Raw genomic sequence first — 56,440 nt, 5'->3', positions numbered from 1 at the left:
CGCTCGCGCGCGGTCATCGACCCGCGCGGCGTGCTGGCCGATTTCGGCATCACCCTGCCCGCGGCGACGCGTATCCGCGTGTGGGATTCGACGGCCGAGACGCGCTATCTCGTCATCCCCATGCGCCCGGCCGGCACCGAGGGCTGGGACGAGGAGGCGCTGGCGCGGCTCGTGACACGCGATTCGATGATCGGAACGGGCCTGGCCCGCACACCCGAAGAGGGGCGGGCATGAACGGCGCGCAGGACCTCGGCGGTATGATGGGCTTCGGCCCGGTGGAGCCGGAGCCGGAGGACGTGCGCTTCCACGCTCCCTGGGAGAAGCGGGCGCTCGCCGTCACCCTCGCCGCCGGCGCGATGGGCGAATGGAACATCGATGCGAGCCGCCATGCGCGCGAGACGCTCCCCCCGGCCGATTATCTGTCGTCGAGCTATTACGAGATCTGGATCAAGGGGCTGGAGAAGCTGCTGCTCGCCCGCGGGCTGGTGACGGCGGAAGAGCTGGCGGCCGGCCGGGCGCTGGCGCCGGGCGATCCCGGCCAGCGCGTGCTGAAGGCCGCGGACGTGCCCACCGTGCTCGCGCGGGGCACGCAGTACGACCGGCCGGCTGAGGCGCCCGCCCGCTTCGCGGTGGGCGAGCGGGTGCGCACGAAGGTGATGCACCCTACCGGCCACACGCGCCTGCCGCGCTATGCCCGCGGCAAGGTCGGAATCATCGCGCGCGTCAACGGCGTCTTCGTCTTTCCCGACACCCACGCGCACGGGAAGGGCGAGTGCCCGCAATGGCTCTACACCGTTGCCTTCTCGGGGGCCGAACTGTGGGGCGCGGACGGCGATGCGACGCTCACCGTCTCGATCGACGCCTGGGAGAGCTATCTCGAAGGAGCGGCGGCATGAGCGCGGCGGATACACTGCTCGATGCCGTCTGCAGCATCACGCCAGTGGCGCGGGACGCGGACGGGCCCGTATTCCGCGAGCCTTGGGAGGCTGAGGCCTTCGCCATCGCGGTGGCACTCAACGAGGCAGGGCTCTTCACCTGGCGCGAATGGGCCGAGGCGCTGTCGCGGGCGATCCGCCGCGCGCAGGCGGCGGGCGATCCCGACCTCGGCGACAGCTATTACCACCATTGGCTCGCGGCGCTGGAGAGGCTCGTCGCCGAGAAGGGCGTCGCCGCGCCCGAGGCGCTTGCCGAGCGCTGCGCCGCCTGGGACAGGGCCGCACGGGCGACGCCGCACGGACGGCCCATCCTGCTCGAAAACGATCCGCTGGCCCCGGCGTGAGGCCGTTCAGCTTGGCGCGGCGCCGGCCCACAGGCCTGCGAGGAGGGCAAGGCCGAGCACGAGGACGAAGGCTCCGGCAAGGACCTCGAGCCCCCCGACGATGCGCGCGCCCGTGAGGCCGCGCCCGCCTGCGAGCCGCAGCGCGAGTGCCTTGGCGAAGACGGCGAGGGCCGCGAGTGCCCCCGTCGTCAGGGCCGTGCCGAGCGCCATGGCGAGCGTCGCGGCGACGCCGGCGGCGAAGAGGCCTTGCGACAGGGCGAAGACGAGGACGATGAGCGCCCCCGAACAGGGGCGGATGCCGGCGGCGAGGGCGATGCCCGCCATCTCGCGCCAGTCGCGCATCCGGTCGAGCGCCTCCGGCGGGGGGATGTGCACGTGGCCGCAGTCGTCGTCGCAGGATGCGGCACCGGCCTGCGGCAGGCCGATGGCGACGAAGCGGCCCGCCTTGCGCCACAGCACGGCGGCTCCCATGAGGGCGACCGCGGCGAAGCTCGCGAGCTCCACGAGGCGCGCGGTTTCGTTGATGGAGCGCGCGGTGGCATTGAGCGCGAGGGCGAGCACGGCGATGAGGGCGATGGCGACCAGCGCCTGCACGAGAGCGGCGGCGAAGCTGAGGCCGACGCCCCGCTTCAGCGAGCGGCCGCTGGCGACGATATAGCCGGAGATGACGCCCTTACCGTGGCCCGGACCCGCGGCATGGAAGACGCCATAGGCGAAGCCGATGGCGACGAGGCTCCAGAAGGCGGCGCCATCCTGTTTCATCGCCTGAACGGCGGCGGTGAGCTGGCGGTAGTACTGGCTCTGGACGGCGAGGATAAAGGCGCCGAAACCCGTCGGCTCCGGCGCGGCCTCGCGCAGCCCGGTGCCGAAGGGGTTGCGCGCCGGCGGCGCCGGTGTCGCGCTCCCCTGCAGGAGGTGGGCGATGAGCGCGAGCACGCCGGTGACCACCGCCACTGCGATGATTGCAACGACGAGCCGGCGCGCCACGAGACGCGGCCCTGCCGTCGCTCCTGCCAGACCGACGCTCGTCACGGGCAGGCCACGAGCACGCGGTTGGCGAAATCGGCCCCGAAGGTCGAGTTCGCGCTGAGGTTCTCGAAGAAACTCTCCGACAATTCCTGCATCTTGGCGGGGTCAGGCGTCTTCGGGCGGGTGACATTGGTCTTGCAGCCGCTCGGGCCGTCGGCGAGCCGCACGGCGTCATCGCCCTCCGCCATGGCGAAGGAGACGAAATAGGTCGGGTCGTAGACTTCGAGCGACAGCAGCTTGTCCGCACGCGCGGGCTTCGCTGTGGGCAGCGTGAAGGTGAGCGTCAGGGCGCCGTTGTCATAGGTGAGACCGTAGTCCCTGGGGTCGGCGAAGGCGACCTTGGCGCCGTTCGCCTTGGCGACTGTGAAGTAGCCGTACTCATTGAGGGATTCGACATTGACCTGGGCGAGCTCCTTGAGCTCGTCGGGCGAAATCTTGCCGTCGCCGTCCTTGTCGAGGCCCTGCACGGCGAAGGCCGAATAGGCCGCGTCGAAGGTCCAGACGTGGCGCACGCCCATCATCTCCCCCTTGCCGTCGTAGAGCACCTCGCTGCGCGCCGTTACCCAGACATGCGGATGGGCGGCGGCGGGTGCGGCGGCGAGCGCCGTCATTAAGGCCGCTGTGATCGCGGCGGCAGGGCGTTTGATCATCGGGGTCATGTCGCCGTCATTTCATCCGAGCGAGCGCAACGCGTTCCGTCCAGCCTCGGCCGACAGGGTTAACCATTGCTTGCGATCTTGCACGCGGGTGCGGGAGCATCGCCTTCCGTTTCTAGCACATGTCGGTGCGAGTGGGGCGAAATGGAGGCGCCGGGGTCGGGAAGCACCTCCGCCTGGAACCATTCTCATCTCGTTGACGCAGATTCGAAATTATGTCAGCATTGCTGACATATCGAGATGGCAAGACCGGAAGCAATCCGGCGGCAAGCGCGTCCGAGAGGCGCCAGGAGGAGGATCGGCATGGGCCAGCCCGCCATTCCGCTTAGGGACGTGTCGCTCGACGACAAATACGACCTCACGAAGAGCAACGTCTTCATCACCGGCACGCAGGCGATCGTACGCCTCATGCTGATGCAGCGGGAGCGTGACCGGCGGATGGGCCTCCATACCGCCGGTTTTGTTTCCGGCTACCGTGGCTCGCCACTCGGTGGCCTCGACCAGCAGTTCGAGCGCGCCAAGCGCTATCTCGATCCGGCGGGAATCGTCTTCCAGCCCGGCCTCAACGAGGATCTCGCCGCGACCGCCGTCTGGGGCACGCAGCAGGCCGAGATGCGCGGCGAGGGCAAATACGACGGCGTCTTCTCGCTGTGGTACGGCAAGGGCCCGGGCGTCGACCGCTCGGGCGACGTCTTCCGCCATGCCAACATGGCCGGCACGTCGAAGCATGGCGGCGTCGTCGCCATCATGGGCGACGACCACACGGCCGAATCCTCTACCGTGGCGCACCAGACGGAGTTCAACTTCGTCGACATGATGGTGCCGATCCTCAACCCGGCCGGCGTGCAGGAACTGATCGACTACGGCCTTTACGGTTACGCGCTCAGCCGCTTCGCCGGCACCTGGGTGGCCCTCAAGGGCATGAAGGACACGGTGGAATCGACCGCCGTTGTCGACGGCTCGCTGGATCGCCTAGACATCGTGCTGCCGGAAGACTTCGTCATGCCGCCGGGCGGGCTCAACATCCGGCCGTTCGACAACATCCTCCAGCAGGAGGAGCGGCTGCACGAGTTCAAGCGTGAGGCCGTGCTCGCCTTCGTGCGCGCCAACAGGCTCAACCGCATCATCACCTCGGGCGGTCGCACCCCGAAGATCGGCATCGTCACGGTGGGGAAGAGCTATCTCGACGTGCGCCAGGCGCTCGAGGACCTCGGCATCGACGAGGTCCGCGCCAACGACCTCGGCATCCGTCTCTACAAGATCGCCTGCCCGTGGCCGCTCGGCCGCGCCGACCTCATGGACTTCGCTCGCGGCCTCGACATGGTGATCGTGGTCGAGGAGAAGCGCTCGCTCATCGAGGTGCAGCTGCGCGAGGAGCTCTACGGCACGGCCGACCAGCCGATCTGCGTCGGCAAGAAGGACGAGGAGGGCAACTGGCTCTTCCCGGTCAAGGGCGCGCTCGACCCCAACGACATCGCCATCGCGGTCGGGGAGCGCGTGCTGCGCTACTACCCGAGCGAGGAGCTTGCGGCGCGTGTCAACCGCATCAAGGCGTTCCAGCGCGCCCTCAAGGAGGCACCGGAAATCGCCAACCGCCTGCCGCACTATTGCTCCGGCTGCCCGCACAACAGCTCGACGGTGGTGCCGGAGGGCATGCGCGCCTATGCCGGCATCGGTTGTCACTACATGGTGCAATGGATGGACCGACGCACCGACGGCTTCACCCAGATGGGCGGCGAGGGCGCCAACTGGATAGGTGAGGCGCCCTTCTCCACGCGCGGCCACGTCTTCCAGAACCTCGGCGACGGCACCTACAACCACTCAGGCATCCTCGCCCTGCGCTGGGCCGTCGCGACGAAGACCAACATCACCTACAAGATCCTGTTCAACGACGCCGTCGCCATGACCGGCGGCCAGCACCACGAGGGCAGCCTCACGGTGGACATGATCGCCCGGCAGGTGCGCGCCGAAGGCGTCGAGCGCATCGCCCTCGTCTCGGACGAACCCCACAAATATCCGGCAACCATCGCGTGGCCGGCAGGCATCACCCTTCATCACCGCGACGACCTCGAGACGGTGCAGCGCGAGCTTGCCGCCATTCCCGGCGTCACGGTGCTGATCTACGACCAGACCTGCGCGGCCGAGAAGCGCCGTCGGCGCAAGAAGGGCGAGTTCCCGGATCCGGACAAGCGCGTCATCATCAACGAGCTCGTCTGCGAGGGCTGCGGCGACTGCGGGGTCAAGTCCAACTGCGTGTCCGTGCAGCCGCTGGAGACCGAGTTCGGCCGCAAGCGCCTCATCGATCAGTCGAACTGCAACAAGGACTTTTCCTGCGTCAACGGCTTCTGCCCCTCCTTCGTCACCGTGCATGGTGCGCAATTGAAGAAGCCGACACCGGCCAAGGTGAAGGAGAGCGCCGATGACTGGGGCATCCTGCCCGAGCCGGAGTTGCCGGGCTTCAACGGCCGGCCGTGGAACATCATCGTCACCGGCGTCGGTGGCACGGGCGTGGTCACGATCGGCGCCATCCTTGGCATGGCTGCGCATCTCGAAGGCAAGGCCTGCGGCATGATCGACATGGCGGGCCTTGCCCAGAAGGGCGGCGCCGTCTTCAGCCACGTCCGGCTGGCCGAGAAGCCCGAGGACATCCACGCCATCCGCGTATTCGCCGGCGAGGCGGACCTCATCCTCGGCTGCGACCTCGTCGTCACCGGTATGAAGAAGGTGCTCGCCGCCATCCGGCCCGACGGCACCTCCGTCGTTGTCAATACGGCCGAGGTGCATCCGGGCGAGTTCACGCGCAACGCCGATTACCGCCTGCCGAGCGAGCGCATCAAGCGGGCCATCGCGGCCGCTGCCGGAGAGGGCGTCGCCTTCGTCGACGCGACCGGCATCGCCAACGCCATCCTCGGCAATGCCATCGCCGCCAACATGTTCATGCTCGGCTTCGCCTACCAGCGTGGCAAGGTGCCAGTCTCGGCCGCGGCGCTGGAGAAGGCCATCGCGCTCAATGGCCAGGCGGTTGGACTCAACCAGGCGGCCTTCCTGTGGGGCCGGCGTGCGGCGCTGGAGCCGGCGCGCATCGAGCAACTCGTGGCGCCGACGCGCGAGGCGACGCCGGCCCGGCACATCTCGCAGACCCTCGACGAGATGGTGGAGCGGCGCGTCGACTTCCTCACCGCCTACCAGAACAGCGCCTATGCGGCGCGCTATGCGACGCTCGTCGAGCGCGTGCGTGAGCGCGAGGCGGCGGTGAAGCCCGGCGCGACGGCGCTGGCGACGGCGGTGGCGCGCTATCTCTTCAAGCTCATGGCCTACAAGGACGAGTACGAGGTGGCGCGGCTCTACACCGACGGCAGCTTCGAGAAGCAGGTAAGGGCGACTTTCTCGGGCGAGAACCTGCGCTACGAGTTCCACCTCGCGCCGCCGATCCTCGGCCGCAAGGATGCCAGCGGCAATCCGAAGAAGACGAGCTTCGGCCCGCGGATGCTGCCCGTCTTCCGGATGCTGGCGAAGCTCAAGGTGCTGCGCGGCACGCCGCTCGACATCTTCGGCTATACCGCCGAGCGGCGCATGGAGCGGCAGCTGATCGAGGACTACGAGACGCTCGTCGCGGAGCTCACGCAAGGTCTGACGCAGGACAACCATGCGCTCGCGGTCGCGCTCGCCTCGATCCCCGAGAAGATCCGGGGCTTCGGCCACGTCAAGCTGCGCCATCTGGAGGCAGCGAAGAAGGAGGAGGCGCAACTCCTGGAGCGCTGGCGCGCCGGCGAGCCGCCGCTCGCCATGGCGGCGGAATAGGCCGGGCTCAACGGTGCAGGCCGAGCCCCTTGAGGGCGCGGTCGACGTCGTTGCGTGGCCCGTGCACGGCAAAGCCCGCAAGATCGAGCTCCGGGCTCGGCACGGCGGCGACGGCGGCGCGGTTCGTCGCGTCGTGGCCGGTTGCGAACAGTTGCTCGGTGAAGACGGCGAGGCCGAGGCCGCGTGACCAGGCCCGCTCGTAGGCAGCCTTGAGTTCCGCGCCGTCCGCGGCCGTCAGCACGACCACGGGCTGGCCGAACATCGACCAGTACTGCCGGCCCGAGCCGTCGCGATAGGGCTCCCCGATGGTGCCGGGCCGGCCGGTGGCGACGCCGCTCGCGAGGAAGGCGACCATGTTGAGCTTCTGCCAGACGGCGAGATCCTCGCGCACGGCAATGGCGATCTTGGTGTCGAACTTCATCTGATCCGGGCTCTCCTGCCTCTTTATCGATATGTCGCGTCCAGGATCGTTTCCGGTCGCGCCCCGCGTCTTGTACGCTGGTGCGGCGAGGAGGGATGGTCTTGCAACAGGCAACTGCCGACGACTGGTTCCGGACACGGCGCGATGACACGCGCGGGGCCGAGGCGCTGCAGGCCGGCCTCAGCCGGCACGCCTATGGCCGGCACGCGCATGCGACCTATGCCGTCGGCTTCACGGAGCGGGGATCGCAGAGCTTCTGGTGCCGCGGCGCCCGGCACCGGACGCAGCCGGGCTCCGTCATCCTGTTCAGCCCCTTCGACCTGCATGACGGCCATGCGACAACCGACGCGGGCGTCGTCTACCGCATGCTCTATCTCGCGCCGGAGCAATTGTCGGCCGCGCTCGCCGAACTCGGCCCCCGGCACGAGATCGGCTTCCGGGATGTGGTGGCGGAGGATCCGCCGCTTGCCGCCGCGCTTTTCGCCTATGCGCGCGAGCTCGACGCCGGGGATGATCCCTTCGCGGCGGGGGAGCGCTACCTCGGGCTCGCCGCCGCGCTCATGCGGCACGCCGGGCGGCGCGGCCGCGCGGAGGATGCAGGCCATGGAGCCATCGCCCGGCTCGCCGCGCGCATGCGGGAAGAGATGGCGGAGCGGCTGACGATCGAGGCGCTGGCCGAGGGAGAAGGGCTCGGGCGCTTCCAGCTCATCCGCGCCTTCCGGCGCCGCTTCGGCCTGCCGCCGAGCGAATATCTGCGCGCCATCCGCCTGGAGGCGGCGAAGGGTGCGCTCGCCCGTGGCGTCCCGCCCGCCGAAGCGGCGGCTGGCGCCGGCTTCACCGACCAGGCGCATCTGACCCGACTGTTCAAACGCGCCTACGGGTTGACCCCGGCGGCCTATGCGCGGCAGGCGGGTGTGCCGCGCCCGCCACGACGCACCTGACCCTAAGTCACTTGATCAGGGCGAGCGCTTCCTTGAAGCGCGGGTGCTCGCAATCCTGCAGCCATTCGAAAACGACCATCTCGCTCGTGACGATCTCGACGCCATGGCGGGCGAGCCGGTCGAGCGCGGCCGCCTTGCTCGCCGGCTGGCGCGAGCCGATGGCGTCAGCCACGACGACGGGGGCGAAGCCGTTCATCTTGAGGCCGAAGGCCGTCTGCATGACGCAGACATGCGCCTCCCAGCCGGCGATGAGCACCGTGTCGCGATCCTCGTCGAGGGCATCCTGCAGTTCGCTCTGGCGCGAGGCGTCGAAGGCCGTCTTGGCGATGACGAGCTCCGGCAGGTCCCGCAGGGCCTCGATCGTCGGGCCGAGCCCCTGCGGGTTCTGCTCGCTGGCGATGACGGGCACGTCGAAGAGCCGAGCGGCGAGCGCGAGGCGTCGCGCGGCGGCAACCGTTTCCATGGCGCTTGAAATGGCGGGCGCGAGGCGGCCCTGAAAATCGACGAGAAGAAGGCAGGAGCGTTCGGCTTCAATGATCATCGCAGGATGGTTCCCCCAAGGTTCGCCCGGTTCCTGCCGCCAAGGTTCCATTCCGGACCAGACTGGACAAGAGGACGAAAGAAGGGCGACGAAAGGCCGAGGCCTGCGGCGGCGCGCAATGCTTCGCTCGGCCGGCAAGCCTCTCTATAGTGTGCCGGCGACGCGGCCACGGACAGTGTCTTGATCACGACCGAGTATCTTCTTTCCATTGCCCGCTGGGCGCACGATCTGGCACCCGCCGAGCGGGAGCGGGCGGCCAAGGGCATCGTCGAGCGCAGCTTCGGGCAGGGCGAGTACATCTGCCATCAGGGGGACCGCTTCGACAGCTGGTCCGGCGTCGTCAGCGGTCTCGTCAAGGTCAGCACCGTGTCCGATACAGGCAAGGCCGTGACCTTCACCGGCGTGCCCGCGGGCGGATGGTTCGGGGAGGGAACCCTGCTCAAGGACGAACAGCGCAAGTACGATCTCGTCGCCATCCGCGCGACCCGCCTTGCCCTGATGAACCGGGCGACCTTTCTCTGGCTCTTCGACAACAGCGTCGCCTTCAACCGTTTCCTCGTCCACCAACTCAACGAGCGGCTCGGCCAGTTCATCGCCGTACTCGGCTACGACCGCATGCTCGACGCGCAGGCGCGTCTCGCGCGCGGCCTTGCCTGGATGTTCAACCCGGTGCTCTATCCCAGTGTCGGCAGCTATCTCGACATCAGCCAGGAGGAACTCGGACTCCTCTCCGGCCTGTCGCGCCAGATGACCAACAAGTGCCTCAGGGCGCTCGAGGACGAAGGCCTCCTGAAGATCGAGCACAGCGGCGTGCGCATCATCGACCTGCGTCGGCTGGCCCGCTACGGCGAATGAGACCGGATGCGAATCGTTGCACAGTATGCGCGGATAAGGCCCAGACGATATTCGCTTTTTCGCACGATGCGCTGCGGCATGAACCGCGCCCCGCATGACGGCGGAATGGCGCAAAACGGGCGAAAAGAATAGGAAAGAGGCCGGGCACAAGCCGGCATCCCAGCCAACACGGGCCTGACTTGTCTGTCAAGCGGATGCTTGCGGAGACACGCCCCTCCGCGCACTATTCGAGCATCAACGAGAGCCGGCAAAATCCGGCCTGAAGGGAAACGCCATGGCCGATGCGGCCGAAGGGAGGAACGCGCCGTGACAGCGGTCGATTCCGTGCGGGCGGACACGTTCGCCAAGCTTCTGGCGCATAACGCGGCGGTGCGCGGCGACCGGCCAGCCTTCCGCCACAAGGACCTTGGCATCTGGCAAACGTGGACGTGGGCCGAGGTCTACGAGAACGTGCGCTGCCTCGCTGTGGGCCTCGAGAGGCTCGGCCTCAAGCACGGCGAGGCCATCGCCATCGTCGGCGCCAACCGGCCGAAGCTCTACTGGACCGTCATGGCGGCCCAGATGCTGGGCGCCGTGCCGGTGCCCGTCTATGCCGATGCTGTGGCGGACGAACTCGCCTATGTCCTCGCCCATGCCGAGGTGAAGTTCGCGGCGGTGCAGGACCAGGAGCAGGTCGACAAGATCCTCTCCGTCTCCGAGCGCCTGCCCCTGCTGCGGCACATGATCTACGACGAGCCGCGCGGCCTGCGCGACTACGACCACACGCGCCTCCACCCGATGGCTGAGGTCATCGCGGAGGGCGAGGAGGCGCTGAAGGATCCTGGCGTCGCGTCCTGGCTCGACGGTATCATGGCCGCCGGCAAGGGCTCGGACGTATCCATCATCCTGTACACCTCGGGCACGACCGGCCGTTCCAAGGGGGTGGTGCTGACGGCGGAGCGCTGCATCGCTGCGGCGCGCGACACGGTGACCTTCGACAAGCTGGACGAGAAGGACGAGGTGCTCGCCTACCTGCCGCTCGCCTGGGTCGGCGACCATTACCTCAACTATGCCCAGGGGCTCGTCGCCGGCTTCTGCATGGCCTGCCCGGAATCGGCCGAGACGGCGATGCAGGACCTCAAGGAGATCGGCCCGACCTTCTATTTCGCGCCGCCACGCGTCTTCGAGCAGATCCTGACGCGCGTCATGATCCGCATGGAGGACGCTGGCCGCCTGAAACGGCGCATGTTCCACTATTTCATCGGCGTCGCGAAGCGCTATGGCGAGAAGATCCTCAACGGCGAAAGGGTGCCGCTCGGCGGGCGGCTGCTCTACGGGCTCGGGCGGCTACTTGTCTACGAGCCGCTGAAGAATGTGCTCGGCTTCTCGCGCATCCGCGTCGCCTATACGGCAGGCGAGGCGATCGGGCCGGACCTCTTCTCCTTCTATCGCTCGCTCGGCCTCAACCTGAAGCAGCTCTACGGCCAGACGGAAGCCTTCCTCTACGTTACGGCCCAGCCCGATGGCGCCATCAAGCCGGACACGGTCGGTCCGCCGATGCCCAATGTCGAGATCCGTCTTTCCGAGAGCGGGGAGGTGCTGTTCCGCTCGCCGGGCATGTTCGTCGGCTATTTCAAGGATGACGAGAAGACCAAAGAGGTGCTGACCGAGGACGGCTTCATCAAGACGGGTGATGCCGGTTTCTTCGATCCTGCCGGCCATCTCAAGATCATCGACCGCGCCAAGGACGTCGGCAAGCTCAATGACGGCTCGCTTTTCCCTCCCAAATACATCGAGAACAAGCTGAAGTTCTTCCCCAACATCAAGGAGGCCGTCGCCTTCGGTCACGAGCGCGACTACGTTTCCTGCTTCATCAACATCGACCTTACCGCCGTCGGCAACTGGGCCGAGCGTAACAACGTGGTCTATGGCTCCTACCAGGAGCTCGCCGGTCATCCGCTCGTCTATGACATGATCGAAAAGAATGTCGACGAAGTGAATCGCTCCCTCGCCGCCGAGCCGATGATGGCGGGCGCGCAGATCCGCCGCTTCCTCATCCTGCACAAGGAGCTCGATGCGGACGATGGCGAGCTCACGCGCACCCAGAAGGTCAGGCGCGGCTTCATCGCCGAGCGCTATGCGCCGCTCATCACGGCGCTCTACGACGGCTCGCGGGAGGCTGACATCACGACCGAAGTGACCTTCGAGGACGGCCGCAAGGGCACCATCTCGGCGCGCGTCAAGATCCGCGACATGCGAATCTATCCCGCAGCGGTGAAGGAGAAGGCCGCATGAGGGCGCCTGACATGGATGCCGGTGTCGCGGCCGGCGACGTCCTGCTCGCCGTCGAGAACGTTTCCCTGCGCTTCGGCGGGGTCAAGGCCATCACGGATGTCTCCTTCGATATCCGCAAGGGTGAGATCCGCGCCATCATCGGGCCGAACGGTGCGGGCAAGACGTCGATGCTCAACGTCATCAACGGCTTCTATCACCCGCAGGACGGGCGCATCACCTTCAAGGGCAGGACGCGCTCGAAGATGCGCCCCTATGTCGCGGCAAGCCAGGGCATCGCGCGTACCTTCCAGAACGTCGCGCTGTTCAAGGGCATGACGACGCTCGACAACATCATGGCCGGGCGCACGTTGAAGATGAGGCGCGGCTTCTTCTGGCAGATGCTGCGGCATGGGCCGGCGATGGCCGAAGAGATCGAGCACCGCAAGGTGGTGGAGGAGATCATCGACTTCCTCGAGATCGAAGCCATCCGCAAGGTGCCGGTGGGGCGCCTGCCCTACGGCCTGCAGAAGCGTGTCGAGCTCGGCCGGGCGCTCGCCATGGAGCCGGAGCTGCTGCTGCTCGACGAGCCGATGGCGGGCATGAACCTCGAGGAAAAGGAGGACATGTGCCGCTTCATCCTCGACGTCAACAGCCAGTTCGGAACCACCATCGCGCTCATCGAGCACGACATGGGCGTCGTCATGGACCTGTCGGACCGCGTCGTCGTGCTCGAATACGGCCGCAAGATCGCGGACGGCGTGCCCGACGAGGTCAAGAGCAACCAGGCCGTCATCGACGCCTATCTCGGCGTGCCGCACTGAGGGCGTATTGATGGACATCCTGTACAATATCTTCATCGACCCCTTCGTGCAGATGGGCTCGGCGCCCGACCTGTTCGTGCAGACCCTGTGGGAGGGGCTCGTCTCGGGCGTGCTCTATGCGCTGATCGCGCTCGGTTTCGTGCTCATCTTCAAGGCCTCGGGCGTTTTCAACTTCGCCCAGGGCATCATGGTGGTGTTCGCGGCGCTGACCCTCGTCGGGCTGTACGAGGCCGGCGTCCCGGCGATCCTGGCGCTCGTCCTGACCATCGGCGTGATGTTCGTGCTCGCCGTCGGCGTCGAGCGCATCGTGCTGCGCCCCCTCGTCAACCAGCCCGACATCATCCTCTTCATGGCGACCTTCGGGCTCACCTATTTCCTCATCGGCTTCGGCGAGCTCGTCTTTGGTGGCAATCCGAAGGTGATGATCACGGACGAACTCTACCTGCCGCGCGGCTCCGTCGAGTTCGAGATGCTCGGCGGCTTCGTCAGCCTGCAGAAGATCGACATCACGGCCGCGGTCATCGCCTCGATCATGGTGGCCTCGCTCGCTGTCTTCTTCCAGAAGACGCGCATCGGCCGCGCGCTCAGGGCGGTCGCCGACAGCCATAAGGCGGCCCTGTCGGTCGGCATCTCGCTCAACCAGATCTGGATCATCGTCTGGTTCACCGCCGGCATCGTGGCGCTCGCCACCGGCATCATGTGGGGCGCGCGCTCGGAGGTGTCCTTCGCGCTGCAGATCATCGCGCTGAAAGCCCTGCCGGTGCTGATCCTCGGCGGCTTCACCTCGGTGCCTGGCGCCATCGTTGGCGGGCTCATTATCGGTGTCGGCGAAAAGCTCGGCGAATTCTACTGGGGGCCTCTCGTCGGCAGCGGCATCGAGAGTTGGCTCGCCTATGTCATCGCTCTCGGCTTCCTGCTGTTCCGGCCGCAGGGCCTGTTCGGCGAGAAGATCATCGAGCGGATCTGAGGAGGCGGCATCCGATGTTCTACCGCGAAGCAGGCCAGTTCAAGACGAACTATGCCGCAGACATGGCGGTCTTCCCGATCCTGCAGGACAAGATCGGCATCGCTCTCATTCTCACGCTCGCTCTCGTGGTCATCCCGCTCGCGGGCAACGCCTTCTTTCTGTCGGTGGTGATGATCCCGTTCCTCATCTTTGCGCTGGCGTCGATCGGGCTCAACCTCCTGACCGGCTACACCGGGCTCCTGTCGCTGGGCACGGCCGGATTCATGGGCGTGGGGGCGTTCGCCTGCTACAAGCTGACGACGATCTTCCCCGGCGTGAACATCATCGTCTGGATCCTCACCTCGGGCCTGTTCGCCGCGGCCGTCGGCGTGTTCTTTGGCCTGCCGTCGCTGCGGATCAAGGGCTTCTACCTCGCGGTGGCGACGCTTGCCGCGCAGTTCTTCCTGCAATGGTGCTTCATCCGCATCCCGTGGCTCTACAACTACAACGTCTCGGGCGCGATCGAGGTGCCGACGCGGACCCTGTTCGGCATCGCCGTGACGGGCCCCAACGCCTCGCCCGAGATGCGTTACTACGTCGTCCTCGGCGTCGTCATTCTGCTGACGTGGGTCGCCTCCAATCTCGTCCACGGTCGCATCGGCCGCTCGTGGATGGCGGTGCGCGACATGGACATCGCTGCCGAGTTGATGGGCATCAAGCTCTTGCCGACGAAGCTGCTCGCCTTCGCCGTCTCGTCCTTCTACTGCGGCGTCGCCGGCGCGCTGATGGTGTTCCTCTGGTACGGCGGCGCCGAGCCCGAGGTCTTTTCCATCAACCAGTCCTTCCTCATCCTCTTCATGGTGATCATCGGCGGGCTCGGCAGCCTCACCGGTTCCTTCTTCGGCGCAGCGCTCATCTACATCCTGCCCATCGTTCTGCGCGGGGCGCCTTCGCTCGTCGGCCTCGACATCGGGGCCGCCACGGTCGAGCACCTGACGTTCATGATCGTCGGCGCGCTCATCATCTTCTTCCTGATTGTCGAGCCGCACGGACTGGCGCGGCTGTGGCAGACGGGCAAACAGAAGCTCAGGGTCTGGCCCTTCCCCTACTAGCGCGAAGGGCTGGGAACGAGCCGTACAACGGACGGGCGCCGCGACGCAGGGCGCTTCAACGGGAGGAAACGAAACATGGTGCGCAAGCTTTCCACCATCCTGGCGACTGCGGTCGTGGCATCGGCGGCCTTCGCCGTGCCGGCCAAGGCGCAGGATTCGGTCTATGTGCCGCTGTTCACCTACCGCACCGGCCCCTTCTCGGGGTCGGGCATCCCGATCGCCAACGGCATGCGCGACTATCTCACCATGCTCAACGAGCGTGATGGGGGCATTGGCGGCGCCAAGCTCATCCTCGAGGAGTGCGAGACGGGCTACGACACCAAGAAGGGCGTCGAGTGCTACGAGGCGGTGAAAGGCAAGAAGCCGGTGATGGTCAACCCGTGGTCGACCGGTATCACCCTGCCGCTCATCCCGCGCGCGGCGGTCGACAAGATCCCGATCCTGTCCATGGCCTACGGACTCTCGGCCTCGGCGGACGGCGACACCTTCCCCTGGATCTTCAACCCGCCGAACACCTACTGGGATGGTCTGTCGATGATCATCAAGTACATCGGCGAGCAGGAGGGCGGCCTCGACAAGCTCAAGGGCAAGAAGATCGGCTACATCTATCTCGACGCGGGCTTCGGCCGCGAGCCACTGCCGCTCTTCGACCAGCTGTCGCGCGACCTCGGCTTCGAGCTCAAGCTCTATCCGGTGCCGGCCGACAGCATGCAGAACCAGTCCTCGCAGTGGCTGAGCGTGCGACGCGATCGGCCCGACTACATGGTGATGTATGGCTGGGGTGCCCTCAACCCGACTGCCGTCAAGGAAGCGGCCAAGATCAACTTCCCCATGGAGAAGTTCATCTCCATCTGGTGGCCGGGCGACGACGACCTGCGCTCGGCCGGCGCCGGCGGCAAGGGCTTCAAGACCCTTAACTGGCACGCTGTGGGCACCGACTTTCCGGCCCTGCAGGACATCCAGAAGCTTGTCGTCGACAAGGGCCTCAGCCAGGCACAGAAGAACAGCGTGGGCGAGGTGCTCTACAACCGCGGCGTTTACAACTCGATGCTGATCGCCGAGGGCATCCGCAACGCACAGAAGATCACCGGTAAGACGGCGGTGACGGGTGAGGATGTGCGCCGCGGCCTCGAGACGCTCGACCTTAACGAGGCCCGTCTGAAGGAACTCGGACTCGAGGGCTTCGCCGGCCCGATCAAGCTCACCTGCGCGGACCACAACGGCCATCGCCCGGCCTTTATGCAGCAGTGGGACGGCCAGAAGTGGGTAAAGATCTCCGAGCCCATCGAGCCGATGGCCGACCGCGTCAAGCCGCTGCTCGAGGCCGCCGCAAAGGACTATGCCGAGAAGAGCACGGGCTGGCCGAAGCGCACGGAGCCCTGCGACAAGCAGTCCTGAGCGAACGTCCGCAGTCTCATCCCTTCCCCCATGGGGGAGGGCAGGGGGCAGGACGGAACGTGATCTTCACCGTCCGCCCCCAACCGCTCCCGGAAGTCCAGGGGCAACGAGGGAACCAGTATGAGCACCGCAGCCGCGCCCGCCGCCGAGGCGGCGACAGAGACGATCCTCTCGGTGAACAACATCGAAGTGATCTACGATCACGTCATCCTGGTGCTGAAGGGCGTGTCGCTCACCGTGCCGCGCGGCGGCATCGTCGCGCTGCTCGGCGCGAACGGCGCCGGCAAGACGACGACGCTGAAGGCCGTGTCCAACCTGTTGCGGGCGGAGCGCGGCGAGGTGACGAAGGGCTCGATCGAGTTCGACGGTGAGCGCGTCGACCGGATGACGCCGAACGAACTGGTGCGGCGCGGCTGCATCCAGGTGATGGAGGGGCGCCACTGCTTCGGCCACCTCACCATCGAGGAGAACCTCCTGACCGGCGCCTTCACGCGGCGCGACGGGACGGCCGCCATCCGGCGCGACATGGAGATGGTCTACGACTATTTCCCGCGCCTCAGGCAGCGCAGGAGCTCGATGTCGGGCTACACCTCCGGCGGCGAGCAGCAGATGTGCGCCATCGGCCGCGCCCTCATGTCCCGGCCGAAGATGATCCTCCTCGACGAGCCGTCGATGGGCCTCGCGCCGCAGGTGGTGGAGGAGATCTTCGAGATCGTGAAGGACCTCAACGCCAAGGAGGGCGTGTCCTTCCTGCTCGCCGAGCAGAACACCAACATCGCCCTGCGCTATGCCACCTACGGCTATATCATGGAGACGGGGCGCATCGTGATGGACGGCGACGCCGCCTCGCTGCGCGAGAACGAGGACGTCAAGGAGTTCTACCTCGGCATCGGCGAGGGCGAGCGCAAGTCCTTCCGCGAGGTGAAGAGCTACAAGCGCCGCAAGCGCTGGCTGATGTAGGAGCGAAGGATGGACGTGGTCGACACGGGGCGGATGGCGGCTTTCGCGCTGATCGCGCTCGGCATGGTGCTGACGCCGGGGCCGAACATGATCTATCTCGTGTCGCGCTCGATCACGCAGGGCTGGCGCGCCGGCGCCGTCTCGCTCGTCGGGGTGGCGGCGGGCTTCGTCTTCTACATGGTTGCGGCGGCCGTGGGGCTGACGGCGCTCGCGCTCGCGGTGCCCTTCCTCTACGAGGCCATCAAGTGGGCGGGGGCCGCCTATCTCCTCTATCTCGCCTGGCAGGCGGTGAAGCCCGGCGGCGCGACGCCCTTCGAGGCGCGGAACCTCGCGCCCGACAGGCCGGTCCGCCTCTTCGCCATGGGCTTCCTGACGAACCTGCTCAACCCGAAGATCGCGGTGCTCTACCTGTCGCTGCTGCCGCAGTTCGTCGATCCCGGAAAAGGCGACGTGCTGCTGCAGAACATTCTCCTCGGCTCGATCCAGATCGGCGTGAGCGTCAGCGTCAACATGCTCATCGTCGTATTCGCCGGCGCCATCGCCGCCTTCCTTGCCCGCCGGCCGCTGTGGCTCAGGGTGCAGTGCTACCTGATGGGACTGGTGCTCGCCGGGCTCGCCGTGCGGCTTGCGACCGACCGTCGCTGAGAGGACCGATGAAGGAATTCTACGACCATCGCGAAACGCGCGACCCCGCCGCGCGGGAGGCGGAGCTTCTCGCCCATCTGCCGACGCTCGTCGCCAAGGCGATGCAGGCGCCCGGCTGGGCCCAGCATCTGTCCGGCATCCAGCCGCTCGACATCACGAGCCGCGAGGCGCTGGCGAGCCTGCCGGTGCTGCGCAAGTCCGACCTGCCGGCCCTGCAGAGCGCGGCGCCGCCCTTCGGCGGCTATATCGGCGACGCTCCCGGCAGCTTCAGCCGGCTCTTCGCCTCGCCCGGGCCGATCTTCGAGCCGGAAGGGGCGCAGGCCGACCCGTGGCGCTCGGCGCGCGCGCTCCATGCCGCGGGCTTCCGCGGCGGCGACGTGGTGCTCAACACCTTCTCCTATCATCTGACGCCGGGCGGCTTCATCCTCGATTCCGGCGCGCGCGCGCTCGGCTGCGCCGTCATCCCGGCCGGGCCTGGCAATACCGAGCAGCAATTGCAGGTCATCGCCGCGTACCGCCCCACCGGCTACACCGGCACGCCGGATTTCCTGAAGATCCTGCTCGAGGCGGCCGATGCGGCGGGGCTCGACACCTCCTCCTTCCGTCGGGCGGTGGTGTCGGGGGCGGCCTTCCCGCCGTCGCTGCAGAGGGCTTTCGCCGAGCGCGGCATCGACGGCTACCAGCTCTATGCGGTCGCGGAGTGCGGCGCCATCGCCTACGAGACGCCGGCCCGCGAGGGCCTCGTCGTCAACGAGGACCTCATCGTCGAGATCGTGCGGCCGGGCACCGGCGACCCGGTGGCGGAAGGGGAGGTGGGCGAAGTGGTCGTCACTTCGCTCGACCCGCACCATCCGATCCTGCGCCTCGCCCTCGGCGACCTGTCCGCGATCATGCCCGGGACGAGCCCCTGCGGGCGCACCAACCTGCGCATCAGGGGGTGGCTGGGGCGCGCCGACCAGACGACGAAGGTCAAGGGCATGTTCGTGCGGCCCGAGCAGGTGGCCGAGATCGGCCGCCGCCATCCGGAGCTCGGCAAGCTGCGCCTCGTCGTCACGCGCGAGGACGAGATGGACGTCATGACGCTGCAGGCCGAGACGGCCAATGCCGATCTCGTCGACGCGGCGGCCGTGGGGGAGACCCTGCAGGCGGTCGCCAAGCTGAAGGGTGGCGTCTCGCTCGTCTCGCCCGGCGCCCTGCCCAACGACGGCAAGGTGATCGCCGACGAACGCAAGTACGATTGAGGGGTGACGGGCGGTCGGCAGCAGGCGATGCCGTCGCCCGACGGCTTCTACTGCATCAAGATGCGGCCTTCGGGTTTGATGTCGATCGTGCCGAGCTTGCGGGCGTAGACCATCACGTCGTTCGCCATCAGCTTGCCGGCGACGTCGAGATCACCGCCCTTGACGCCACTCGCCAGCATCGAATAGCCGTCGCCACCCTTCAAGAGGAAGTCGTTGGTGGCGACGGTGTAGATCTTGTCGTCCTCGATGGGCGCATCGCCGATCGTCACCGCGACGACGCGGCTGCCCGCAGGGCGCCTGGGGTCAACCGTCACGGTCAGCCCCGACACCTGGGGAAAGCGGCCGGCGCGCTGCTCCATCTGGGAGAAGCCGTTCTCGAGCGCCTCCTTCACCTGCCTGCCGGTGAGACTGGTGACGACGGTGCGGTTGCCGAAGGGCATTTCGGTCAGGATATCGCGGCGCGTCAGTTTGTGGCCGGCCGGATATTGCTTGTTGCCGCGGATGCCGCCGCCGTTCGTGATGGCAATGGCAGCGCCTGTTGCCTCGCGCATGGCATCCGCGATGAGATCGCCGATGGCGGTCTCCTGCGAGCGCACGCTTGCCGTGCGGCTGTCGAGCGGGGCGGCGAGCGTGGCGACGGCAATGTCGAGCTCTTTCGACAATTCCGCCTCGTAGCGCGTAACGACCGCGAGCACCTCCGGATCAGGGTCGACAGCGCGGGAATCGTTGACGCGGAAGGTCGGCGTCCACGTCACCTTGCGGGCGCTGCCGTCGCCGCTCACGGAGGCGGTGAAGTCGATGGCCGTGACGTAATTGCCTTCCTCGTTCGATTCCACCATCACCGTCTTGCCGTCGAAGCCGATGGCAAGATCGTGGTCGTGGCCGGTGAGCAGCACGTCGACGAGGCGCGAGCGCACGATCTCATAGTCCGTCGCCCGGTCCGTATGCGTCACGGCGACGACGAGGTCGGCGCCGTCGTCGCGCAGCTTCTTCGCCTGCCTGCTCAGTGTGTCCATCACCGGCAGGAAGGCGAGGTCGCCTGGATCCGACATCTGCGGCACGTTCTCGAGGATGAGGCCGACGACGCCCACCTTGATGCCGCCGAGTTCGAAGACGGCGCTGTCCTGGTGGCCGGGCAGGGGATTGCCGGCGGCATCGCGCATGTTGGCCGCGAAGAAGGGGAACTCGGCCTCGCGCTGGCGGGCGAAATAATCCTCCTTGCCGAAGTCGAACTCGTGGTTGCCCGGCACGAAGACGTCCGGCTTGATCATGTTGGTCAGGGCCACGATGTGGGCGCCGTGGTCGAAGCCCGACATCAGCGAGGGCGAGAAGCAGTCGCCGGCGTGGCAGAAGAGCATGGGCACGCCGCGCGCCCGCTCGGCCTTGACGATGGCGGCCAGACGCGGGAAGCCGCCGCGTCCCTTGTCCTCGTTCATCTTGTAGATGTCGTTGACGAGCAGCAGCGTGAAGCTCGCCGGCGGCGGTGCGGCTTCGGCGCCGGTGGTCAGCGTGGCGGCGGCGAGGCCGGCGGTCACGCCGAGGCGCAGGGTCTGGCGACGGGAGATGGGGCTCATTGGGGGGCTCCGACCGATGGCACCTTGCGACGAAGATGGCGCGGGACGCGCGGAGTCATGATGTCGAGGCATCGGGCAGCCGGCAAGCACTGCAAGCGGCAGCGCTGGACCTTGTCTGCGGCGATCGGTCCGCCATCGGCGGCTGCACGTATACTGGACAGGCGGCCAAAGGTGTCTACATGAGGCCTGTCGTGCCTGTGCGAGCAACGAATGGAGAGCGATCCGGTGTCTTCGAGCGAAGCGGCATTCCGTGCTGTGCGCCTTCCTGCCGATCATCCGCCCGTTGCGGCGGGGCGCATCGGCGTGCTGCTGCTTAACCTCGGCACGCCCGACGCCACCGATTACTGGTCGATGCGCCGCTATCTCAAGGAGTTCCTCTCCGACCGGCGTGTCATCGAGACCCCGCGCATCCTCTGGTGGCCTCTGCTCAACGGCATCATCCTGACGACGCGTCCCGGCCGCAAAGGCAAGGACTACGAGACGATCTGGAACAAGGAGCGCAACGAGTCGCCCCTGAAGACGATCACGCGCTCGCAGGCGGAGAAGCTCGCGCAGAAGCTCGCCGCCATGCCGGGCGGAAGTGACGGGCGCTTCGTCGTCGACTGGGCCATGCGCTACGGCAATCCAAGTATCAAGGAGCGCCTCGAGGCGCTGCAGCGCGAGGGCTGCGACCGCATCCTCCTGGTGCCGCTCTATCCGCAATATGCCGCCGCGACCACCGCCACGGCCTGCGACAAGGCCTTCGAGGCGCTGATGCAGATGCGCTGGCAGCCGACCATCCGTGTCTCGCCGCCCTATCACGACGATCCCGTCTATATCGGCGCAGTGGTCGAGAGCCTGACGGCGGAGCTTGCCAAGCTGACCTTCGAGCCCGAGGTCATCATCGCCTCCTTTCACGGCGTGCCCAAGGACTACCTCCTCAAGGGCGATCCCTACCACTGCCAGTGCCAGAAGACGGCGCGGCTGATGCGTGAAGCGCTCGGCCTGCCGCCGGAGCGCTTCCTGCTCACCTTCCAGTCGCGCTTCGGCCGGGCCGAATGGCTGCAGCCATACACGGACATGACCGTCAAGGGCCTCGCCGAAAAGGGTGTTAAGCGCCTCGCCGTCGTCATGCCGGGTTTCTCGGCGGACTGCCTCGAGACGCTGGAGGAGATCGCCGGCGAGAACGCCGAAATCTTTCACGAACATGGCGGCGAGCACTTCGCCGCCATTCCCTGCCTCAACGATTCGCCGGAGGGCATGCGCGTCATCGAGCATATCGTGACGCGCGAGCTCCGGGGCTGGGTCTGATCGTCCGATCCGGTCCGCCCCCGCGACCGGAGGCCGGCTGCGGATGACGCCACCCTCTCGGCGATCGTTGCCGCTGCTTTCGTGCTCTCCGGCATGTGATATGTAGCTTCGTCGCCACCTGGGACGGGCCTGCGGCCGCGAGGCGCCATGCGGGGGCGGTTCAAGGGGGGGATCATGTTCGGGTTCGATATCTTCGTCATCGTCCTCGTCGGCCTCGTCATCCTGACGATTGCGCTCGGGGTGCGCACGGTGCCACAGGGCTATGCCTATACGGTGGAGCGCTTCGGCCGCTACTCGCGCGCGCTCGGCCCCGGACTCGGGCTCATCGTGCCCTATGTCGAATCCATCGGGCACAAGGTGAACATGATGGAGCAGGTGCTCGACGTGCCGAGCCAGGAAGCCATCACCAAGGACAATGCCGGCGTCAAGATCGATGCCGTCGCCTTTTTTCAGGTGCTCGATGCCGCGCGCGCCTCCTACGAGGTGTCCGACCTGTCGCAGGCGCTCCTGACGCTGACGATGACCAATATCCGCACCGTCGTCGGCTCCATGGACCTCGATCAGCTCCTGTCGCACCGCGACGAGATCAACGAGAGGCTCCTGCGCGTCATGGATGCGGCCGCCTCGCCCTGGGGCGTCAAGGTGACCCGTATCGAGATCAAGGACATCCTGCCGCCGGCCGACCTCGCCGATGCCATGGCGCGGCAGATGAAGGCCGAGCGCGAGAAGCGCGCCAGCATCCTGGAGGCCGAAGGCGAGCGCCAGGCGCAGATCCTGCGCGCCGAGGGTGAGAAGCAGGCGCAAATTCTCGCTGCCGAGGGCCGCAAGGAAGCTGCCTTCCGCGATGCCGAGGCGCGCGAACGGCTCGCCGAGGCCGAGGCCAAGGCAACATCGCTCGTTAGCGACGCCATCGCCCAGGGCGACCTCGCCGCAGCGAACTTCCTCGTCGCCGAAAAGTATGTCGACGCCCTCAAGGACCTTGCAGCGGCGCCCAATCAGAAGGTCGTGGTCGTGCCGATCGAGGCGGCGGGCGTCGTCGGCACGCTGGCCGGCCTCGGCGAGATCACCAAGACCGTCTTCGGCGAGGGGGGCACCGGGACCGCGGCGGCGCGTCAGTTGCAGGTGGCGCGCCGCGGAAGCGTGCCGCCGAGCGGTGGGCCCGGCACCGCCGCCCCGGTCTGACGGGAGGCTCACGTGATCCGCGAGGCGATCATCGCCCTCGGCCCCTGGGCCTGGATCGTGCTGGGGCTGGTGCTCGTGGCGCTCGAACTGGCGGCGCCCGGAGTCTTTCTCATCTGGCTCGGCCTCGCCGCCATCGCGACTGGTCTGGTCGATGCGCTGTTCGACCTCTCGTGGCAGGCGAGCGCCATTGTCTTCGCGCTGCTCTCCGTCGCGAGCGTTGTTGTGGGGCGGTTCGTCACCCGGCGCCGCGACGAGGGATCGGCCGACCAGCCCTTCCTCAACCGGCGCGGCGCGGCGCTCGTCGGCCGCAGGTTCACGCTCGATGCCCCGATCACGGGCGGCGAGGGCCGCGTGCGGATCGACGATACCGTCTGGCGCGCCGTCGGGCCCGACTGCTCGGCGGGCACGCGGGTAATGGTCATGGGCCTCGACGGCGCCAATCTCGTCGTCGCGCCCGTTGAGGACGGCGACGCCTGAGGCGCCGCCGTCGCCCGCTCATTGCTGCAGGCAGATGCGGCCGTGGCGCGCCCGGCCGGCGAGTTGGCGGAAATCCCGGCCGGACATATGGACGATCGTCTCGTGATCACCCGCTTCGAAATAGATGTCCGGCAGGTCGGCCAGCATCTCGTCGACGATCATCGGCATGCCGTAGGCGGCGCCGAGCGGGGGAACCGCGCCGCGGGCACAATCCGGGAAGAGCCGCTCTATTTCAGCCTCGCGCGCGAGCTCGACATCCTCGTCGAGCATTTCGCTTACGGCGCGAAGGCTGAGGTGTCGCGACGCGGGCAGGACGGCCAGCATGTAGCCGGCCTTGTCCTTCAGCACGACCGCCTTGGCGATCATGTCGGCCGGCACGTCGCAGACTTTCGCCGTGCGCATCGAGGTGGCGGTTGGTTCGTGGCGCATGAGGTCATAGGCGACGCCGCTGCGCGACAGGTAATGTTCGAGGCGTGGTGCGGTGGACATGACGCGTTCTCCCTTCGCGGGCGGGCCTTTCGCCCCGCTCGGGATCGACGCGTCATCCGTCATGGCCTTTCCGGGCCCATAACGGTCCTGCTTCTCGCCGCGCCGCCCGACGGGCGGCCCCCCGGCTCCTGGCGGAGATCATATCGTCTGGTGCCTTGCGCGCAAAGCACGATCGGCGGGCGGGCGGAACGGGTCGGCTGCCTGTCAGGCGGCGCCGGCGCGCAGAAGATCGAGCACGTGGACGATGCCGACGGCGCGCCCGTTCTCGGCCACGACAAGGGCACCGACCTTCGTCCGCTCCACCACCTCCAGCGCCTCACCGAGCAGCGTGTCGGGCGTGACGGCCTTGGGCGTGGGGTTCATCACCTCCTCCACGCGCTGGGCAAGAAGCGAGGGGTTCATGTGCCTGCGCAGGTCGCCGTCGGTGACGATGCCGGCGAGCCGGCCGTCGTCCTCGCTCACCAGCACGCAGCCGAAGCCCTTGGCGCTCGTCTCGACGATCGCTTCGGCCATCGAGGTGCCGCGGCCGACAAGCGGCAGGCGCTCGCCGGTGTGCATGATGTCGCGCACGAACTTGAGCTGCGCACCGAGCTTGCCGCCCGGATGGTAGACGCGGAAGTCCTGCGCCGAGAAGCCACGGCTTTCGAGCAGTGCGATGGCGAGCGCATCGCCGAGGGCGAGTTGCATCGTCGTCGAGGTGGTGGGCGCCAGCCCGTTCGGGCAGGCTTCACTGGCCTTGGGCAGGGCGAGGCATATGTCGGCCTCGCGCCCGAGCGTCGACTGCGCGCTCGAGGTGAAGGCGATGAGCGGCACGCGGAAGCGCTTGGCATAGCCGATGATGTCCGACAGTTCCGTCGTCTCGCCGGACCAGGAGAGGGCGAGGATGGCATCGTCCGCCTGGATCATGCCGAGGTCGCCATGGCTGGCCTCGCCGGGGTGGACGTAATAGGCGGGCGTGCCCGTCGAGGCCATCGTGGCGGCGATCTTGCGCCCGATGTGGCCGGACTTGCCCATGCCGGTGACGATGACGCGGCCGCGCGCACCGGCGATGGTCGCGACCGCAGCCTCGAACGGGGCCGCAAGCTCGCCCTCGATAGCCTCGATCAGCGCCGCGAGCCCTGCCCGCTCGCTCGACAGCGTGCGCAGGGCCGAGGCCACGGCCGTCTCGCTTCTGCGCGGTGTCGTGCCGGTGTCGCGGGCTGCAAGGCTCATCATGGTCCTCATTCTGGCTTTCGTCCTGCCCTTTGCGCCGGGCGCCGGGCTTCTCGCGGCGGCTTCTTAGCACGGCGAGGGTCAGCAGGCGACGTCCGTGCGGAAGCTTACCCGGTGTTAACCATGCCGCTTTAGCCTCCGTTAACCACGCAGATCAACCGCCGGACAGAACCGTCGCGGCGGCTGAGCCGCATCGCCTTTGCAGGAAGCGACCACTTGCACCAGGGGCCCTCCATTCCTTCTCGCCGGTGCGGCGGTGCGCCGCTGGCAATGTGCCTCGTCGTGACTGCGAGCATGCTCGCGGGTCCGGCCGCGCACGGCCAGGAGGGTTTGTCGTTCCTGACGCTGCGCGGCACCGTGCAGCCCGACCGCGCCGGCAGCGGGCAGGTGTCGTTGCCGGGTATCCTCGAAACCACGGCCGCCGACGGTCCACCGGTTCCGCCCGCCTCGCCCGTCTATCGCCCCGTGCGGGGTCCCACGGCGCTTGAACAGAACCCGCTGCGTCGGTGGCAGCCGCCGGTCACGCGCCTGCCCGCGCCCCCCGCGCCCCAGCGACCGGGCGAGGCTGAGGAGGACGATCCTTGGGCGCCGCTAGGCCTGCGCCTCGGCACGCTGACGGTCTTTCCGTCCATCGAGATCGATGGTGGCTACGACAGCAACCCCCGGCGCGAGAGCGGGAACGTGAAGGGAGCGACCGCCGTCGTCACGCGCGGCGGGGTGGCCCTGCGGTCCGACTGGTCGCGCCATGAGTTCACGGGCCATCTGCGCGGCTCCTACTGGGCCTTCCCAACCCTCGAGAAGGCGGACCGGCCGGAGGCGGACGGGCGCCTCAACCTGCGCCTCGATGCCACGCGGGATACGACCATCAATGTCGAGGGACGGGCATCGCTGACGACGCAGCGGTCGGACAACCCCAACCTGCCGGGCGGTGTCGTCAACCAGCCGACGATCATCTCCTACGGTGCTTCACTGGGCGGCGCGCACCGCTTCAACCGGCTGACGCTCGGCGCAACCGGCGTCGTGGAGCGCAACGTCTATGGCGACGTGGAGTTTGCGGACGGCGGCCGTCTCGACCAGAGCTACCGCAACTACAACGAATACGGATTGCGGCTCAGGGCGGGCTATGAGGTGCACCCCGGCTTCGTGCCGTTCGTCGAGGGCCTGATCGACCGTCGGCAGTACGACGAGCGGATCAATGCCGGCGGGTTCGAGCGTTCGTCCAATGGCCTCGGGGCGCGCGTTGGCTCCACCTTCGAGCTCACGCGGCTCGTTACCGGCGAGGCGGCAATCGGGCACCAGGTGCGCAAGTACGACGATCCGCGCCTCGCGGACCTGCGCGGGCCCATCGGTGAAGTATCGCTGATCTGGCGGCCGACGGCGCTGACCACCGTCCGGCTCACGGGAGCGGGCAGCCTCGGCGAGACGACGATCGCCGGATCGAACGGCGTCGTGAACCGCAGCGCGACGCTCGCCCTCGAACACGCCCTGCGCCGCAACCTCGTCTTCACGGCCTCGGTAACCCTCAGCGACAGCGACTACAAGGGCGTCGACCTCAACGAGAAGGGCTTTACCGGCCGTATCGGCATCGACTGGAAGCTGACGCGCTCGCTCGCCGTGCGTGCGGGCTTCACCCACGAGCGGCTCGACAGTTCCACACCCGGCGACGACTACACCGCCAACATCTTCCTCGTCGGATTGCGCCTACAGCGCTGAGCTTCGCTAGGCAGAGCCGGGGGGGCGCTGCCGACGGCGACCGTCGACTGCCTGCCATATCAAGGGCTTCACGATCTGCCGCCGTCATGGTCAAGCCCGTTGACCGCCTGTTCGTTCGCACAGCGCGAAAGCGCGACCGAGAAGCGCCTGCCTCTCCACCATCATGGCCGGGCTTGTCCCGCCCATCCAGGCCATTCAACCCTGCGCGGGCGCCACGGCGTCATGCCCGCGACAAGCGCGGGCATGACGCCGGCACTGGGGAGGCTTCGCCTACTTCTTGGTCAGCAAGGCTTCCAGATCGCGGCGGTAGTCGGCGCCGAGCTCGGGGTTCGAAAGCGCATAGGCGGCGTTGGCGGCGAGGAAGCCGAGCTTGGAGCCGCAGTCGTAGATATCGCCGTCAAAGCGCGTGGCGAAGAACGGCTGCGACTTCGACAAGGTGATCATCGCGTCGGTCAGCTGGATCTCGCCGCCGGCGCCGCGCTCCTGCTTGGCTAGCAGGTCGAAGATCTCCGGCTGCAGGATGTAGCGCCCCGAGATGGCGAGGTTGGAGGGGGCGGTGCCCTTGGCCGGCTTCTCGATCATCTGCGTGATCGGATAGACCTTGCCGTTGCCGATCGGCTCGCCCACGCCCGTGATGCCGTACTGATGCGTTTGGTCGGCCGGCACCTCGTAGACGGCAATCATGTTGCCGCCGGTGGCGTGGGCCTCGTAGGCTTCGATCATCTCCGCGAGGCAGGGGCGCACGCCGAGGTGCAGCATGTCCGGCAGCAGCAGGGCGAAAGGCTCGTCGCCGACGATGTCGCGCGCGCACCATACGGCATGGCCGAGGCCGAGCGGCCCCTGCTGGCGGGTGAAGCTGGTCTGTCCGGGCCCTGGCAGGTCACGGCGCAACTGCTCGAGCTCCTTCGTCTTGCCACGTGCCTCGAGCGTACGCTCCAGTTCGAACTGGCTGTCGAAGTGGTCCTCGATGACGCCCTTGTTGCGGCCCGTCACGAAGACGCAATGTTCGATGCCGGCGGCACGTGCCTCGTCCACCACGTGCTGGATGACCGGCCTGTCGACGACCGTCAGCATCTCCTTCGGCATCGCCTTCGTGGCGGGCAGGAAGCGGGTGCCGAGGCCCGCGACGGGAAATACGGCCTTTCGGATAGGCTTCTTCATGGAACCCCAGGGGCTGGAGGGCACAACAAGAAACACGGCCCGGCGCCCTCTCTTGCCATGGCCGTGCCCGCACGAGATGCTCACCGATCTTGACCGGCGAACGTGTCAATCGCGTAAAGCGATTGACGAATGAACGCAGCCGGTCTGTCAATAGTTCCACGGAGCCGGAGTGCTGCGCCAGCGGGGCGGCCTGGCGCAGGAAAGGGATGAGGCATGAGCGTCCTGGTGACCGGCGGGGCCGGCTACATCGGCAGCCACATGGTTCTCGAATTGGTGAAGGCGGGAGAGCGTGTCGTCGTGCTGGACGATCTCTCGACCGGGTTTGCCCAGGCTGTGCCGCGCGAAGCCGTGCTGGTGCGCGGCGATGCGGCTGATCAGGCTCTTGTCTCATCGCTGATCGACGAATACGACGTCGACGCGATCGCGCATTTCGCGGCGAAGATCGTGGTGCCAGAATCGGTGGTCGATCCGCTCGGTTATTACCTCGCCAACACGGGCAAGACGCGCAGCCTCATCGAGGCGGGGGTGCGGGCCGGCGTGCGGCACGTCATCTTCTCCTCGACGGCGGCGGTTTATGGCGACGTCACCGCCAACCCTGTCTCCGAGGACATGGCTCCGGCGCCGGTCTCGCCCTATGGCCGATCCAAGCTCGTCAGCGAATGGATGCTGGCCGACGCCGCCGTGGCGCACGATCTTCGCCATGTCATCCTGCGCTATTTCAATGTTGCGGGCGCAGATCCCGAAGGCCGGATCGGGCAGTCCACCCCTCGGGCGACCCACCTCATCAAGGTGGCGTGCCAGACGGCTCTCGGCCAGCGCCCAGTGCTCGAGGTCTTCGGCACCGACTATCCGACGCCGGACGGGTCGTGCGTGCGCGACTTCATCCAGGTTTCGGACCTTGCCCGCGCTCACGTGGCGGCCTTGGCGCACCTCAGGGCGGGTGGCGGCTGCCTGACGCTCAACTGCGGCTACGGCAAGGGTTTTTCGGTGCTCGAAGTCGTGGCGGCGGTCAGGCGGGTGTCGGGAATCGACTTTCCGGTGAAGCTGTCTCCCCGCCGCGCCGGTGACCCGGCAGCCATTGTGGCGGATGCCTCGCGCATCCGCGCCCTTCTCGACTGGCAGCCCTGCTACGACGATCTCGACGTGATCGTCTCCCAAGCGCTTGCCTGGGAGAGGCGGCTTGCCCAGCAATCGGCGGCTTGAAGCTCGTCGTCAACGATTTTGCAACCATATCGCGCGAGCTAGTGGAGAGAGTGCAAGGCGTGGCGGCTTCGCCGCGGTTCGAAACGGGGATCCGACATGCGGCATGGCGGCACGGACGGTGGAACGAGCCTCGTGACAAGGAATGGGGACAGGTGGGCCCTGTTGGCCACGCTTGCCGTAAGCCTCGCGCTCGGCTCCTGCGCCTCGGCGGATGTGATGTCCGTCGGCAGCATCACGCCCTATGCGCCGACCGAGCAGCGGGTCGCTCCCGAGGCACCGCGAACCCCGGCCAAGTTCTCGCGCGGCGAGGGAACGCCATCCCCGTCCTTCCGCGCCTTCGTCTCCGCCCTTTGGCCGGATGCACAGGCCCGCGGCGTCTCGCGCTCCGTCTACGACGCGGCCTTCTCCGGCGTGACGCAGGACGAGAAGATCATCGCGCTCACGAAGAAGCAGGCCGAGTTCGTCAAGCCGGTGTGGGAATATCTTGCCTCGGCCGTGTCGCCGAACCGGCTCGAGCGCGGCACGCCGATGACGCGCCAGTGGGCCTCCGCCCTCGACACCATCGAGCGCACCTACGGCGTCGACCGGAAGGTCGTCATGGGTGTCTGGGGCATGGAAACGAATTTCGGCGGCTTCACTGGCTCGCATTATGTCGTGCGTGCGCTCGCCACCCTCGCCGAGGCGAAGTATCGCGGCGATTACTTTCGCAACGAACTGCTGACGGCGCTCGTCATCCTGCAGCAGGGGCACGTCAGCCCCGAGCGCATGGAGGGGTCATGGGCCGGCGCCATGGGGCAGACCCAGTTCATGCCGTCGAGCTTCATGCGCTACGCGGTCGATTTCACGGGCGACGGGCGCCGCGATATCTGGACCTCGGTGCCGGACGCGCTGGCCTCCACCGCCAACTATCTCAAGCAGCACGGCTGGCAGCCGGGCCTGCCGTGGGGTTTCGAGGTCAAGGTGCCTGCGGGCTTCCGCTACGGGCGGCAGACGATGTCCTTCGCAGCCTGGGCATCGCACGGCGTGCGCCGTGTCGACGGGCGGCCGCTATCCGGGGCCGGCGAGGCGCGCCTCTTCCTGCCCGCCGGGGCCAGCGGGCCGGTCTTCCTCGTGACGGCGAATTTCGACGTCATCAAGCGCTACAACAATTCCGACGCCTACGCTCTCGGCGTCGCCCATCTCGGCGACAGGCTCTATGGCGGCGCGCCGGTACAAGCGCCTTGGCCGACCGATCAGGTGCCGCTCGCCAAGCACGAGCGGGAGGAGGTGCAGCGGCACCTCGCGAGCCGCGGCTACGACATCGGCGAGATCGACGGGCGCATCGGTTCCCAGACACGCGACGCGATCTTCGCCTTCCAGGAGAGCCGAGGCCTCGTCGCCGACGGCCATGCCGACAACCGGCTGTTGGCGCAACTGCGCCAGACGCGATAGCATGAACCCGGCCCCGGCCGCGGCCGGGGCGGGAAACGGACGATGCCGGGACGCAGCCTCATCGTTGCCCTGCTCGTCGTGGCGGGATGCATCTTCGCCGCGGCGGTCGCGCACGCCCAGCAGGATCCGCTGACCCGCTTCCTCAACAGCATCTTTCAGCCGAAGCCCCCGCCGCAAGTGGAGCAGGCGCCGAGACGGTCCTCCCGGCCCGCCGACCCGCGCCCGCGCCAGACGGCGCCAAGAGCAGCGCCCGAGCAACGTGGGGTCGCCGAGCGCACACCCCGTGTCGAGGTGGACACCTATGTGGTCGTCATGGGCGATTCCCTCGCCGAACTGTTGACGGAAGGGCTCGCCGAAACGCTCGCCGAAGCCGCCGATGTCGCGATCTATTCGCGCGCCCGGGGCGATACGGGGCTCGTGCGCAGCGACTTCTACGACTGGTCCAAGGCGGTGCAGGAACTCGTCGCCAATCCCGCGCGCGTCTCGATCGGCGTAATGATGATCGGCGCCAACGACCGCCAGGGCTTTCGCACGCCGGCGGGGGAGGTGGAGCATGGCACGCCGGAATGGCGAACGCTCTACACGATGCGTGTCGACGAGATCATCCGCACCTTTGGCGAGAAGCGGATCCCGCTCGTCTGGGTGGGGCTGCCGCCGATGAAGGGTGAGCGGCTCTCGGCCGACATGCTGGCCCTTAACGCCATCTTCCGCGAGCGCGTGACGGCGGCCGGCGGCCAGTATGTCGATATCTGGGAGGCCTTCCTCGATGCGGACGGACGCTTCTCGGCCTTCGGGCCCGATGTGAGCGGCCAGAACGCGCGCTTGCGCACCAGTGACGGCGTGCACTTCACCAAGGCGGGCGCGCGCAAGGCGGCGCATTTCGCGGCGCTCGTGCTGCGCCGGCTGATCGATGCGCACGGCAGTGCGCAGCAGACCGTACTGCCTTTGCACGACGGCATGCCCGGCCTCGATAGCCGCGACCCCGTCGAGCGCATGATCGATGCGTCGATCCCGAGCCTGCCGGAGCCGAACGGTCTCATCTCTGTGTCGAGCAAGCCCGTGGCTGGGCCCATCCTGCCGCTCACCGCGCCGGATGCGGCCCCGGGCGGCGTCCTCGTCGCGGCGCCGGCGGGTGCGGCCCAGATGGACCAGCTTGCCGAGCGAGTGTTCATCCTCGGCGACGTGCCGCAGCCGAAACAGGGCAGGGTTGACGACTTTTCCTGGCCGCGGCAACCGTAAACGGTCCGGTCAACGGGAGAATCTCGCTCGCGATGCCGGCTATCCGGCCCCATGCGCCGCTTTCGCTCAGGCCGCATCCTGCGGGCCGAAGCCCGCAGCACCCGCGTGGGGTCTCAGCGCGGCAGGACGGACGAGCCCGTCAGGTATTCGTCGATGGCCCGGGCGGCCTGGCGACCTTCGCGGATCGCCCAGACGACAAGGGACTGGCCCCGGCGCATGTCGCCGGCGGCGAAGACCTTCTCGTTCGACGTGCGATAGTCGCGCTCGCTAGCCGCCACATTGCCGCGCTTGTCGAGCGCCACGCCCGCCTCGGCTACCATGCCCTCGAAGACCGGGCCGGCGAAGCCGATGGCGATGAAGACGAGATCGGCCTTCAAGACGAATTCGGTGCCGGCGATCGGCACCCGCTTCTCGTCCACGCGGGCGCAGCGCACGCCGGTGACACGGCCCTTCTTGCCTTCGAGGCCGAGCGTCGCGACCTGGAACTCGCGCTCCGCGCCCTCCGCCTGGCTCGAGGACGTGCGCATCTTCGTCGGCCAGTAAGGCCAGACGGTGAGCTTGTCCTCCATCTCCGGCGGCTTGGGGCGGATGTCGAGCTGAGTGACCGAGAGGGCGCCCTGGCGGAAGGAGGTGCCGACGCAGTCGGACGCCGTGTCGCCGCCGCCGATGACGACGACGTGCTTGCCCCCGGCGAGGATCGGCGCGTCGTCGAGGAAGTTTTCACGGCCGTTGCGGCGGTTCTGCTGCACGAGGAACGGCATGGCGTAATGCACCCCCTCGAGCTCCATGCCGGGCAGCTGGGGATCGCGCGGGCGCTCGGCGCCGCCGCACATCAGCACGGCGTCGTAGGCCTTCACCAATTCCTCGAACGGCTTGTCGACGCCGATGTTGACGCCGTAGTGGAAGACGACGCCTTCCGCCTCCATCTGCGCCACGCGCCGGTCGATGTGGTGCTTCTCCATCTTGAAGTCCGGGATGCCGTAGCGCAGCAGGCCGCCGGCACGTGGTTCGCGCTCGTAGACATGCACCTCGTGGCCGACACGGGCGAGCTGCTGCGCGGCGGCGAGGCCGGCAGGGCCAGAGCCGACGACGGCGACGGACTTGCCGGTGAGACGCGCCGGCGGTTCGGGGCGGATCCAGCCCATCTCCCAGGCCTTGTCGGCGATCGCCTGTTCGATGGTCTTGATGGTGACGGGCACGTTCTCGAGGTTGAGGGTGCACGCCTCCTCGCAGGGCGCAGGGCAGATGCGGCCGGTGAATTCGGGGAAATTGTTGGTTGAGTGGAGGTTGCGCGAGGCCTCCTCCCAGTCGTCGTTGTAAACGAGGTCATTCCAGTCCGGGATCTGGTTGTGGACGGGGCAGCCCGTCGGCCCGTGGCAGAAGGGTATGCCGCAGTCCATGCAGCGGGCGGCCTGCTTCTGCAGGTCCTTGTCGTCCAGCGGCAGCGTGAATTCGCGGAAATGCCGTACGCGGTCGCCGGCGAGCTGGTACTTCTGCTCCTGCCGGTCGTATTCGAGAAAGCCGGTTACCTTGCCCATCGTCTCGTCATCCAGTCGTTGCGCCGCCGACCCACCTCCCCCTGGCGGAGGGAGGTCGGCCGCGTAGCGGCCGGGAGGGGGTTCCTGCCCGGACCGCGGCCTCCCCACCCCGGCGCCACCGGCGCCGACCCGTCCCCCGAAGGAGAGGGTGGACCGCGGTCCCATATCCTTATTCCGCCGCCTGCAGCGTGCGCAGACGCTCCATCTCACGCAGCGCGCGCCGGTACTCGACCGGCATCACCTTGACGAATTTGGTGCGGTAACCCGCCCAGTCGTCGAGGATGGCCCTGGCGCGGGTCGAGCCCGTGTAGCGCAGGTGGTTGGCGATGAGCTGCATCAGCCGCTCCTCGTCGTGGCCCGACATGTCGGCGAGCACGTCGATGCGGCCCTTGTGCTCGAGGTCGCCGCCGTGGTGGTGCAGGCGCTCCATGAGATCCTCCTCCTCCTCGACGGGTTCGAGATCGACCATGGACAGGTTGCAACGCTTGGTGAAGGTTCCGTCCTCGTCGAGCACATAGGCGATGCCGCCGGACATGCCGGCTGCAAAGTTGCGGCCTGTCGGGCCGATGACGACGACGACACCGCCGGTCATGTATTCGCAACCGTGGTCGCCCGTGCCCTCGACGACAGCGATGGCGCCAGAGTTGCGCACCGCGAAGCGCTCGCCGGCGACGCCGCGGAAATAGCATTCGCCGGAGATGGCACCGTAGAGCACCGTGTTGCCGACGATGATCGAGCGCTCCGGCACCGCCTTCATTTCCGCCGGCGGCTGGACGATGATCTTGCCGCCGGAGAGGCCCTTGCCGACATAGTCGTTGGCCTCACCCGTCAGGTGCAACGTGACGCCGGCGGCGAGGAAGGCGCCGAAGCTCTGGCCGGCCGTGCCCTTGAGGTTCACCGTGATGGTGTCCTCGGGCAGGCCCTCGTGGCCGTGCAGTTTGGCGATCTCGCCCGACAGCATGGCGCCCGTCGCGCGGTCGACGTTGCGGATCGTCTCCTCGATGACGATCGGCGTACCCTCGTCGATGGCGCCGCGCGCCTGCGCGATGAGCCTGAGGTCGAGCACGTCGTCGATCGGATGCTTCTGGCGCTCGCTGTGGAAGACGGCGACGTCGGGGCCGACCTCGGGCCGGTGGAACAGGCGCGTGAAGTCGAGACCCTTGGCCTTCCAGTGGTCGATGGCCTCCTTCTTGTCGAGGAGGTCGGTGCGGCCGATCATCTCCTCGAGCCTGCGGAAGCCCATCTCGGCCATCAGTTCGCGCACTTCCTCGGCGACGAAGAAGACGTAGTTGACGACATGTTCCGGCAGACCCTTGAAGCGCTTGCGCAGCACCGGGTCCTGCGTCGCCACCCCGACGGGGCAGGTGTTGAGGTGGCACTTCCTCATCATGATGCAGCCGGCGGCGATGAGCGGCGCCGTCGAGAAGCCGAACTCGTCGGCCCCGAGCAGCGCGCCGATGACGACGTCGCGACCCGTGCGCAGGCCGCCGTCGACCTGCAGGCGTACCCGGCCGCGCAGGCGGTTGAGCACCAGCGTCTGCTGCGTTTCGGCGAGGCCCATCTCCCACGGGCTGCCGGCGTGCTTGATGGACGTCAGTGGCGAGGCCCCCGTGCCACCCTCGAAGCCCGAAATGGTGATGTGATCGGCCCGCGCCTTGGCGACGCCGGCGGCGACCGTGCCGACGCCGACCTCGGAGACGAGCTTGACCGAGACGTCGGCCGCGGGGTTGACGTTCTTCAGGTCGAAGATGAGCTGGGCGAGATCCTCGATCGAGTAGATGTCGTGGTGCGGCGGCGGCGAGATGAGGCCGACGCCCGGCGTCGAATGGCGCAGCCGGGAAATGACGGCATCGACCTTGTGGCCGGGCAACTGGCCACCCTCGCCGGGCTTGGCGCCCTGGGCCACCTTGATCTGCATCATGTCCGAATTGACGAGATATTCGGTGGTGACGCCGAAGCGCCCCGATGCGATCTGCTTGATGGCTGAGCGCTTGGAGCGCCCGTCCGGCAACGGCCGGAAACGTGCGGCATCCTCGCCGCCCTCGCCGGTGTTGGACTTGGCGCCGATGGCGTTCATCGCCAAGGCCAGGGTCTCGTGCGCCTCCTTGGAGATGGCGCCGAGCGACATGGCGCCCGTCGAGAAGCGCCTGACGATCTCAGCCGCGGGCTCCACCTCCTCGAGCGGCACCGGCTGAGCGCCGCGCTCGGCGGCCGTCCGGATGCGGAAGAGGCCGCGCACGGTGCTGAAGCGGTTCTCCTGCTCGTTCACGAGACGGGCGAACTCGCGATAGCGGTCCTGCGCGTTGAGGCGCACCGCGTGCTGCAGCGTCGCCACCGTGTCCGGGTTCCAGACGTGGTCCTCGCCGCGCAGGCGGTAGGCGTAATCACCGCCGACCTCGAGGGAATTGCGCAGCACAGGAACGTCGCCGAAGGCATCGCGGTGGCGGCGCACCGTCTCCTCGGCGATCTCGGCAAGGCCAATGCCCTCGATGGTGGTGGCCGTGCCGAAGAAGAACTTCGCGACGAAGTCGCTTCTGAGGCCGACTGCATCGAAGATCTGCGCGCCGCAATAGGACTGATAGGTGGAGATGCCCATCTTCGACATGACCTTGAGGAGGCCCTTATCGATGGACTTGATGTAGCGCTTGATGATTTCGTGGTCATCGACCTCCTCTGGGAAGTCGAGCGCCTCGTGCATCGCGGCCAGCGTATCGAAAGCCAGATAGGGGTTGATCGCTTCGGCGCCATAGCCGGCGAGCAGGGCGAAATGGTGCACCTCGCGCGGTTCGCCAGATTCGAGGACGAGGCCGACCGAGGTCCTCAGCCCCTTGCGGATGAGGTGGTGGTGCACCGCTGCCGTCGCGAGCAGCGCGGGGATGGCGATACGGTCCGGTCCCAGCATCCGGTCGGAGAGAATGATGATGTTGTAGCGGCCGTGCACGGCCGCCTCCGCGCGCTCGCACAGGCGTTCGAGGGCGCCGGGCATGCCTTCCGCCCCCTGGCCGGCTGGATAGGTGATGTCCAGCGTCTTGGTGTCGAACTGGTCTTCGCTGTGGCCGATGCAGCGGATCTTCTCCAGATCCTCGTTCGTCAGGATCGGCTGGCGCACCTCGAGGCGCTTACGGCGCGAGGTGCCCTCGAGGTCGAGAATGTTCGGGCGCGGCCCGATGAAGGAGACGAGGCTCATGACGAGTTCCTCGCGGATCGGGTCGATCGGCGGGTTCGTCACCTGGGCGAAGTTCTGCTTGAAATAGGTGTAGAGCAGCTTCGGCTTGTCCGACAGGGCCGAGATCGGCGTGTCGGTGCCCATCGAGCCGACGGCCTCCTGGCCGGTGACGGCCATGGGCTGCATGAGGAGCTTGAGGTCCTCCTGGGTGTAGCCGTAGGCCTGCTGGCGGTCGAGCAGACTCACGTCCGTGCGCGATTCACGCGCCTGGACCGGTGGCAACTCCTCCAGCACGATTTGCGTGCGCTTCAACCACTCCTTGTAGGGATGGCGGCGGCTCAACTCGCTCTTGATCTCCTCGTCGGAGACGATGCGGCCCTCTTCGAGGTCGATGAGCAGCATCTTGCCCGGCTGCAGGCGCCACTTCTCGACGATCTTCTCCTCGGGGATGGGCAGCACGCCCATCTCGGAGGCGCCGACGACGAGGCCGTCCTCGGTGACGAGGTAGCGCGCGGGGCGCAGGCCGTTGCGGTCGAGCGTCGCGCCGATCTGACGCCCGTCGGTGAAGACGATGGCAGCCGGGCCGTCCCACGGCTCCATAAGCGCGGCATGGTACTCGTAGAAGGCCCGCCGCTCCTCGTCCATGAGCGGGTTGCCGGCCCAGGCCTCGGGCACCAGCATCATCATGGCGTGGGCGAGCGAATAGCCGCCCTGAGTAAGGAACTCGAGCGCGTTGTCGAAACAGGCCGTGTCCGACTGGCCCTCGTAGGAGATGGGCCAGAGCTTGGAGATGTCGTTGCCGAAGATCTCGGAATCGACCGAGGCCTGCCGTGCAGCCATCCAGTTGACGTTGCCGCGCAGGGTGTTGATCTCGCCGTTGTGCGCCACCATGCGGTAGGGGTGGGCCAGCGACCAGGTGGGGAAGGTGTTGGTCGCGAAGCGCTGGTGCACGAGGGCGAGCGCGCTCTCGAAGCGCGGGTCGCGCAGATCGGCGTAATAGTCGCCGAGCTGGTCGGCGAGCAGCATGCCCTTGTAGACGAGCGTGCGTGTCGACAGGCTCACCGGGTAGTAGCCGGCCGTGCGCGGGTCGTTGAGGTCGTAGATCGCGTTGGAGACGACCTTGCGCAGGATGAAGAGGTGCCGCTCGAAGTCGTCCTGTGTCGTCGCGCCCTCACCGCGGCCGATGAAGACCTGCACGTGCCGCGGCTCGGTGGGCTTCACGCTCTCGCCGAGCACGGAGGGGTCGACCGGCACGTCGCGCCAGCCAAGGAGCACCTGGCCCTCCTCGGCAGTGACGCGCTCCAGGGTCGCCTTAACGATGGCGAAGCCTTCCGCGTCGCGCGGCATGAAGAGATGGCCCACGGCGTATTCGCCGGCCGGTGGCAAGGCGATGCCGAGCTTCTCGCATTCCTCGCGCAGGAAACGGTCCGGCACCTGCACCAGCATGCCGCAGCCGTCGCCCGCCCGGGGGTCGGCACCGACAGCCCCGCGGTGATCGAGATTCCTCAGAATGGCAAGGCCGTTGGCGACGATGTCGTGGCTCTTCTCATTCTTCATGTGGGCGATGAAGCCGACGCCGCAGGCATCGCGTTCGCGCGCCGGGTCGTAGAGGCCCTGTGCGGGCGGCAGACCGGGGTCCGCAGCGCGCGTTTTCTGAAGCAGCGCCGGGTTGGAGACCAGCTTTTGCTCGTTCGTCGCGCTCATGTTCTGCCCCATCGTTGCCGCCGCGGCGGCCTTGTCCACGTCGTTCGTCTCTCGCGGGGGTCGCCGGTCCGTGCCGGCAGCCTGTCGCTGCCCGCCCGTACGCACCCTCTTGTTGGTCTTGGAGGTCCGGTCGCGCTGTTTCCGTTGCGCCCGCACCTCGCGGGCGTCTCGCGGCGTAAAGCCGGGGCGCGCCCGCTAAGCCCGCGTCGTGCGGGCGGCAGGTTTCGTATCGCGTTTGGCGGCCGTCGGACGTGCCATAACCAAGACCTGCCTTGTCTTGCTCGCGGAAGGCCCGACCGGATGCCGGGCTCGGATAATCATCGGAATGGGACAGCAAGGCTGTCCTAAACCGGGCGGACCTTGCCAGATTTTTTCTAAGGTGACAAGCGGGTATTTGCGAGTCGTTTGATCGAAACTTATACGGGACGCCCAACCTGGATTGCGATCGTGACGAGCGAGATGAAGTCAGCGTAATTTAATTGCGCATCCATGGCCGGCCGGCCGTTTCGATCCTGCGATCGGGAGGCGGGCGCGGCGCGGCCATGACCGCTCGGCGCTTCACGCTGGGCGAGCCATGTTCTAGCTTCCGCTTCCAAGCGGGAGCACAGGCGGGATGAACTTTGCAAGCGACAATGTGGCGGGCGCGAGCCCGCGGGTGATGGAGGCGCTCGTCGCCGCCAATGCCGGCAGCCAGCGCGCCTACGGGGCGGACGATCATACGGCGCGCGTCGAGGCGCGGCTCAAGGAGATCTTCGAGCGCGACCTTTCGGTCTTCCTCGTCGCCACGGGTACGGCCGCGAATGCGCTGGCGCTCGCCACCCTCTGCCCGCCCTGGGGTGCGGTGCTGTGCCACGCCGAGGCGCATGTGGCCGAGGACGAATGCGGCGCGCCGGAGTTCTTCACGGGCGGGGCCAAGCTCGTCGGCTTTCCCGGACGGCTCGGCAAGCTCACGGCGGAGGAGATCGCGGCCCATCTCGCCGCGCCGACCGGCCGGCCGCCGCATCAGGTCATTCCCTCGGCCCTCTCGCTGACCCAGGCCAGTGAGGCCGGCACGGTCTATACTCCGGACGAGATAGCGACGCTCGCGGACATCGCCCGCCGGCACGGACTCGGCGTGCACATGGACGGCGCACGCTTCGCCAATGCGCTCGTGCGCCTTGGGGTCAGTCCTGCCGACATGACATGGCGCGCGGGCGTCGACGTCCTCTCCTTCGGCGCCACCAAGAACGGCTGTCTTGCGGCGGAGGCCGTGATCGTCTTCGACCGCGACAAGGCGGCGCACTTGGCGCAGCGCCGCAAGCGCGGCGGCCACCTCCTCTCGAAGGGCCGTCTGCTCGGTGCCCAGTTCGACGCCTATCTCGCCGATGGCCACTGGCTCGACCTCGCGGCCCGGGCCAATGCGGCGGCCGACAGGCTCGCTGCGGGCCTCGCGCGTCTCGGCTGCCGCGTCGCCCTGCCGGTCGAGGCCAACGAGATCTTCGTCTTCCTGCCGCAGGCGATGGACGAGGCGCTGCGCGCTGCCGGGGCACTCTACCATCCCTGGGTGACGTCCAGCCTGCCGGAGGGCGTTGCGGCCGGGGAGGGGGAGGTGCTGGTGCGTCTCGTCACGGCCTTCGACACGGCGGAGGCGGCCATCGACCGTTTTCTCGCCGTCGCGGGCGGACAGGCAGCCGCCTGACCTGCCGTTGTCGCGGCGCCGCCAAACGCCCGCCCCAATGCCGTTGCACAGACGAGGGTGACGAGTGGCAATGAACGAGGCAGATGACGTGTTTGCACCTGTTGCCGGATCGCGCCCAATGCGGCGCCCCGCCAGGCTTCTCGCGGCGGTCGCGACGCTTACCCTGGTGTCGAGCGTGGCTCTTGCCCAGGGCTACTACGCGCCGGAGGTCTACGACGAGCCGCTGAGCCCGCGCGAGGTGGTGCGCTCGGTGCGCTCGGAGGGCTTCGCCCAGATCTCCCGCCCGCGCCTGACGCGTGGCTTCTACGTCGTCGACGGCACGGACGTGAATGGCTGGCGCATGCGCCTGTTTATCGACGCCTATTCGGGCGCCATCGTCGATGCGCGTCCGCTGCGCTCGACCATCATGGCCGAGGAACCCTTCCGGCCGTATTCGCCCGACAGGTTCGGCGGCGAGATCGGTGTCGAGATCGATACCGGCCGTGGCACCAAGATCTATGCGCCGGTGCCGCTTCGGCAACGCCAGCCGAGCATGGCGGCGCTGCCGCCGCCGCGTCCGAGCGACCAGGAGCTCGGGCTGCGCGCACCGCTACCGCCGTCGCGCGGGGACGTGAGGCTGCCCGAGACCTCCGGGCAGGCGGATGCGGCTGGCGAGGCTGAGGAGAGACCGAGCGTCGTCCTCGCGCCGCCCGAGGTGCCGCCCGTGCCGCCGGCAGGCGACGTCATCGGCAATGACGGCGATGAGATCGGCGGCCCGGCCTCTGGCGAGAAGATCCTGCCCAGCGCGCCTTTCTGACGCCGGCCGCCGGCCGCATCCACCGCTGCCAATGCACGCGACAAAAGGCGCCGGAAGGCCCGGCGCCTCGTCTGTTTTCTGGGATCGTCCATGGTCCCTCTGGCGGACCATGGCTGCCGTGTTATGCGGCTTCCGCGACCTTCGCGTCGATGGCCACGCTCGCCGGCTTCGTCGCGATGGGGATGGTGCGGGGCTTCATCGCCTCCGGCACCTCGCGGACGAGGTCGACGTGCAGAAGACCGTTCTCCAGCGCGGCACCGGTCACCTGGACGTGGTCGGCAAGCTGGAAGCGGCGCTCGAACGCCCGGGCCGCGATGCCCTGGTAGAGCATTTCGGGCCTCTCGGCACCTTCGGCGACCTTCTTCTCGCCGCGGATCGTCAGGGTGTTGTTCTTCGTCTCGATGGCGAGATCATCGCTGGCGAAACCGGCGACGGCTACCGTGATGCGATACGCATCTTCGCCGGTGCGCTCGATGTTGTAGGGCGGATAGCTCGGGGAGCTGTCGACGCCGGCAACCTGATCAAGCATCGAGAACAGACGGTCGAAGCCGACCGTCGAGCGGTAGAGGGGGGACAGATCGAATTGACGCATGGCACATCCTCCATTTGAAGCGATATGCGGACAATGCCCGCCTGAACCGGCCGGGCATCCCACCGTGCAGCCGTCAGCGGCCTGCACGGCAGAGAGTTGGTGGCGCCCGGGCGGTCTTTCAAGACCTGTGGCGATGAGGCGGGTGCAGCGGCTATAACCGGGTGGAATGGCCGCAAACCGCGGCGGGAGGGGCGATGGAACTCGTCGCTACAGAGCTGAACCCGGTGCCGAGCCAGCCGGTGATAACGCCGGTGACCACCGCCGACGGCGTCGTGCTGCGGGCCGTGCGCTGGCGGCCGACAGCGCGCCGGACCCGCGGCACCGTCTGCCTCGTTCAGGGGCGGGCGGAGTTCATCGAGAAATATTTCGAGACGGTGGCGGACCTGCGCCGCCGCGGCTTTACGGTCGTCGCCTTCGACTGGCGCGGCCAGGGCGGCTCGCAGCGCGACCTTGCCGACCCGCGCAAAGGCCACGTCGACGACTTCTCCCTCTATGAGCGCGACCTTGCGGCCGTCGTCGATCAGGTCGTCCTGCCGCGCTGTCCACCGCCTTACTTCGTGCTCGCCCATTCCATGGGCGGGACGATCCTCCTCCACGCCATGAGGGGGAAGAAGACCCCCTTCGCCCGCCTCGTGACGGTCGCGCCGATGATCGACATCGCCATGGTGCCCTGGCCGCGTGCCGCACGCCTCCTGTCCGAGATGCTCGATGCCTGCGGTTTCGGGGCGAGTTATGTTCCCGGCGGCGGTGCCACGTCGATCTCGACGAAGCCCTTCGCAGGCAATCGGCTGACGTCGGACCCGGTGCGCTATGCGCGCAATGCCGAGGTGGCCGCCCGGGCGCCCGCGCTCGCCATAGGCGATCCGACGGTGGCATGGCTCGACGCAGCCTATCGCGCCATGGGTGCCTTCGCGGATCCGAACTTCGCGCTCGAGATCAGGACGCCGGTGCTCGTCGTCGCGGCCGGGGCCGATCCGGTCGTCTCGACGCCGGCGATCGAAGGTTTCGCCGCCCGCCTCAAGACGGGCCGCGCCATCGTGATCCCCGGGGCCCGACACGAGATCCTCATGGAACGCGACGACATTCGTGACCAGTTCTGGGCCGCCTTCGACGCCTTTGTGCCGGGGTCGGACGGGGCGCTGCCGGATCAGGCCGAGAGCAGCTTGAGCGCCGCCTCATGAATGCGCGGGTCGCCTGCGGCGACAACCGCGCCCCCGGCCGCCGGCGAATCACCTTGCCAGTTGGTGACGACGCCGCCGGCTCCTTCGATGATTGGCACCAGGGCGACGATGTCATAGGGCTTCAGTCCGGCCTCGATGACAAGGTCGATGTGGCCGGCCGCGACCATGCAATAGGCGTAGCAGTCATAGCCGTAACGGACGAGGCGCGTCTCGCGTTCGACGCGCTCGTAGCGCGGGCGCTCGTTCGCCGCGAAGAGGGCGGGGGACGTGGTGGAGAGGGTTGCCTCGGCCAGGCTCGCGCAGCGTCGCGTCTTGAGCGTGCGCGCACCCATCGGGCCCTTGTAGCCGGCGCTTCTGCCGCCTCCGTAGAAGCGCTCGCCCGTGAAAGGCTGATGCATGAGGCCGTAGACGGGTGCGCTGCGGTGGGTGAGGCCGATCAGCGTGCCCCATAGCGGCAGACCCGAAATGAAGGCGCGCGTGCCGTCGATCGGGTCGAGCACCCAAACGTAGTCGGCATCCAGGCGCTCGTCACCGAATTCCTCGCCGCAGATGCCGTGCTGGGGAAACTGCCGGCGGATGAGCTGGCGCATGGCGGCTTCGGCCGCCCGGTCGGCCTCCGTCACCGGGTCGAACCTGTCGCCGAGCGCCTTGTTCTCCGCCATCAGTGCGGTGCGGAAAAACGGCAGGATGGCGCGCCCGGACACGGTTGCAAGCTCGTCCATGAAGGCGCTGAAGTCGACCGCTGCCATTCCCATCCCCTCCGCCAGCCGTGCACGAGCCTCGCACCTCATGCGGGCAGGGCTGCGTTGCAGAGGGGTCTTATCGCGGGCGGAGCCGTTTAGAAAGAGAGGAACGAACGAGAGGCCATGCGTCCGGTGGAGCGCAGGGCGGGAGGAACGGGCATGAAGGACAGCCAGATTCCGACGGGCGTAGGCGCGGCGCCGGTGGGAAGCCAGGCGGCGCTGCTCATCGCGGTGCTTGCGGGCATCTACAGTGTCAGTCAATTCCTGCGCAATTCCATCGGAGTCATTGCGCCGAACCTCGCCGCGGACCTGTCGCTTACCGCCACCGACCTCGGGCTTCTCTCCAGCGGCTTCTTTCTGACTTTCGCGGCCGCTCAGATCCCGGTTGGCATCTCCATCGATCGCTACGGGCCGCGTCGCGTCATGCTGGTGTGTTCCCTCATCGCGGTGGCCGGTGTCCTGCTCTTCGCGCTGGCGCGGGACGCGACGATGCTCGTCGGCGCGCGGCTTCTCCTAGGTATCGGCTGCTCTAGCTTCTTCATGGCGCCGCTCGCCATCTATGCCCGCCTCTTCCCGCCCGAGCGCTTCGCCTTCCTTACCGGCATCCAGCTCAGCATCGGCAATTTCGGCACGCTCGCCGCCACCGCCCCGCTCGCCTTCGCCGCCGAATCGATCGGCTGGCGGGCGAGCTTCCTCGTCGTCGCGGCCTTTGCGGCGGCGGCGGGCCTCGCGGTCTTCCTCGGCGTGCGCGGTCCCGCCGTCACCGCATGGGCTGGCCGCGAATCTTGGCGCATGGCGCTCGCCGGCGTGCGCGAGGCGGTGCGCGTGCGTTCGTTCTGGCCGCTCTTCCTGATGCACGCGACCGGCTATGCGGCCTTCGGCACGGTCATCGGCCTGTGGGCGGGCCCGTTTCTGAGCGACGTCTACGGCTTCGACCTCGAGCGGCGCGGTGTCGCGCTCTTCGCGGCGTCGGCGACGCAGATCGCCGCCCTCTTCCTGTGGGGCGCGGCGGATCGGCTCCTCCGCGGATACAAACCCCCGGTCGTGCTCGGCGCCTCTGCAACCATCGCATGCCTCGCCTACGCTGCCCTCATGCCTCTCGGCCCGGTCTCGGTGCTCGTCTGGCTTATCGCCTTCGGGGCGGCCGTGGCCTATACGCCGCCCGTCATGGCGCACGGGAAATCTCTTTTCCCTCAAAATCTTATCGGCCGCGGCATCACGCTGATGAACATCGGCACCATGGGCGGCGTCTTCGTGATGCAGACGGTGACGGGTCGGCTTATGGATCTCTTCGGTCGTGGCCCCCTCGGGCACTATCCACAAGAGGCCTACAAGGCTGTCTTTTCCTTGCTGGCCCTTGCAATTGCGGCCGCACTCATTACCTACGTCCTCGCACACGACCCCCACCCCGGCCGGGATCGCGATCCCGGGGGCACAAAAAAATAGGTCAATCACCCTTGCTTTTTGTGCGGTGCGGTGGCATGTTGTTGCCGTGCGGTACGGCGATGTTCCGTCGCGGTGCCGCTGCCCTCCTTGGGCGTTTCCTCCCTAGACTTGGGCCGCGCACGCAAGTGTGCGGCCTTTTTTCTTGCCTGGTGCCTGGCTGACGGCCTGTCGGCAAGCGTGCGCTACTCAGCCGCCAGGCGCCGTTCGGTGAGGTCCGTGCAGGCCGTCGCTGCGATGAGGGAGAAGACTTCGGTGATGTCGCATGCGAGGCGGGCGAAGCCCTCTGTGCGCTGCATGGTCCGCTCGTCCATGTAGAGGCTGCGGTTGATCTCTACCTGCAGGGCATGCCGGCCGGCTGCGGGCTCGCCATAGTGCTCCGTGATGAAGCCCCCGGCATAGGGGCGGTTGCGGGCCACGCGATAGCCGAGACGCTCGAAGGACTGCGCCACCCTGTCGCTGGTCGCCGCCGCGCAACTCGTGCCGAACCGATCGCCGATGACGATGTCGGCGCGCGAATTCTCGTCCCGGGTCACGCTGGAAGAGGGCATCGAGTGGCAGTCGACGAGCAGCACCGAGCCAAACCGGCGTTGGGTGCGCATCACGATCTGGCGGAGGGCGCGATGGTAGGGCTTGTAGAGCCATTCGATGCGGCGCATGGCCTCGGCCACAGGCAGCTTGCCGGGATAGATCTCCTGCCCGTCGCCGACGATGCGCGGGATGGTGCCGAGCCCGCCTGCGACGCGCAGCGAGCGTGTGTTGGCATAGGGCGGCAGCCGGCCGTCGAACATGCGCGGGTCGAGCTCATAGGGCTCGCGGTTCACGTCGAGATAGGCGCGGGGAAAGCGGGCGACGAGCATCGGGGCGCCAAGCGCGCCCATGCCGGCAAAGAGCGCGTCCACATAGGCATCTTCCGAACGGCGCAGGGCGAGTGGATCAAGCCGGGCGCCGTCGACGAAGCTCTGAGGATAGACGGCGCCGGCGTGAGGGGCGTTGAAGACAAGCGGCACAGTCTGATCGGATGGTTCGACGACCGTGAAGGGGATTGCGAGTTCCGGCTCGATCGGAGACGACATCGGGGACCACGACGCTGCTACGGGGACGACGGCCCTCGCGGGCGGGGCCGTCTCGAACGATGATTGTGGCCGATTTGCCGGCGTGTCGTCCATCGCCGCATGGCCATGAGCGCGTGCGATTCGTGACCGGCGGTGTGCCGCGCTCCCTTTTTCACCGCTTTTTTACGAGGAGCGTGTCTAGACGATAAGGCACGGCGTCGGCGGTTCGGGCAGAGCATTGTCCGACGACGGACGTGCCACTAACCTTTCGTCCGGGCAGCGCGGCACGGCAGATCCGAGCCCGCGGCCCGCCCGATCACTTTCGACGCGTGCGCTATGAGCAAGATCCTTCTCGCCGAAGACGACAACGACATGCGGCGCTTCCTCGTCAAGGCCCTGCAGAATGCTGGCTACGAGGTGGTGTCCTTCGACAACGGGCTGTCGGCCTACAATCGCCTGCGGGAGGAGCCGTTCGAACTGCTGCTCACCGACATCGTCATGCCGGAGATGGACGGCATCGAGCTCGCGCGCCGGGCCACCGAACTCGACCCGGACATCAAGGTGATGTTCATCACGGGTTTCGCGGCGGTGGCGCTCAACCCCGATTCGCAGGCGCCGAAGGACGCCAAGGTGCTGTCCAAGCCCTTCCACCTGCGCGAACTCGTGTCGGAAGTGGAAAAGTTGCTCGCCGCCTGACTATTTTTCGTGGGCGGCTTGCGCAGTTCGCCGCAAGCCGCTATATCCGCGGCCCACATGAGGACGTCGCGAAAGCGTCGTTCGAAGGGCGCGTAGCTCAGCGGGAGAGCACTACGTTGACATCGTAGGGGTCACAGGTTCGATCCCTGTCGCGCCCACCATTTTTTGAAGGACGGCCAAGGTTCGATGGAGCCGCGCCGGACGGAGATCGGACGATGAAGATCCGCAATTCGCTCAAGTCTCTGCGCGAGCGCCACCGCGACAACCAGCTGGTCCGTCGCAAGGGTCGCGTGTACATCATCAACAAGACCCAGAAGCGCTTCAAGGCGCGCCAGGGCTGACGCCCGGCCGCTTCGGCGGTCTTGCATGAACAACGAAGAGCCCGGCGGTGACGCCGGGCTTTTGGTGTTGGGGTGACGGGTTGCAATTCACGGCGACGTGTCTGCGCGGGACTTTGCCCCGGGGCCTCGGCGCGTTAGGCTCTGTCGCATGACACGCGCAGTCCGCCCGCTGGTGCTTCTTTCGATGGGGATGGCCCTTGCCGTTTCGCCGTGGAGTGGCATTGCAGCCCAGTCGCAAGGCTCCGAGCCGCGGGAGCCACCCCAGAGCGCAGAACGGCCTGTATCGCCCGCGGCGCGACGGGCGGCCCAGCTCGACCAGCTGTTCGCGCGTCTTGGCAACAGCCGTGACGCAGCCGAGGCGGCTGGCATCGCCCGCCTCATCGAGCGCCAGTGGCTGCGCTCCGGCTCCGATACGGCCGACCTCCTGATGAGCCGAGCGCTCGTCGCCGCGCGCTCCGGCAACCCGCCGCTGGCGATCGAATTGCTCGACCGGGTCGTCGTCATCGAGGCGGGCTGGGCCGAGGCCTGGGCGAAGCGCGCGACGCTCTTCGGCATGCTGGGGGATCGCCGGCAGGCCATTCTCGACCTGCAGCAGGCCATCGCTCGCGAACCGCGCCACTACGAGGCGTGGACGGCCCTCGGCCGGCTCTTCGAGGTGGACGAGGAGAAGGCGCTCGCCCTGCGCGCCTATCGGCAGGCGCTGGCCGTCCACCCGCATCTCGAGGCGGTGAAGGCCGCCGTCGCGCGGCTGGCGCCGGACGTCGACGGCCGGGATATCTGATCGGGCAGCAGGTCCAGCAAGCCCCCGCGGGTGAGCGTGCCGCCCGCGTCGGCCTGTCAGCGGCCTAGCGTGCCCGCCGCTTCGGCATCAGGGCCGTCGCGATGTATTACCGTGGCCGAGCGCACCGCCATCCTGCGCGACGAAGGCGACGCGCACCATGTTCGTCGCACCGGGCGTGCCGAACGGCACGCCCGCGACGATGATGACGCGCTGGCCGGCCTCGGCATAGCCGGCATCGCGGCTGATGTCGCAGGCGCGGTCGGCCATGTCGTCGATGTCGCGGGCATCCTCGGTCACGATGGGATGCACGCCCCACACGAGGGCGAGGCGCCGACCCGCATCGGCATTCGGCGTCAGGGCGAGCAAGGGTGTCTGCGGGCGCTCGCGCGCGATGCGCAGACCCGTGGCGCCGGAGGAGGTCCAGGCAACGATAGCCTTGAGGTCGAGCGTCTCGGCAATCGAGCGCGCGGCGGAGGCGATGGCATCGGCGCCCGTCGCCTCGGGTTCGGCGCGTTGGGCGTTGATGATGGCGCGGTAGTTGCTGTCGCGCTCGATTTCCACGGCGATGCGGTTCATCGTCGCCACCGCCTCGACCGGGTACTGGCCTGCCGCGCTCTCGGCCGACAGCATGATGGCGTCCGCGCCCTCGAAGACGGCGGTGCCGACGTCCGACACCTCGGCACGTGTCGGAACCGGCGAGGTAATCATCGATTCCAGCATCTGCGTGGCCACGACGACCGGCTTGCCCCAGCGGCGGGCGCTGCGCGTGATGAGCTTCTGGATGCCGGGCACCTTCTCGAGCGGCATCTCGACGCCGAGATCGCCGCGGGCGACCATCAGCGCATCGGAGACCTCGATGATCTCGTCGAGCCGGGCAACCGCCTGCGGCTTCTCGATCTTGGCCATGACGAGCGCCCGCCCGCGCGCGACCTTGCGCACCTCCGCGATGTCTTCCGGCCGCTGCACGAAGGAGAGCGCGATCCAGTCGACCCCGATGTTGACGGCAGCCTCGAGATCGGTGCGATCCTTCTCCGTCATGGCCGAGACTGGGATAGTGGTGTCGGGCAGGCTGACGCCCTTGCGATTGGAGATCTTGCCGCCCACCACGACCCGCGTGGTGGCCTTGCCTTTGCCGACGCTCTCCACCTCGAGCCGGATCTTGCCATCGTCGATGATGACGGCATGGCCGGGCTCGAGCGCCGCGAGGATTTCGGGGTGCGGCAGGTGCACGCGCTTGGACGTGCCGGGCTTGGGGTCGGCATCGAGGACGAAGCGCTCGCCCGCCGACAGCATCTCGGCATCCTTGGCGAAGGTGCCGATGCGCAGCTTCGGTCCCTGCAGGTCGACGAGGATGCCGATGGGCCGGCCCGCGCGTTGTTCGACGGCACGGATGGCGGCAACGCGCTCGGCGAGATCGTCCTTCGAGGTGTGGCTCATGTTGATGCGGAAGACGTCCGCGCCGGCCTCATGCAGCCGGGCGATCATGGCCGGGTCGTTGGACGCGGGTCCGAGGGTGGCCAAGATCTTTACGCGCCGCATCCGTCTCATCTACGCACCTCGGCTGCTCTGTTGCTGTCCGTGAGCTGGATGGTCCAGCTCTTCTGCTGTCCCGTGTCGACCTCGAAGAACCCGGTCCGCTCGTAGCCCCGGGCGAGGCAGTTGTCGATGCCGCGAATGGAAAACTCGCGGTCGCGCGTGCACAGGAAGGAGCGGCCGCCCCATTCCCCGCCACCGGAATAGTCGAGAGCGTAAATGTAGTAGAAACGCCCGGCGAGCGGCCCCTTGAGCAGCGTCTCGCATTTGCGTTCGTCGATGTTCCACCAGCCTTCGGTCATCCAGCCCTGGGCGTCGCGATAGCCGAGCGCGACGCCGACGCGCGCCCCGGTCATGTTGCAGATGCGCAGGTCCGCCCGGGCAGGCGAAACGGCCCCGATGACAAGCGCGAGCCACGCGAGGGCGAGGGCGCCGAGGGCGAACTTTCGCAGCCGGGACATGGGGGCAAGCTGGGTGAGTTTCATCGGCCAATCAAGCATCTAATCGATACAGGTCTTGAGCGTCGCGGCGCGGAATGTCAACGCGCCTCTTCGTTGTCCGTACCGGCGCGTCCTAGCGGTCGTCGACGAGTATCACGCGACAATCGTTGACGTTGGTGCGTGTGGGACCGGGCAGGAGAAGGTCGCCGAGGGCTTCGAAGAAGCGCGTCGAATCGTTGTCGGCCAGAGATGCGGCGGGATCGAGGCCAAGGCTGCATGCGCGCGCGAGCGTGGTCTCGTCGATGATGGCGCCCGCCGGGTCGCTCGCGGCACCGCCGCCGCCGTCCGTGCCGTCGGTATCGCCGGCAAGGGCGCAGATGCCCGCCGCGCCGTCGAGGGCGAGGGCGAGCGCGAGGGCGTATTCCTGGTTCGGGCCGCCGCGTCCCTTACCCTTCAGCGTGACCGTCAGTTCCCCGCCCGAGATGATGGCGGCCCGGCGGCCGGCTTCGCGCAGGGCAAGCGCCTGCCGTGCATGGTTGGCTGCGATCTCGCGGGCCTCCCCCTCGAGGTCGGCCCCCAGGACGATGGGCTCGTAGCCGTTCTCCCGCGCGGTGCGCGCCGCGATAGCGATGGAGTCGGCCGGGCGGGCGATGATCTCAAAGCGGCTGCGCGCAAAGGCTGGGTCGCCGGCCTTTGGAGATTCGTTCGCCGGATCGTCGAGCAGCGCTGCGGCCGAGGCGGTCAGCGGAACGCCGCGTCGGGCGACGATGGCACGCGCCTCGGCGAGTGTTGTCGGGTCAGGCACCGTCGGGCCGGAGGCGATGGTCGAGGGGGCGTCGCGGGGCACGTCGGATATGGCGAGGGTCAGGATCGTCGCCGGAGCGGCGCAGCGGGCGAGGCGCCCGCCCTTGATGCGCGACAGGTGCTTGCGCACGGCGTTGATCTCATCGATCGATGCGCCGGAGCGCAGCAGTGCGCGCGTGATGGCCTGCTTTTCCGCCAGCGTCAGGTTGCCGGCCGGCGCGATCCAATTGGCAGAGCCGCCGCCGGACAGAAGCACGAGCACGAGGTCTTCCTTGTGCGCCCCGGCGGCAAGGGCGAGCGCCCGCTCCGTCGCGGCGAGGCCGGCGGCGTCCGGCACGGGATGCCCGGCCTCGACGATCTCGATTCGTTGCGTTGGCTGGCCATAGCCATGCCGTGTCACGGCGATGCCAGTCATGCGTTCGCGCGGGAGGCGGTATTCGCTCTCGTAGAATTCCTCGGCGACGACCGTCATCGATGCGGCGGCCTTGCCGGCGGCGAGCAGGATGATGCGCCCGTTCGCGGGCGGGGGAGGCAGGTGCTGCGGCAGGCAGAGGCGCGGGTGGGCCGCGGCGACGGCCGCCTCGAAGACCGCCTCCAGCACCGCGCGGCGCGCGCCGACGGGACCCGACAGGTACGCCGGGTGCGCCATGCCTTTGTCGCCCAAGCCTTCGGCCATCTCGTTCTCCCTCGTTCCTCCCGGCACTCGACCCTAGTGCGGCACCGGCAATTGTCGTTCCACTGCGGTGCGCGGAGCTTTCGGCCGCGCGAGCCAGATTCCGAACAGGATGAGCAGTCCGCCGGCCGTTTGCACCAGCGTCAAGGCCTCGCCCGCGATCAGCCAGCCGAAGGCCGCGGCGAAGACCGCTTCCAGGAAGATGACGAGGGAGGAGAAGGTCGCCGGCAGATGCCCGAGGGCAAAGGCGAGCAGCCCCTGGCCGCCGGCATGGCTGAACCAGGCGAGCGCGACGAGGACGGCAAGGCCCCAGCTGCTCCGCGGCAGGATGTGCGGCTCCATGACGAAGGCCACGACGAGCAGGATGGCGGCGGTGATGAGACTCGATTCGAAGGTGACGCGGGCAGCTCCGGTCGTCTTGCGCGCATGTTCGATGGCGAGGAAGTAGAAGCCGAAGAAGACGGCCGTGGCGATGCCGAAGCCGTCGCCCACGAGCCGCTGCGGCGCGATATCGAGGCTCTGGCCGATGAGGGCCGCCCCGCCCGCGAGGCAGAAGGCGAGGCCGATGAGAACCGGGCCGGCGACCCGGCGACGCAACACGAGCCAACTCGCCAGCACGACGAAGAGCGGCGCCATCGTCGCGAAAAAGGTGGCATTGGCGATCGTCGTGTTCATGATGGCGAGATGCCAGAAAAACAGGTCGCCGGCGAAGAACAGGCCGGCGAGCACGGTGCCGCGCCCGAAGGGTCGTGACCGTGCGGTCCCGCGGCCGCGTTCTTCCGCCTGCATCCAGACCCAGAGGATGGGCAAGGCGAGCGCCACGCGCCAGAAGGCGCTGGCAAACGGCCCGACATCGGCAAGGCGCACGAGGACGGGCGACAGGCCCATGGCGAGCGCCGCAGCGAGGAGGGCGCCGAGCGCGAGCGGCGAGGGTGCATGCGTGGCTTTCGAGGATGAGGTGATGCTCAAGGGGGCACCGGCGTCTGCGAGGGAGGTCGCGATCCCGCTCCTCCTATGGCAAGTTGCGACTTTCGTCACCATTGTTCCTCGCAACGGCCGGACGGCGAGGAAGGAGCACGGCAATGCAGCAGATCGACGCCCATACGATGACCGAACTGGAGGCCGCGGTCTTTCGCAGGCTCGTGAAGCACCTGCGCGAGCGCACCGACGTGCAGAACATCGATCTCATGAACCTTGCCGGCTTCTGCCGCAACTGCCTGTCCAACTGGCTCGAGGAAGCGGCCGCCGAGCGTTCGCTGACGCTCGACCGGGCCAATGCGCGCGAGCATGTCTACGGCATGCCCTACGAGGACTGGAAGGAGCGCCACCAGAAGGAGGCGACGCCGGAGCAGAAGGCAGCCTTCACCAAGGCGGGCCATCGCCACGGCTGATCCGGCCTTGACATCGGGATAGCGGGGACACGAGACATTTCGGCCGCCACGGCCCCTTCCAATCCGCGCCGGAGCCACTAGTCTGCGCGGCTCGCGCGCGGGCGGCCGCCGGTCGCCCATGATCCATCAGTGAGACGGAAGAGACATATGGTCAGCGACGTTGCCGACAGTGGTGTTGCCGCGGAGGAGTTGAAGCAGTTCATCGAGCGCATCGAACGGCTCGAGGAGGAGAAGGCGGCCATCGCTGGCGACATCAAGGAAGTCTACGGCGAGGCGAAGGGACGCGGCTTCGATACCAAGGCGATCCGCCGGCTCGTCAGCATGCGCAAGAAGCCGCCGGAGGAGCGCCAGGAGGAAGAGGCGATCCTCGAACTTTACATGCAGGCGCTCGGCATGTGAGGTGCCGCGAGGCTGCCGTACCGGCCCAACAAGAAGCCCCGGTCCTGCCGGGGCTTCTTGTTGTCTGGGGTCGCTGCGCTTCAGGGTTGCGGTGCCTCCGGACCGTCGGCGTGAAGCGGCAGCGCGAGCGTGAAGGCCGCTGCCGCTAGCCGGCTCGCCGGCAGGGGGCGCGGGGACGAGGCTGCCGCATGGGCCATCGCAATGCGCGACGAGGGGGTCGGCGGCTCGACCGGGTCGCCGCCGAACAGGGGGCGCAGGACGCGCGGGACGGCCGCTGCGGCGACCGGGCGGGGCGTGGCAGGCGTGGGCCTCGCCTCTTCGGCGACAGCCGGCGATGCGGCGGTGGCGAGGGGGCGGATAGGCGGCACCGGCACGTCGGCCGCCGCATAGGCCATCGGCACGAGGCCGGCAACGCGGGTCATCGGTGGACGGGCGGATGCCGCCGCGGCGAGGGCGGCGAGCGCGCCACTCTCGTCGGATGAGGCGCGCGTGCCGATCTCCTGCGAGCCGAGGCCGGCGGCGGCGAAGCTCACCGGTCGGCTCGGCGGCGCCGGAACGTTCGCAACGACCGCCGTTGCGGCAATGGCATTGACGGAAGCGATGGCGTCCTCAGGCCGCCGCGGGGGCACCGGCGCCATGGCGAGCGCGACAGGTGCCTCGGCGGACGGGACCGCCGCAGGGGCGATGCCGTCCGGCCGCGCCTGGGGCAGCGGCACCACTGCCGGTACCGCGGTGGGCGCCTGGACCAGTGGCTCCGCTTGAGGCGCCGCCGCGACTGCGGTGGGTCGGGGGGGCTGTGGCTGCGCTGTCGGTGCACCGCCGCCGCGCCGGTCGCGCAGGAAGAAGGACACGTTGCTGTTGTCGGCGGCGACGGCGGCATCGCCCCCCGCCGGCGCGGTTTCGGCAGTGGCGACCCTTGTGCGCGCATTGCCGCTCGGTTTGGCGAAATCCTCATCCTCCTCCTCGTCGAGGCCGAAGAGGGAGGCCCAGAAGCTCTTGCGCGATCCGCTTGGCCGGGCTGTCTCGGCCTCGGCATAGGCCGAATAGGAGCCGGCGACCGCATCGCCGCGCGACAGGATCTCGGCGCGGGCGAGTTCGTAGCCCTCCATCGGCCGGCCATCCGCGGGGATGTGGACGGTCTTGCCGTCGGGGAAGAGGCGCGAGAGCTGGTCGCGCGTCATGCGCGGCCACGAGCGCACGCTGCCGACGTCGAGATGCACGAAGGGGTTGAAGGCCGTCGGATAATAGCCGACGCCGCCGCGCTGCAGGCGCATGGCGATGGCCCGCACCTGGGCCATGTTGACGTCCGGCAGGTAGAAGTCCATCGCCTTGCCGCGCATGTGCTGGCTCTGCTTGGCGACCGCGCTGGAGCGGCGGCGCAGCATGGCGTTGGTTTCAGGGGCCCGGTAACCCGAGACGACATGGAGCGGCTGGCGCGAGCCCACCTCGCGGTGCACGGCCCAAGCCACGTCGAACAGCTTGGGATCCATGGCGATTGGCTCGTCCCGGCGCCAGTCGCGCAGGATCCAGTTGAGCTTCTCCAGCGCCTCGCGGTCATAGACCCCGTTGCGCTTGAAGGTAACGGTCACGCTTTCCTTGGTATGGGTCTGGTACAGGCTGATCGCCCGCGTGTCGCCATTGGCGACCGCATCCTGGAGACTGCGGGTCCCGGCCACGACCGCGGCGCACGCGATCAGGATCTTGCACGCCGCGCGCGAACAAGGCCCCACCCGGGACAACGCTTGCCTGAAGCGTGTCGAATACAAAGCCAACTCATCCGTTGCTGAGACGGCCTTGAACGCGGCCGTCAGTCAAACGATGAACGAACTCTTACCGCAAAGCCTTAACGCAAGGTTAGCGTCGGGACCGGCTGCGGACAAGAACCGGTTAAGGCGAGACGATGGCAAAATAATGCCGATCGATCGCTCCTGTCGCCACGTTCAGTGTAAATCGCGGAGGGCGGCCGCGACACGCTGGTCGTGGCTATAGATATCCGGGTAGCGAACGAGCTTGCCTTCGTCGGTGACCATGAGGGTGAAATAGGTGAGATGGATGGGGATAAGTTCGGGGAGACGCACGAGGCGTTCCCCCTTGCCGATCAGCTTCTTCATCCGCGACTGTGGCCAGGCGTCGCCAAGTACGATCTCGGCGAAGGTGAAGGGATCGTCCACCCGCACGCAGCCGTGGCTGAAGGCACGTTCACTGCGCTTGAAGAGCGAGCGGCTCGGCGTGTCGTGCAGGTAGACGGCGTGCTGGTTGGGGAACATGAACTTGATGTGGCCGAGAGCGTTGCGCTCGCCCGGCGGCTGGCGGATGGAGATGCTGTTGCCGCGCCGAATCACCTCGTAGCCGCGACGCGCCGCATAATCCGGGTCCTGGGCCATGTGCGGCAGGAACTCCTTGCGCAGGATTGACGGCGGCACGTTCCAGTAGGGATTGACGACGACGTGGCGCATCACGTCCGAGAAGACGGGCGTCGGCGTCTCCGGCTTGCCGACGATGACGCGCGCCTCGTGAATCACCTCGCCCCGGTCGAGCACGCGGACCATGTAGGCGGGGATGTTGACGGAGATGTGCCTGTCGCCGAGGTTGGCCGGCAGCCAGCGCCAGCGCTCCATGTTGGCGATGATGTCGGCCTCGAGGCGTCCGTTCGTCGTCTCGCCGCCACCGAGCGCCGCCAGGGTCTGTGCGCCCAGGACGCCGTCGGCGGCGAGCCCGTGCGCACGCTGGAAATCGGCGATGGCCGCAGCCACCTTCTCGTCATAGGTGTGGTCGCCGTCCGGCGTCACGTCGAGGCCGAAGCGGGCGCGGATGAGCGGCACGCGCTCGTCCTGCATGCCGAGCCGCAGCGTCGGCCCCTTGGGCACGCGCACCATGGGCGTCTGCGCCGGCCGTTCGGAGCGTACCTCCGCGAGCTTGCGTTTCAGCGCAGCATATTGCGCATGCTGCGGATTGTAGGCCGCGAGCGCCGCGCCAGGATCCGTGGCTGCGCCGAGCCGCTCCAGCACGTCGCCTGCTTCCGGCAGTTCGCGCGTCGGAGTGAGCAGCTTCGAGAGTTTGGTCGGCTCGAGGCGCCCGCCGCGCGCATCGCGGGCGTAGAGGACGGCGGCCGCGCTGAGCTTCAGGTCGGCATCCGCGAGAGCCCTGCCGCGGCTGGAACCCTCGAGACCGTCAATCTGCGGCAGTGGATAATCCGCCGGGTCGAGCCCCTCGGCCGCCGCGTCCGTCAGGACCGCCATGATCTTGCGGGCCGCCGGCGTGAAGGCGCCGTCGGCGATCCACAGGGGATTGAAGCCGCGCGCTTCATAGAAGGCGCGGATTGCCCCGCGCTGCTCCTCGCCGAGGCGCGGCAGCGTCCAGTCGCGCGCGTCGAGGATGCGGCCGGCCAGGGCGACGGACGGCTCATCCGCGGTGATCGACACCGCGATATCGGGGAGATCGGGCGGGGCGAGCGTGCCCGTGCCTGCGGACGCGGGCGGTTCGGGCTCCGTTGGGGCGATGTCCCTCACATCGACCGCCGCAGCGGGCGGGGTGGGCAGGACGAGGCTCGCGGATTGCGCCGGCACGATCGGCTCGGCCGCTGCGCGGCCCGTAATGGCAGCGGTCAGAAGACCGA

At 67.9% G+C, this 56,440-nt stretch carries 49 protein-coding genes and 1 tRNA gene (2 of these 50 cut by a window edge); 31 read left to right on the top strand and 19 right to left on the bottom strand.

Translation table 11 applies throughout. The annotated features are described in order from the left end of the window. The 3 genes in view from nthA to BOQ54_RS14340 are tightly spaced (each overlapping or abutting the next) and all read left to right on the top strand, a layout consistent with a single transcriptional unit that may run on beyond the window. On the top strand, positions 1-234 hold the 3' end of the coding sequence (gene nthA / locus BOQ54_RS14350; protein WP_071924140.1) for a nitrile hydratase subunit alpha. 417 nt of this gene lie to the left of the window's left edge; only the last 234 of its 651 coding nucleotides appear in the window; its start codon lies off the left edge, out of view; its stop codon occupies positions 232-234. Then, positions 231-896 carry a nitrile hydratase subunit beta gene (gene nthB / locus BOQ54_RS14345; RefSeq protein WP_055457721.1) on the top strand — a complete coding sequence of 222 codons (666 nt, stop codon included), beginning with the start codon at positions 231-233 and terminating at the stop codon, positions 894-896. Before nthA ends, nthB begins: the two co-directional genes overlap by 4 nt. Beyond that, complete coding sequence (locus BOQ54_RS14340; RefSeq protein ID WP_071924139.1) at positions 893-1,279, top strand: nitrile hydratase accessory protein; 387 nt, start codon at positions 893-895, stop codon at positions 1,277-1,279. The genes nthB and BOQ54_RS14340 overlap by 4 nt, the downstream gene beginning before the upstream one ends. 6 nt (positions 1,280-1,285) lie before the next feature. On the opposite strand, the gene BOQ54_RS14335 is transcribed toward BOQ54_RS14340, so the two are convergent. Further along, positions 1,286-2,311 carry a nickel/cobalt transporter gene (locus BOQ54_RS14335; RefSeq protein ID WP_071924138.1) on the bottom strand — a complete coding sequence of 342 codons (1,026 nt, stop codon included), beginning with the start codon at positions 2,309-2,311 and terminating at the stop codon, positions 1,286-1,288. Continuing rightward, positions 2,308-2,958 (bottom strand): DUF1007 family protein, encoded by a 651-nt coding sequence (locus BOQ54_RS14330; RefSeq protein WP_245316225.1) that lies wholly within the window; start codon positions 2,956-2,958, stop codon positions 2,308-2,310. Before BOQ54_RS14330 ends, BOQ54_RS14335 begins: the two co-directional genes overlap by 4 nt. Positions 2,959-3,267: 309 nt before the next feature. Here BOQ54_RS14330 and BOQ54_RS14325 point away from each other — a divergent pair, with 309 nt between their 5' ends. After that, a complete protein-coding gene (locus BOQ54_RS14325) occupies positions 3,268-6,765 on the top strand; it encodes an indolepyruvate ferredoxin oxidoreductase family protein (protein WP_071924137.1) in 3,498 nt (1,165 codons plus the stop codon). Positions 6,766-6,772: 7 nt separating this feature from the next. Here BOQ54_RS14325 and BOQ54_RS14320 read toward each other — a convergent pair whose 3' ends face one another. Then, positions 6,773-7,186, bottom strand: a complete 414-nt coding sequence (locus tag BOQ54_RS14320; RefSeq protein ID WP_071924136.1) for a DUF2000 domain-containing protein — start codon at positions 7,184-7,186, stop codon at positions 6,773-6,775. A 101-nt stretch (positions 7,187-7,287) separates the two neighbouring features. On the opposite strand from BOQ54_RS14320, the gene BOQ54_RS14315 reads away from it, so the two are divergent. After that, complete coding sequence (locus tag BOQ54_RS14315; RefSeq protein ID WP_169790077.1) at positions 7,288-8,127, top strand: AraC family transcriptional regulator; 840 nt, start codon at positions 7,288-7,290, stop codon at positions 8,125-8,127. Positions 8,128-8,134: 7 nt separating this feature from the next. Here BOQ54_RS14315 and BOQ54_RS14310 read toward each other — a convergent pair whose 3' ends face one another. Beyond that, the gene (locus tag BOQ54_RS14310; protein WP_063185531.1) at positions 8,135-8,668 is read right to left on the bottom strand and encodes an isochorismatase family protein; all 534 of its coding nucleotides are present in this window, start codon (positions 8,666-8,668) and stop codon (positions 8,135-8,137) included. Positions 8,669-8,848: 180 nt separating this feature from the next. On the opposite strand from BOQ54_RS14310, the gene BOQ54_RS14305 reads away from it, so the two are divergent. The 9 genes from BOQ54_RS14305 (at position 8,849) to BOQ54_RS14265 (ending at position 18,899) form a co-directional block, all read left to right on the top strand. Then, the gene (locus tag BOQ54_RS14305) at positions 8,849-9,523 is read left to right on the top strand and encodes a Crp/Fnr family transcriptional regulator (protein ID WP_063185529.1); all 675 of its coding nucleotides are present in this window, start codon (positions 8,849-8,851) and stop codon (positions 9,521-9,523) included. A gap of 306 nt (positions 9,524-9,829) precedes the next feature. After that, positions 9,830-11,797, top strand: a complete 1,968-nt coding sequence (locus BOQ54_RS14300; protein ID WP_083585984.1) for an AMP-binding protein — start codon at positions 9,830-9,832, stop codon at positions 11,795-11,797. Then, positions 11,794-12,597, top strand: a complete 804-nt coding sequence (locus tag BOQ54_RS14295; RefSeq protein WP_063185527.1) for an ABC transporter ATP-binding protein — start codon at positions 11,794-11,796, stop codon at positions 12,595-12,597. The genes BOQ54_RS14300 and BOQ54_RS14295 overlap by 4 nt, the downstream gene beginning before the upstream one ends. Positions 12,598-12,607: 10 nt before the next feature. After that, positions 12,608-13,564 (top strand): branched-chain amino acid ABC transporter permease, encoded by a 957-nt coding sequence (locus BOQ54_RS14290; protein ID WP_186437989.1) that lies wholly within the window; start codon positions 12,608-12,610, stop codon positions 13,562-13,564. Positions 13,565-13,578: 14 nt separating this feature from the next. After that, positions 13,579-14,655: a branched-chain amino acid ABC transporter permease gene (locus BOQ54_RS14285; protein WP_055457712.1), complete on the top strand. Its 1,077-nt coding sequence runs from the start codon at positions 13,579-13,581 to the stop codon at positions 14,653-14,655. Between the two features lie 75 nt (positions 14,656-14,730). Further along, positions 14,731-16,053: an ABC transporter substrate-binding protein gene (locus BOQ54_RS14280; RefSeq protein ID WP_055457711.1), complete on the top strand. Its 1,323-nt coding sequence runs from the start codon at positions 14,731-14,733 to the stop codon at positions 16,051-16,053. A gap of 120 nt (positions 16,054-16,173) precedes the next feature. After that, positions 16,174-17,013, top strand: a complete 840-nt coding sequence (locus tag BOQ54_RS14275; RefSeq protein ID WP_055457710.1) for an ABC transporter ATP-binding protein — start codon at positions 16,174-16,176, stop codon at positions 17,011-17,013. A gap of 15 nt (positions 17,014-17,028) precedes the next feature. Further along, positions 17,029-17,658, top strand: coding sequence for a LysE family translocator (locus BOQ54_RS14270; RefSeq protein ID WP_432431529.1), 630 nt, complete (start codon positions 17,029-17,031; stop codon positions 17,656-17,658). An 8-nt stretch (positions 17,659-17,666) separates the two neighbouring features. Further along, entirely contained in the window at positions 17,667-18,899 is a 1,233-nt protein-coding gene (locus tag BOQ54_RS14265) for a phenylacetate--CoA ligase family protein (RefSeq protein ID WP_071924135.1), read from the top strand. 47 nt (positions 18,900-18,946) lie between these two features. On the opposite strand, the gene BOQ54_RS14260 is transcribed toward BOQ54_RS14265, so the two are convergent. Beyond that, positions 18,947-20,473 carry a bifunctional metallophosphatase/5'-nucleotidase gene (locus tag BOQ54_RS14260; RefSeq protein ID WP_071924134.1) on the bottom strand — a complete coding sequence of 509 codons (1,527 nt, stop codon included), beginning with the start codon at positions 20,471-20,473 and terminating at the stop codon, positions 18,947-18,949. A gap of 210 nt (positions 20,474-20,683) precedes the next feature. On the opposite strand from BOQ54_RS14260, the gene hemH reads away from it, so the two are divergent. From hemH to BOQ54_RS14245, 3 genes are all read left to right on the top strand, one after another. Then, entirely contained in the window at positions 20,684-21,763 is a 1,080-nt protein-coding gene (gene hemH / locus BOQ54_RS14255; protein WP_071924133.1) for a ferrochelatase, read from the top strand. A gap of 174 nt (positions 21,764-21,937) precedes the next feature. Continuing rightward, on the top strand, positions 21,938-22,945 hold the full coding sequence (locus tag BOQ54_RS14250; RefSeq protein WP_071924132.1) for an SPFH domain-containing protein: 1,008 nt from the start codon (positions 21,938-21,940) through the stop codon (positions 22,943-22,945). A gap of 12 nt (positions 22,946-22,957) precedes the next feature. Next, a complete protein-coding gene (locus BOQ54_RS14245) occupies positions 22,958-23,422 on the top strand; it encodes an NfeD family protein (protein ID WP_425349082.1) in 465 nt (154 codons plus the stop codon). 18 nt (positions 23,423-23,440) lie between these two features. Here the strand turns inward: BOQ54_RS14245 and BOQ54_RS14240 are convergent, their stop codons facing one another. Both BOQ54_RS14240 and BOQ54_RS14235 read right to left on the bottom strand, forming a co-directional pair. Next, complete coding sequence (locus BOQ54_RS14240) at positions 23,441-23,911, bottom strand: aminoacyl-tRNA deacylase (RefSeq protein WP_055457922.1); 471 nt, start codon at positions 23,909-23,911, stop codon at positions 23,441-23,443. A 204-nt stretch (positions 23,912-24,115) separates the two neighbouring features. Then, the gene (locus tag BOQ54_RS14235; RefSeq protein WP_096335175.1) at positions 24,116-25,126 is read right to left on the bottom strand and encodes a KpsF/GutQ family sugar-phosphate isomerase; all 1,011 of its coding nucleotides are present in this window, start codon (positions 25,124-25,126) and stop codon (positions 24,116-24,118) included. Between the two features lie 291 nt (positions 25,127-25,417). Here BOQ54_RS14235 and BOQ54_RS14230 point away from each other — a divergent pair, with 291 nt between their 5' ends. After that, positions 25,418-26,836, top strand: a complete 1,419-nt coding sequence (locus BOQ54_RS14230) for an outer membrane beta-barrel protein (RefSeq protein ID WP_186437987.1) — start codon at positions 25,418-25,420, stop codon at positions 26,834-26,836. A gap of 270 nt (positions 26,837-27,106) precedes the next feature. Here the strand turns inward: BOQ54_RS14230 and BOQ54_RS14225 are convergent, their stop codons facing one another. Continuing rightward, positions 27,107-27,997: a UTP--glucose-1-phosphate uridylyltransferase gene (locus BOQ54_RS14225; RefSeq protein WP_071924130.1), complete on the bottom strand. Its 891-nt coding sequence runs from the start codon at positions 27,995-27,997 to the stop codon at positions 27,107-27,109. Positions 27,998-28,210: 213 nt separating this feature from the next. On the opposite strand from BOQ54_RS14225, the gene galE reads away from it, so the two are divergent. From galE to BOQ54_RS14210, 3 genes are all read left to right on the top strand, one after another. Then, entirely contained in the window at positions 28,211-29,200 is a 990-nt protein-coding gene (gene galE / locus BOQ54_RS14220) for a UDP-glucose 4-epimerase GalE (protein ID WP_071924129.1), read from the top strand. A 162-nt stretch (positions 29,201-29,362) separates the two neighbouring features. Next, complete coding sequence (locus BOQ54_RS14215) at positions 29,363-30,631, top strand: lytic murein transglycosylase (protein WP_245280444.1); 1,269 nt, start codon at positions 29,363-29,365, stop codon at positions 30,629-30,631. Between the two features lie 42 nt (positions 30,632-30,673). After that, positions 30,674-31,870 carry an SGNH/GDSL hydrolase family protein gene (locus BOQ54_RS14210; protein WP_055457701.1) on the top strand — a complete coding sequence of 399 codons (1,197 nt, stop codon included), beginning with the start codon at positions 30,674-30,676 and terminating at the stop codon, positions 31,868-31,870. Between the two features lie 113 nt (positions 31,871-31,983). Here BOQ54_RS14210 and BOQ54_RS14205 read toward each other — a convergent pair whose 3' ends face one another. Together BOQ54_RS14205 and gltB are read right to left on the bottom strand one after the other, a co-directional pair. Then, complete coding sequence (locus tag BOQ54_RS14205; RefSeq protein ID WP_055457700.1) at positions 31,984-33,408, bottom strand: glutamate synthase subunit beta; 1,425 nt, start codon at positions 33,406-33,408, stop codon at positions 31,984-31,986. Between the two features lie 169 nt (positions 33,409-33,577). Next, positions 33,578-38,290, bottom strand: coding sequence for a glutamate synthase large subunit (gene gltB, locus BOQ54_RS14200; RefSeq protein ID WP_145979824.1), 4,713 nt, complete (start codon positions 38,288-38,290; stop codon positions 33,578-33,580). Between the two features lie 601 nt (positions 38,291-38,891). Between gltB and BOQ54_RS14195 the strand changes: the two genes are divergently transcribed. Beyond that, the gene (locus BOQ54_RS14195) at positions 38,892-39,956 is read left to right on the top strand and encodes a threonine aldolase family protein (protein WP_055457699.1); all 1,065 of its coding nucleotides are present in this window, start codon (positions 38,892-38,894) and stop codon (positions 39,954-39,956) included. 118 nt (positions 39,957-40,074) lie between these two features. Continuing rightward, positions 40,075-40,752 (top strand): PepSY domain-containing protein, encoded by a 678-nt coding sequence (locus BOQ54_RS14190; protein WP_055457698.1) that lies wholly within the window; start codon positions 40,075-40,077, stop codon positions 40,750-40,752. Positions 40,753-40,873: 121 nt separating this feature from the next. Here the strand turns inward: BOQ54_RS14190 and BOQ54_RS14185 are convergent, their stop codons facing one another. Further along, on the bottom strand, positions 40,874-41,344 hold the full coding sequence (locus BOQ54_RS14185) for an Hsp20 family protein (protein WP_055457697.1): 471 nt from the start codon (positions 41,342-41,344) through the stop codon (positions 40,874-40,876). A gap of 194 nt (positions 41,345-41,538) precedes the next feature. Between BOQ54_RS14185 and BOQ54_RS14180 the strand changes: the two genes are divergently transcribed. Then, positions 41,539-42,525 carry an alpha/beta fold hydrolase gene (locus tag BOQ54_RS14180; protein WP_071924128.1) on the top strand — a complete coding sequence of 329 codons (987 nt, stop codon included), beginning with the start codon at positions 41,539-41,541 and terminating at the stop codon, positions 42,523-42,525. On the opposite strand, the gene hisN is transcribed toward BOQ54_RS14180, so the two are convergent. Beyond that, positions 42,492-43,274, bottom strand: coding sequence for a histidinol-phosphatase (gene hisN, locus BOQ54_RS14175; protein WP_055457695.1), 783 nt, complete (start codon positions 43,272-43,274; stop codon positions 42,492-42,494). The two genes, BOQ54_RS14180 and hisN, sit on opposite strands and share 34 nt — an antisense overlap. Before the next feature lie 153 nt (positions 43,275-43,427). On the opposite strand from hisN, the gene BOQ54_RS14170 reads away from it, so the two are divergent. Further along, positions 43,428-44,714, top strand: a complete 1,287-nt coding sequence (locus BOQ54_RS14170; RefSeq protein ID WP_245280443.1) for an MFS transporter — start codon at positions 43,428-43,430, stop codon at positions 44,712-44,714. 182 nt (positions 44,715-44,896) lie between these two features. Here BOQ54_RS14170 and BOQ54_RS14165 read toward each other — a convergent pair whose 3' ends face one another. Then, a complete protein-coding gene (locus BOQ54_RS14165; protein ID WP_055457693.1) occupies positions 44,897-45,787 on the bottom strand; it encodes an N-formylglutamate amidohydrolase in 891 nt (296 codons plus the stop codon). A 315-nt stretch (positions 45,788-46,102) separates the two neighbouring features. On the opposite strand from BOQ54_RS14165, the gene cpdR reads away from it, so the two are divergent. The 4 genes from cpdR (at position 46,103) to BOQ54_RS14145 (ending at position 47,584) form a co-directional block, all read left to right on the top strand. After that, a complete protein-coding gene (gene cpdR, locus BOQ54_RS14160) occupies positions 46,103-46,462 on the top strand; it encodes a cell cycle two-component system response regulator CpdR (RefSeq protein ID WP_019401091.1) in 360 nt (119 codons plus the stop codon). Between the two features lie 86 nt (positions 46,463-46,548). Next, positions 46,549-46,623: transfer RNA gene (locus tag BOQ54_RS14155), tRNA-Val, on the top strand. A gap of 54 nt (positions 46,624-46,677) precedes the next feature. After that, entirely contained in the window at positions 46,678-46,803 is a 126-nt protein-coding gene (ykgO, locus tag BOQ54_RS14150; RefSeq protein ID WP_019401092.1) for a type B 50S ribosomal protein L36, read from the top strand. A gap of 148 nt (positions 46,804-46,951) precedes the next feature. Continuing rightward, the gene (locus BOQ54_RS14145) at positions 46,952-47,584 is read left to right on the top strand and encodes a tetratricopeptide repeat protein (protein WP_071924127.1); all 633 of its coding nucleotides are present in this window, start codon (positions 46,952-46,954) and stop codon (positions 47,582-47,584) included. A gap of 87 nt (positions 47,585-47,671) precedes the next feature. On the opposite strand, the gene pyk is transcribed toward BOQ54_RS14145, so the two are convergent. The 4 genes from pyk to BOQ54_RS14125 all read right to left on the bottom strand — a co-directional run bounded on the left by pyk (position 47,672) and on the right by BOQ54_RS14125 (position 52,003). Continuing rightward, on the bottom strand, positions 47,672-49,132 hold the full coding sequence (gene pyk / locus BOQ54_RS14140; RefSeq protein WP_055457691.1) for a pyruvate kinase: 1,461 nt from the start codon (positions 49,130-49,132) through the stop codon (positions 47,672-47,674). Then, positions 49,129-49,602 carry a DUF1036 domain-containing protein gene (locus tag BOQ54_RS14135; protein WP_082464665.1) on the bottom strand — a complete coding sequence of 158 codons (474 nt, stop codon included), beginning with the start codon at positions 49,600-49,602 and terminating at the stop codon, positions 49,129-49,131. Before BOQ54_RS14135 ends, pyk begins: the two co-directional genes overlap by 4 nt. Before the next feature lie 88 nt (positions 49,603-49,690). Next, positions 49,691-51,010: a glycerate kinase type-2 family protein gene (locus tag BOQ54_RS14130; RefSeq protein ID WP_055457919.1), complete on the bottom strand. Its 1,320-nt coding sequence runs from the start codon at positions 51,008-51,010 to the stop codon at positions 49,691-49,693. Between the two features lie 60 nt (positions 51,011-51,070). Beyond that, entirely contained in the window at positions 51,071-52,003 is a 933-nt protein-coding gene (locus BOQ54_RS14125; RefSeq protein ID WP_071924126.1) for a DMT family transporter, read from the bottom strand. A 113-nt stretch (positions 52,004-52,116) separates the two neighbouring features. Between BOQ54_RS14125 and BOQ54_RS14120 the strand changes: the two genes are divergently transcribed. Both BOQ54_RS14120 and BOQ54_RS14115 read left to right on the top strand, forming a co-directional pair. Further along, entirely contained in the window at positions 52,117-52,425 is a 309-nt protein-coding gene (locus BOQ54_RS14120) for a DUF1244 domain-containing protein (RefSeq protein WP_055457688.1), read from the top strand. A gap of 147 nt (positions 52,426-52,572) precedes the next feature. Further along, positions 52,573-52,824 (top strand): DUF2312 domain-containing protein, encoded by a 252-nt coding sequence (locus BOQ54_RS14115; protein ID WP_055457687.1) that lies wholly within the window; start codon positions 52,573-52,575, stop codon positions 52,822-52,824. An 80-nt stretch (positions 52,825-52,904) separates the two neighbouring features. Here BOQ54_RS14115 and BOQ54_RS20175 read toward each other — a convergent pair whose 3' ends face one another. Continuing rightward, positions 52,905-54,500 carry a DUF882 domain-containing protein gene (locus BOQ54_RS20175; protein WP_245316223.1) on the bottom strand — a complete coding sequence of 532 codons (1,596 nt, stop codon included), beginning with the start codon at positions 54,498-54,500 and terminating at the stop codon, positions 52,905-52,907. A gap of 264 nt (positions 54,501-54,764) precedes the next feature. Then, on the bottom strand, positions 54,765-56,440 hold the 3' portion of the coding sequence (locus BOQ54_RS14105; protein WP_071924124.1) for a L,D-transpeptidase family protein. The gene runs 40 nt beyond the window's last position; only the last 1,676 of its 1,716 coding nucleotides appear in the window; its start codon lies beyond the right edge, outside the window; the stop codon is at positions 54,765-54,767.

The organism is Chelatococcus daeguensis (genome assembly GCF_001887265.1).
In the GTDB taxonomy this organism is placed as follows: Bacteria; Pseudomonadota; Alphaproteobacteria; order Rhizobiales; family Beijerinckiaceae; genus Chelatococcus_A; species Chelatococcus_A sambhunathii.
Note: the sequence above shows the minus strand (reverse complement) of the source record. Positions and strands in the feature narration are given on the sequence as shown.

What these genes read in the sequence shown, in the direction of transcription:
- nthB (WP_055457721.1), top strand. Translation starts at nt 231, where the DNA reads ATGAACGGCGCGCAGGACCTCGGCGGTATGATGGGCTTCGGCCCGGTG.
- BOQ54_RS14340 (WP_071924139.1), top strand. Translation starts at nt 893, where the DNA reads ATGAGCGCGGCGGATACACTGCTCGATGCCGTCTGCAGCATCACGCCA.
- BOQ54_RS14330 (WP_245316225.1), bottom strand. Translation starts at nt 2,958, where the DNA reads ATGATCAAACGCCCTGCCGCCGCGATCACAGCGGCCTTAATGACGGCG.
- BOQ54_RS14325 (WP_071924137.1), top strand. Translation starts at nt 3,268, where the DNA reads ATGGGCCAGCCCGCCATTCCGCTTAGGGACGTGTCGCTCGACGACAAA.
- BOQ54_RS14320 (WP_071924136.1), bottom strand. Translation starts at nt 7,186, where the DNA reads ATGAAGTTCGACACCAAGATCGCCATTGCCGTGCGCGAGGATCTCGCC.
- BOQ54_RS14310 (WP_063185531.1), bottom strand. Translation starts at nt 8,668, where the DNA reads ATGATCATTGAAGCCGAACGCTCCTGCCTTCTTCTCGTCGATTTTCAG.
- BOQ54_RS14295 (WP_063185527.1), top strand. Translation starts at nt 11,794, where the DNA reads ATGAGGGCGCCTGACATGGATGCCGGTGTCGCGGCCGGCGACGTCCTG.
- BOQ54_RS14290 (WP_186437989.1), top strand. Translation starts at nt 12,608, where the DNA reads ATGGACATCCTGTACAATATCTTCATCGACCCCTTCGTGCAGATGGGC.
- BOQ54_RS14285 (WP_055457712.1), top strand. Translation starts at nt 13,579, where the DNA reads ATGTTCTACCGCGAAGCAGGCCAGTTCAAGACGAACTATGCCGCAGAC.
- BOQ54_RS14280 (WP_055457711.1), top strand. Translation starts at nt 14,731, where the DNA reads ATGGTGCGCAAGCTTTCCACCATCCTGGCGACTGCGGTCGTGGCATCG.
- BOQ54_RS14275 (WP_055457710.1), top strand. Translation starts at nt 16,174, where the DNA reads ATGAGCACCGCAGCCGCGCCCGCCGCCGAGGCGGCGACAGAGACGATC.
- BOQ54_RS14265 (WP_071924135.1), top strand. Translation starts at nt 17,667, where the DNA reads ATGAAGGAATTCTACGACCATCGCGAAACGCGCGACCCCGCCGCGCGG.
- BOQ54_RS14260 (WP_071924134.1), bottom strand. Translation starts at nt 20,473, where the DNA reads ATGAGCCCCATCTCCCGTCGCCAGACCCTGCGCCTCGGCGTGACCGCC.
- hemH (WP_071924133.1), top strand. Translation starts at nt 20,684, where the DNA reads ATGGAGAGCGATCCGGTGTCTTCGAGCGAAGCGGCATTCCGTGCTGTG.
- BOQ54_RS14250 (WP_071924132.1), top strand. Translation starts at nt 21,938, where the DNA reads ATGTTCGGGTTCGATATCTTCGTCATCGTCCTCGTCGGCCTCGTCATC.
- BOQ54_RS14240 (WP_055457922.1), bottom strand. Translation starts at nt 23,911, where the DNA reads ATGTCCACCGCACCACGCCTCGAACATTACCTGTCGCGCAGCGGCGTC.
- BOQ54_RS14235 (WP_096335175.1), bottom strand. Translation starts at nt 25,126, where the DNA reads ATGATGAGCCTTGCAGCCCGCGACACCGGCACGACACCGCGCAGAAGC.
- BOQ54_RS14230 (WP_186437987.1), top strand. Translation starts at nt 25,418, where the DNA reads ATGCTCGCGGGTCCGGCCGCGCACGGCCAGGAGGGTTTGTCGTTCCTG.
- BOQ54_RS14225 (WP_071924130.1), bottom strand. Translation starts at nt 27,997, where the DNA reads ATGAAGAAGCCTATCCGAAAGGCCGTATTTCCCGTCGCGGGCCTCGGC.
- galE (WP_071924129.1), top strand. Translation starts at nt 28,211, where the DNA reads ATGAGCGTCCTGGTGACCGGCGGGGCCGGCTACATCGGCAGCCACATG.
- BOQ54_RS14210 (WP_055457701.1), top strand. Translation starts at nt 30,674, where the DNA reads ATGCCGGGACGCAGCCTCATCGTTGCCCTGCTCGTCGTGGCGGGATGC.
- BOQ54_RS14205 (WP_055457700.1), bottom strand. Translation starts at nt 33,408, where the DNA reads ATGGGCAAGGTAACCGGCTTTCTCGAATACGACCGGCAGGAGCAGAAG.
- gltB (WP_145979824.1), bottom strand. Translation starts at nt 38,290, where the DNA reads ATGGGGCAGAACATGAGCGCGACGAACGAGCAAAAGCTGGTCTCCAAC.
- BOQ54_RS14195 (WP_055457699.1), top strand. Translation starts at nt 38,892, where the DNA reads ATGAACTTTGCAAGCGACAATGTGGCGGGCGCGAGCCCGCGGGTGATG.
- BOQ54_RS14190 (WP_055457698.1), top strand. Translation starts at nt 40,075, where the DNA reads ATGCGGCGCCCCGCCAGGCTTCTCGCGGCGGTCGCGACGCTTACCCTG.
- BOQ54_RS14185 (WP_055457697.1), bottom strand. Translation starts at nt 41,344, where the DNA reads ATGCGTCAATTCGATCTGTCCCCCCTCTACCGCTCGACGGTCGGCTTC.
- BOQ54_RS14180 (WP_071924128.1), top strand. Translation starts at nt 41,539, where the DNA reads ATGGAACTCGTCGCTACAGAGCTGAACCCGGTGCCGAGCCAGCCGGTG.
- hisN (WP_055457695.1), bottom strand. Translation starts at nt 43,274, where the DNA reads ATGGCAGCGGTCGACTTCAGCGCCTTCATGGACGAGCTTGCAACCGTG.
- BOQ54_RS14170 (WP_245280443.1), top strand. Translation starts at nt 43,428, where the DNA reads ATGAAGGACAGCCAGATTCCGACGGGCGTAGGCGCGGCGCCGGTGGGA.
- BOQ54_RS14165 (WP_055457693.1), bottom strand. Translation starts at nt 45,787, where the DNA reads ATGTCGTCTCCGATCGAGCCGGAACTCGCAATCCCCTTCACGGTCGTC.
- cpdR (WP_019401091.1), top strand. Translation starts at nt 46,103, where the DNA reads ATGAGCAAGATCCTTCTCGCCGAAGACGACAACGACATGCGGCGCTTC.
- ykgO (WP_019401092.1), top strand. Translation starts at nt 46,678, where the DNA reads ATGAAGATCCGCAATTCGCTCAAGTCTCTGCGCGAGCGCCACCGCGAC.
- BOQ54_RS14145 (WP_071924127.1), top strand. Translation starts at nt 46,952, where the DNA reads ATGACACGCGCAGTCCGCCCGCTGGTGCTTCTTTCGATGGGGATGGCC.
- pyk (WP_055457691.1), bottom strand. Translation starts at nt 49,132, where the DNA reads ATGAGACGGATGCGGCGCGTAAAGATCTTGGCCACCCTCGGACCCGCG.
- BOQ54_RS14135 (WP_082464665.1), bottom strand. Translation starts at nt 49,602, where the DNA reads ATGAAACTCACCCAGCTTGCCCCCATGTCCCGGCTGCGAAAGTTCGCC.
- BOQ54_RS14130 (WP_055457919.1), bottom strand. Translation starts at nt 51,010, where the DNA reads ATGGCGCACCCGGCGTACCTGTCGGGTCCCGTCGGCGCGCGCCGCGCG.
- BOQ54_RS14120 (WP_055457688.1), top strand. Translation starts at nt 52,117, where the DNA reads ATGCAGCAGATCGACGCCCATACGATGACCGAACTGGAGGCCGCGGTC.
- BOQ54_RS14115 (WP_055457687.1), top strand. Translation starts at nt 52,573, where the DNA reads ATGGTCAGCGACGTTGCCGACAGTGGTGTTGCCGCGGAGGAGTTGAAG.